Annotated in this window: 49 protein-coding genes and 1 pseudogene; 24 read left to right on the top strand and 26 right to left on the bottom strand. The window is 66.1% G+C overall.

The window, feature by feature from the left end:
• The 3 genes and pseudogenes from WS75_RS33435 to WS75_RS08890 all read left to right on the top strand — a co-directional run.
• Positions 1–117, top strand: a pseudogene (locus WS75_RS33435) (3-hydroxybutyrate dehydrogenase); the annotation flags it as partial.
• Between the two features lie 129 nt (positions 118–246).
• Positions 247–1464 carry a patatin-like phospholipase family protein gene (locus WS75_RS08885; protein WP_059680144.1) on the top strand — a complete coding sequence of 406 codons (1218 nt, stop codon included), beginning with the start codon at positions 247–249 and terminating at the stop codon, positions 1462–1464.
• Between the two features lie 60 nt (positions 1465–1524).
• A complete protein-coding gene (locus WS75_RS08890) occupies positions 1525–1989 on the top strand; it encodes a hypothetical protein (RefSeq protein ID WP_059680145.1) in 465 nt (154 codons plus the stop codon).
• A gap of 62 nt (positions 1990–2051) precedes the next feature.
• Here the strand turns inward: WS75_RS08890 and WS75_RS08895 are convergent, their stop codons facing one another.
• Entirely contained in the window at positions 2052–2936 is an 885-nt protein-coding gene (locus WS75_RS08895) for a LysR family transcriptional regulator (protein WP_059680146.1), read from the bottom strand.
• Between the two features lie 118 nt (positions 2937–3054).
• Here WS75_RS08895 and argC point away from each other — a divergent pair, with 118 nt between their 5' ends.
• Entirely contained in the window at positions 3055–3993 is a 939-nt protein-coding gene (gene argC, locus WS75_RS08900) for an N-acetyl-gamma-glutamyl-phosphate reductase (RefSeq protein WP_059680402.1), read from the top strand.
• 160 nt (positions 3994–4153) lie between these two features.
• Here the strand turns inward: argC and WS75_RS08905 are convergent, their stop codons facing one another.
• Positions 4154–5077 carry a LysR substrate-binding domain-containing protein gene (locus WS75_RS08905; RefSeq protein WP_059680147.1) on the bottom strand — a complete coding sequence of 308 codons (924 nt, stop codon included), beginning with the start codon at positions 5075–5077 and terminating at the stop codon, positions 4154–4156.
• 117 nt (positions 5078–5194) lie between these two features.
• Between WS75_RS08905 and WS75_RS08910 the strand changes: the two genes are divergently transcribed.
• Positions 5195–6280: a tartrate dehydrogenase gene (locus WS75_RS08910; protein WP_059680148.1), complete on the top strand. Its 1086-nt coding sequence runs from the start codon at positions 5195–5197 to the stop codon at positions 6278–6280.
• A 443-nt stretch (positions 6281–6723) separates the two neighbouring features.
• Here the strand turns inward: WS75_RS08910 and WS75_RS08915 are convergent, their stop codons facing one another.
• A complete protein-coding gene (locus tag WS75_RS08915; RefSeq protein ID WP_012365039.1) occupies positions 6724–7203 on the bottom strand; it encodes a nuclear transport factor 2 family protein in 480 nt (159 codons plus the stop codon).
• A gap of 55 nt (positions 7204–7258) precedes the next feature.
• Positions 7259–7873 (bottom strand): TetR/AcrR family transcriptional regulator, encoded by a 615-nt coding sequence (locus WS75_RS08920; RefSeq protein WP_059680149.1) that lies wholly within the window; start codon positions 7871–7873, stop codon positions 7259–7261.
• A gap of 191 nt (positions 7874–8064) precedes the next feature.
• Here WS75_RS08920 and WS75_RS08925 point away from each other — a divergent pair, with 191 nt between their 5' ends.
• Positions 8065–8703 (top strand): GNAT family N-acetyltransferase, encoded by a 639-nt coding sequence (locus tag WS75_RS08925; RefSeq protein ID WP_059680150.1) that lies wholly within the window; start codon positions 8065–8067, stop codon positions 8701–8703.
• Complete coding sequence (locus tag WS75_RS08930; protein WP_059680151.1) at positions 8700–9101, top strand: hypothetical protein; 402 nt, start codon at positions 8700–8702, stop codon at positions 9099–9101. Before WS75_RS08925 ends, WS75_RS08930 begins: the two co-directional genes overlap by 4 nt.
• 528 nt (positions 9102–9629) lie before the next feature.
• Here WS75_RS08930 and tdh read toward each other — a convergent pair.
• Both tdh and WS75_RS08940 read right to left on the bottom strand, forming a co-directional pair.
• Entirely contained in the window at positions 9630–10658 is a 1029-nt protein-coding gene (tdh, locus tag WS75_RS08935; RefSeq protein WP_059529060.1) for an L-threonine 3-dehydrogenase, read from the bottom strand.
• A 13-nt stretch (positions 10659–10671) separates the two neighbouring features.
• Positions 10672–11871 carry a glycine C-acetyltransferase gene (locus tag WS75_RS08940; protein WP_059680152.1) on the bottom strand — a complete coding sequence of 400 codons (1200 nt, stop codon included), beginning with the start codon at positions 11869–11871 and terminating at the stop codon, positions 10672–10674.
• 161 nt (positions 11872–12032) lie between these two features.
• Between WS75_RS08940 and WS75_RS08945 the strand changes: the two genes are divergently transcribed.
• The 3 genes from WS75_RS08945 (at position 12033) to WS75_RS08955 (ending at position 14268) form a co-directional block, all read left to right on the top strand.
• Positions 12033–12644, top strand: coding sequence for a helix-turn-helix domain-containing protein (locus WS75_RS08945; protein WP_059680153.1), 612 nt, complete (start codon positions 12033–12035; stop codon positions 12642–12644).
• Between the two features lie 130 nt (positions 12645–12774).
• On the top strand, positions 12775–13152 hold the full coding sequence (locus WS75_RS08950; RefSeq protein ID WP_059680154.1) for a DUF2471 family protein: 378 nt from the start codon (positions 12775–12777) through the stop codon (positions 13150–13152).
• Positions 13153–13254: 102 nt separating this feature from the next.
• The gene (locus tag WS75_RS08955) at positions 13255–14268 is read left to right on the top strand and encodes a tyrosine-type recombinase/integrase (protein WP_059680155.1); all 1014 of its coding nucleotides are present in this window, start codon (positions 13255–13257) and stop codon (positions 14266–14268) included.
• A gap of 139 nt (positions 14269–14407) precedes the next feature.
• Here the strand turns inward: WS75_RS08955 and WS75_RS08960 are convergent, their stop codons facing one another.
• Entirely contained in the window at positions 14408–15589 is a 1182-nt protein-coding gene (locus WS75_RS08960; protein ID WP_059680156.1) for a DNA-binding protein, read from the bottom strand.
• 1822 nt (positions 15590–17411) lie between these two features.
• Here WS75_RS08960 and WS75_RS08965 point away from each other — a divergent pair.
• Complete coding sequence (locus WS75_RS08965; RefSeq protein WP_059680157.1) at positions 17412–18776, top strand: replication initiation protein; 1365 nt, start codon at positions 17412–17414, stop codon at positions 18774–18776.
• Positions 18777–18866: 90 nt separating this feature from the next.
• Here the strand turns inward: WS75_RS08965 and WS75_RS08970 are convergent, their stop codons facing one another.
• Together WS75_RS08970 and parA are read right to left on the bottom strand one after the other, a co-directional pair.
• A complete protein-coding gene (locus WS75_RS08970) occupies positions 18867–19928 on the bottom strand; it encodes a ParB/RepB/Spo0J family partition protein (RefSeq protein ID WP_059680158.1) in 1062 nt (353 codons plus the stop codon).
• 23 nt (positions 19929–19951) lie between these two features.
• Positions 19952–20614 (bottom strand): ParA family partition ATPase, encoded by a 663-nt coding sequence (parA, locus tag WS75_RS08975; RefSeq protein WP_059448842.1) that lies wholly within the window; start codon positions 20612–20614, stop codon positions 19952–19954.
• A gap of 931 nt (positions 20615–21545) precedes the next feature.
• Between parA and arsC the strand changes: the two genes are divergently transcribed.
• Positions 21546–21902, top strand: coding sequence for an arsenate reductase (glutaredoxin) (gene arsC, locus WS75_RS08980; RefSeq protein WP_059680159.1), 357 nt, complete (start codon positions 21546–21548; stop codon positions 21900–21902).
• Positions 21903–22115: 213 nt separating this feature from the next.
• On the opposite strand, the gene WS75_RS31735 is transcribed toward arsC, so the two are convergent.
• Together WS75_RS31735 and WS75_RS08985 are read right to left on the bottom strand one after the other, a co-directional pair.
• The gene (locus tag WS75_RS31735) at positions 22116–22355 is read right to left on the bottom strand and encodes a zf-HC2 domain-containing protein (protein WP_082729539.1); all 240 of its coding nucleotides are present in this window, start codon (positions 22353–22355) and stop codon (positions 22116–22118) included.
• On the bottom strand, positions 22336–22932 hold the full coding sequence (locus tag WS75_RS08985; RefSeq protein ID WP_059680160.1) for an RNA polymerase factor sigma-70: 597 nt from the start codon (positions 22930–22932) through the stop codon (positions 22336–22338). Before WS75_RS08985 ends, WS75_RS31735 begins: the two co-directional genes overlap by 20 nt.
• A 373-nt stretch (positions 22933–23305) precedes the next feature.
• On the opposite strand from WS75_RS08985, the gene WS75_RS08990 reads away from it, so the two are divergent.
• Positions 23306–23860, top strand: coding sequence for an NADPH-dependent FMN reductase (locus WS75_RS08990; RefSeq protein WP_059680161.1), 555 nt, complete (start codon positions 23306–23308; stop codon positions 23858–23860).
• 45 nt (positions 23861–23905) lie between these two features.
• On the opposite strand, the gene WS75_RS08995 is transcribed toward WS75_RS08990, so the two are convergent.
• The gene (locus WS75_RS08995; protein WP_059680162.1) at positions 23906–26149 is read right to left on the bottom strand and encodes a hybrid sensor histidine kinase/response regulator; all 2244 of its coding nucleotides are present in this window, start codon (positions 26147–26149) and stop codon (positions 23906–23908) included.
• Positions 26150–26615: 466 nt separating this feature from the next.
• On the opposite strand from WS75_RS08995, the gene WS75_RS09000 reads away from it, so the two are divergent.
• Genes WS75_RS09000 through WS75_RS09010 form a run of 3 tightly spaced genes read left to right on the top strand, consistent with a single transcriptional unit; the run spans position 26616 to position 28550 of the window.
• Positions 26616–26984: a response regulator gene (locus tag WS75_RS09000; RefSeq protein ID WP_006751668.1), complete on the top strand. Its 369-nt coding sequence runs from the start codon at positions 26616–26618 to the stop codon at positions 26982–26984.
• The gene (locus WS75_RS09005) at positions 26977–27603 is read left to right on the top strand and encodes a chemotaxis protein CheC (RefSeq protein ID WP_059680163.1); all 627 of its coding nucleotides are present in this window, start codon (positions 26977–26979) and stop codon (positions 27601–27603) included. The genes WS75_RS09000 and WS75_RS09005 overlap by 8 nt, the downstream gene beginning before the upstream one ends.
• Positions 27600–28550: a GGDEF domain-containing protein gene (locus tag WS75_RS09010; RefSeq protein WP_059680164.1), complete on the top strand. Its 951-nt coding sequence runs from the start codon at positions 27600–27602 to the stop codon at positions 28548–28550. Before WS75_RS09005 ends, WS75_RS09010 begins: the two co-directional genes overlap by 4 nt.
• Before the next feature lie 38 nt (positions 28551–28588).
• On the opposite strand, the gene WS75_RS09015 is transcribed toward WS75_RS09010, so the two are convergent.
• Positions 28589–29473 (bottom strand): alpha/beta fold hydrolase, encoded by an 885-nt coding sequence (locus WS75_RS09015; RefSeq protein ID WP_059680403.1) that lies wholly within the window; start codon positions 29471–29473, stop codon positions 28589–28591.
• A 206-nt stretch (positions 29474–29679) separates the two neighbouring features.
• Between WS75_RS09015 and WS75_RS09020 the strand changes: the two genes are divergently transcribed.
• From WS75_RS09020 to WS75_RS09040, 5 genes are all read left to right on the top strand, one after another.
• Positions 29680–30012 (top strand): hypothetical protein, encoded by a 333-nt coding sequence (locus WS75_RS09020; RefSeq protein ID WP_059680165.1) that lies wholly within the window; start codon positions 29680–29682, stop codon positions 30010–30012.
• 257 nt (positions 30013–30269) lie between these two features.
• Positions 30270–31118, top strand: a complete 849-nt coding sequence (gene hpnD / locus WS75_RS09025; RefSeq protein WP_059680166.1) for a presqualene diphosphate synthase HpnD — start codon at positions 30270–30272, stop codon at positions 31116–31118.
• Positions 31119–31122: 4 nt separating this feature from the next.
• Positions 31123–32376, top strand: a complete 1254-nt coding sequence (gene hpnE / locus WS75_RS09030) for a hydroxysqualene dehydroxylase HpnE (RefSeq protein WP_059680167.1) — start codon at positions 31123–31125, stop codon at positions 32374–32376.
• An 11-nt stretch (positions 32377–32387) separates the two neighbouring features.
• Positions 32388–34361 carry a squalene--hopene cyclase gene (shc, locus tag WS75_RS09035; RefSeq protein WP_059680168.1) on the top strand — a complete coding sequence of 658 codons (1974 nt, stop codon included), beginning with the start codon at positions 32388–32390 and terminating at the stop codon, positions 34359–34361.
• A 54-nt stretch (positions 34362–34415) separates the two neighbouring features.
• Positions 34416–35072 (top strand): phosphorylase, encoded by a 657-nt coding sequence (locus WS75_RS09040; protein WP_059680404.1) that lies wholly within the window; start codon positions 34416–34418, stop codon positions 35070–35072.
• A 119-nt stretch (positions 35073–35191) separates the two neighbouring features.
• Here WS75_RS09040 and WS75_RS09045 read toward each other — a convergent pair whose 3' ends face one another.
• Both WS75_RS09045 and WS75_RS09050 read right to left on the bottom strand, forming a co-directional pair.
• Complete coding sequence (locus WS75_RS09045) at positions 35192–36190, bottom strand: MlaA family lipoprotein (RefSeq protein ID WP_059680169.1); 999 nt, start codon at positions 36188–36190, stop codon at positions 35192–35194.
• Positions 36183–38816: an MMPL family transporter gene (locus tag WS75_RS09050; protein ID WP_059680170.1), complete on the bottom strand. Its 2634-nt coding sequence runs from the start codon at positions 38814–38816 to the stop codon at positions 36183–36185. Before WS75_RS09050 ends, WS75_RS09045 begins: the two co-directional genes overlap by 8 nt.
• Positions 38817–39143: 327 nt before the next feature.
• Here WS75_RS09050 and WS75_RS09055 point away from each other — a divergent pair, with 327 nt between their 5' ends.
• On the top strand, positions 39144–39740 hold the full coding sequence (locus WS75_RS09055) for an MlaC/ttg2D family ABC transporter substrate-binding protein (protein ID WP_059680171.1): 597 nt from the start codon (positions 39144–39146) through the stop codon (positions 39738–39740).
• A 134-nt stretch (positions 39741–39874) separates the two neighbouring features.
• On the opposite strand, the gene WS75_RS09060 is transcribed toward WS75_RS09055, so the two are convergent.
• The 8 genes from WS75_RS09060 to glcD form a co-directional block, all read right to left on the bottom strand.
• Positions 39875–40519, bottom strand: coding sequence for a response regulator (locus tag WS75_RS09060; RefSeq protein WP_059680172.1), 645 nt, complete (start codon positions 40517–40519; stop codon positions 39875–39877).
• A 31-nt stretch (positions 40520–40550) separates the two neighbouring features.
• Entirely contained in the window at positions 40551–41930 is a 1380-nt protein-coding gene (locus WS75_RS09065) for a cache domain-containing protein (protein ID WP_059680173.1), read from the bottom strand.
• Positions 41931–42045: 115 nt separating this feature from the next.
• Positions 42046–43608, bottom strand: coding sequence for a sensor domain-containing diguanylate cyclase (locus WS75_RS09070; protein ID WP_059680174.1), 1563 nt, complete (start codon positions 43606–43608; stop codon positions 42046–42048).
• Between the two features lie 551 nt (positions 43609–44159).
• Positions 44160–46334, bottom strand: a complete 2175-nt coding sequence (locus tag WS75_RS09075; protein ID WP_059680175.1) for a malate synthase G — start codon at positions 46332–46334, stop codon at positions 44160–44162.
• 36 nt (positions 46335–46370) lie between these two features.
• The gene (locus WS75_RS09080; protein ID WP_059680176.1) at positions 46371–46775 is read right to left on the bottom strand and encodes a heme-binding protein; all 405 of its coding nucleotides are present in this window, start codon (positions 46773–46775) and stop codon (positions 46371–46373) included.
• Between the two features lie 22 nt (positions 46776–46797).
• The gene (gene glcF, locus WS75_RS09085) at positions 46798–48018 is read right to left on the bottom strand and encodes a glycolate oxidase subunit GlcF (protein WP_059680177.1); all 1221 of its coding nucleotides are present in this window, start codon (positions 48016–48018) and stop codon (positions 46798–46800) included.
• 24 nt (positions 48019–48042) lie between these two features.
• Entirely contained in the window at positions 48043–49134 is a 1092-nt protein-coding gene (glcE, locus tag WS75_RS09090; RefSeq protein WP_059680178.1) for a glycolate oxidase subunit GlcE, read from the bottom strand.
• The gene (glcD, locus tag WS75_RS09095; protein WP_059680179.1) at positions 49134–50633 is read right to left on the bottom strand and encodes a glycolate oxidase subunit GlcD; all 1500 of its coding nucleotides are present in this window, start codon (positions 50631–50633) and stop codon (positions 49134–49136) included. The genes glcE and glcD overlap by 1 nt, the downstream gene beginning before the upstream one ends.
• Positions 50634–50865: 232 nt before the next feature.
• Between glcD and glcC the strand changes: the two genes are divergently transcribed.
• Both glcC and WS75_RS09105 read left to right on the top strand, forming a co-directional pair.
• The gene (glcC, locus tag WS75_RS09100; protein WP_059680180.1) at positions 50866–51636 is read left to right on the top strand and encodes a transcriptional regulator GlcC; all 771 of its coding nucleotides are present in this window, start codon (positions 50866–50868) and stop codon (positions 51634–51636) included.
• A gap of 196 nt (positions 51637–51832) precedes the next feature.
• Complete coding sequence (locus tag WS75_RS09105; protein WP_059680181.1) at positions 51833–53311, top strand: nitronate monooxygenase; 1479 nt, start codon at positions 51833–51835, stop codon at positions 53309–53311.
• A 347-nt stretch (positions 53312–53658) separates the two neighbouring features.
• On the opposite strand, the gene WS75_RS09110 is transcribed toward WS75_RS09105, so the two are convergent.
• From WS75_RS09110 to WS75_RS09120, 3 genes are read right to left on the bottom strand one after another with little or no spacing between them, the layout of a single operon-like run.
• Entirely contained in the window at positions 53659–54654 is a 996-nt protein-coding gene (locus tag WS75_RS09110; protein ID WP_059680182.1) for an NAD(P)H-quinone oxidoreductase, read from the bottom strand.
• Positions 54651–55028, bottom strand: coding sequence for a carboxymuconolactone decarboxylase family protein (locus tag WS75_RS09115; protein WP_059680183.1), 378 nt, complete (start codon positions 55026–55028; stop codon positions 54651–54653). Before WS75_RS09115 ends, WS75_RS09110 begins: the two co-directional genes overlap by 4 nt.
• Before the next feature lie 12 nt (positions 55029–55040).
• Positions 55041–56477: an NAD-dependent succinate-semialdehyde dehydrogenase gene (locus tag WS75_RS09120; protein WP_059680184.1), complete on the bottom strand. Its 1437-nt coding sequence runs from the start codon at positions 56475–56477 to the stop codon at positions 55041–55043.
• Positions 56478–56821 lie beyond the last annotated feature (344 nt).

The raw sequence follows: 56821 nt of genomic DNA on the forward strand, positions 1-56821 counted from the left end.
GGCGTGTTCACGACGGTGCAGGACGTCGCGCAGACGGTGCTGTTCCTGTCGGCGTTCCCGAGCGCCGCGCTCACGGGTCAGTCGTTCATCGTCAGCCACGGCTGGTTCATGCAATAACGTCCTCGCCTCCCTGACGGGAGGCGATTCCCGCACCACGTCCATTCTCACGACTCGTGATGGCGTACCGTCGCTCGACGGTATGCCATCCTTCTCCGCCGTGTACGGCGGGATTTCTCGGAGCAACTGATGAAACCGCACGCGCGTACAGAAAAGCAGGCCGTCGATGCGGCGGACCTGCAACACGAAGCCGGCGCGCCGGCCGCTGCGCGGTCGCTGCCATACGAAACGATCGCGCTCGTCCTGCAGGGCGGCGGCGCGCTCGGCGCGTATCAGGCCGGCGTGTTCGAAGGGCTGCACGAAGCCGGCGTTCCGCTCGACTGGATCGCCGGCATCTCGATCGGCGCACTCAACACCGCGCTGATCGCCGGCAATGCGCCCGAACATCGCGTCGAGCGGCTGCGCGAATTCTGGGAAACGATCTGCCGGCCGGCATTCTTTCCCGCCATTCCGGCCGCGTTCGAGTTCGCACTGTTCAACAGCGTCGACCAGATCCGCACGTTCTTCACCGCGTCGCAGGCCGCGAGCGCGATGATGCAGGGCCAGCAGGGCTTCTTCGTGCCGCGCTTGCCGCCGCCGCTGCCGGGCGTGTCCGATCATCCGGAAAAGATCAGCTGGTACGACACGTCGCAGCTACGCGCGACGCTGCTCAGGCTGTGCGATTTCGACCGGATCAACTCGGGCGAGACGCGTGTGTCGGTCGGCGCGGTCAACGTCGGCACCGGCAACTTCGTGTACTTCGACAACTCGCGCATCCGCCTCGCGCCCGAGCACTTCATGGCGTCCGGCGCGCTGCCGCCCGCGTTCCCGCCGGTCGAGATCGACGGCGAGTACTACTGGGACGGCGGCGTCGTATCGAACACGCCGCTGATGGAAGTGCTGCGCGCGCGTCCGCGACGCGACACGCTCGCGTTCCAGGTCGACCTGTGGAGCGCACGCGGGCCGCTGCCGCGCACGATGGCCGACGTCGCGGAACGCACGAAAGACGTGCAGTATTCGAGCCGCACGCGTTTCGTCACCGACACGCTGCAGCGCGAACAGCGCTACCGCAACGTGCTGCGCCACGTGCTCGAGCAGGTGCCGGAGGAGCAGCGCAAGAACGACCCGTGGTGCGTAGAGGCTGAAGCGATGTCGAGCGGGAAGAAGTACAACATCCAGCACCTGATCTATCAGCAGAAGGCTTACGAGCACCACTACAAGGACTATCAGTTCGGTCTGTCGACGATGCGCGACCACTGGAGCGCGGGTCTCGACGACATCCGCAAGACGCTCGCGGTCAAGGACGGCCTCGCGCTGCCCACCAACGACGCAGGCTTCGTCACGCACGACATTCACCGCAGCCGGTAATGACGCGTGCGACGGACCGGCGCGCTGCCTGCGCCGGTCCGTCCTCCTTTCCGATTCGACATGCCGATTTTCATTGCACTGTTCGCGCTCATCGCCGTGGGATGGGGCGCGGTTCATCTGTTTCACGTCATCGCCGCGCAGTTCGGCCAGCCGGTCGCGATCGCGGCCGCCTTGCTCGCCGCCGCGATCCTGATCGCGCTGATCGCGTGGTGGATCAAGCGCCGTCGCGACATCGCACCGAACGCGAAGGAACAAGGCTGGACCCACGTCGTGCATCGCGAGTGGGGCGACGTGCGCGTGTCCGCGACGCAGGGGCTGCTGTGGCTGTCGCATGACGGTGCCGACGGCCGCTATACGTTGTCGCAGCTCGACGGCTGCGAAGCCGAGCCGATCGACGGCCGCTGGCATCTGGTCGTGCGTGTGCGCGACGCCGTACGCGGCGAATGGAAGCTGCCGATGATGGGCAAGCGCGATGCGCGGCGCTGGGCGCGCGTGCTGACGCTCGCGAAGGACAGCCGGCTATAACGAGCCGCTGACGCGTGCCGACGCCGGCACGACCGCGCGCGACGCCAGACGCCCGCTGCTTTCTAGCGCGCGCCGAGCGCCCATAACGCGTCGAGCACGTGCTGGGTCGACCGCTCGACCGGGCCAGCCCGATGCGCGATGCCCAGTTCGCGCCACAACGCCGGACGCAGCGGCCGCATGACGATGCGTGCATCCGGCAACGGAGCGCCCGCCTCGTGCGGCAGCAGCGTCGCGCCGTAGCCTGCAGCGACCAGACTCTTGATCGCATCGTTGTAGTTGAGTTCGATGCGCGGCTCGGGGCGGTGACCACCGAGCGCGAACCACTCCGTCGTGAGCCGCGACAGGCGGGTGGTCGCATCGTTGAGAATCAGCGGACGCGCGGCCAGATAGGCCGGCGTCACACGCGCCGGAAGCCGCCAGTCCGCAGGCAGAAAGGCCAGCACCGGATCGCGCCGCCACGCGCGGATCGAGAGCCCCGCGACCGCCGGCTGCGGCAGCGCCACCAGTCCGACGTCGAGCGTGCCCTGCGCAATGCGCGCCAGTGTGTCGTGCGACGTGAGCACGGCGATCTGAACATCGATGTCCGGATGCCGCTCGCGCAGCCGGGCCACCGCCTGCGGCAACAGATGGGCGATCGCCCCGGTCGATGCGCCGAGACGCACCCGCCCGGTCAGCCCCTGCACTTGTCGCTCCACGTCGTCGAGAGTCGACTCGACCTCGGCCAGCAGACGGCGCGCCCGCTCCACCAGCACCGCACCGATGGTCGACGGCTGCACGTTGCCGCGCGTGCGCGACAGCAACGGCGCACCGATGCGGCTTTCGAGTTCGGCGACATGAAGGCTGACCGTCGGCGGCGCAAGATGAAGCAGTTGCGCGGCGGCCACGAAGGATCCCTGGTCGGCGATCGCGACCAGCGTACGCAGTCGATCCAGACTGATCTCGCGCATTCCCACCTCTCGTTCAGAAAATCTGAATTTCACAATCAGGAAATTCAACTTTTCCTATTCTAGGCGTTCGATGGACGATACGGCTTTCCCGACATCCGAAGCGAGAAACGCGACCATCATGAGCCTCTCCACTGTCTACATCGACGGCGACCAAGGTACGACCGGCCTGCAGATCCACGCGCGCCTGCGGGATCGCACCGACCTGCGGCTCGTCACGCTGCCGGATGCCGAGCGCAAGAACCCCGCGCGGCGCGCCGAAGCGATCAACGCATCCGATATCGCGATTCTGTGTCTGCCCGACGCCGCCGCGCGCGAAGCAGTCGGCTTCATCCGGAATCCGGCGGTACGCGTGATCGACGCGAGCTCGGCCCATCGCACCGATCCGGAATGGGTCTACGGTTTTCCCGAGATGGCCCGCGGACATGCGCAGACGATCGCGCACGCGCGGCGCGTCACCAATCCGGGCTGCTATCCGACGGGCGCAATCGGCCTGCTCCGGCCGCTGCAACAAGCTGGCCTGCTGCCACGCGACTATCCGGCGAGCATCCATGCCGTGTCCGGTTACTCGGGCGGCGGCCGCACCGCCGTCGACGAATTCGAATCGAACGGGGCCGCACGCACGAAACCGCTGCAGGTCTACGGCCTCGCGCTCGCGCACAAGCACGTGCCCGAGATCCAGCTGCACGCCGGGCTCGCGCATCGTCCGCTGTTCGTGCCGGCTTACGGCGCCTATCCGCAAGGCATCGTGCTGACCGTGCCGATCGAGCTGCGCCTTCTCCCGGCCGGCGTGACCGGTGAGTTGCTGCATGCGTGTCTCGCGCACCATTACGCTGGCGCGCGCCACGTCGAGGTCACGCCGCTCGCGGAAACGCGCACGATCACGCATCTCGATCCGCAAGCGCTGAACGGTACGAACGACCTGCGGCTTGGCGTGTTCGTGAATGCCGAGCACGGCCAGGTGCTGCTCTCCGCCGTGTTCGACAATCTCGGCAAAGGGGCATCCGGCGCGGCCGTGCAGAACCTCGATCTCATGCTCGGTGCGGCGAAAGCGGCGTAAGCCTCAGGCGGCCATCATCATCGGCCGGCCCGGCGCATCGCGGCCGCCGGTGCGTCGGTGCCTGCGGCACGCTACCGGCTCGCGACGCGTTCGCGAGCCGTCAACGGGCGTTTGCCGACGCTTCTTGCATGCCCCCGTAAAAGCTCACCTTTGGCCGATTTCAGGCCGCATCGTCACCCGCCGCGGCATTCAACCCGGCAAGTGCCTCCGCGAGAAAATCGACGCACACGCGCACTTTCGCCGAAGCCGCGACGCGTTCGGGATACACCGCCCAGATGTTCGCCGGCTGAATTACATCCGCCAGCACGCGGCGCAGCGCGCCGCGTTCGATCAGCGGCCCCGCTTCCCAGATCGAGCGCAGCACGATCCCGCGCCCGGCCAGCGCCCATTGCACGGCCACCTCGCCGTGGTTCGTCGACAGCGCGCCGCCGACCTTCACCGTTGCCGTTTCTCCGCGCAGGTTCAGCCGCCAGACGCCGAGCGGATGGTCGCGCTCCTTGATCGCGAGGCAGTCGTGCGATGCGAGATCCGCGAGCGTGCGCGGCGTGCCGCGCCGTGCGAGATAGTCGGGCGACGCGCACAGCACGCGATAGTTCGCGGCAAGGCGGCGTGCGATCAGGTGATCGGCGATCTCGTCGCCGATGCGCACGTCGAGGTCGTATCCTTCGCCCGCGACGTCGACGAGCCGGTCGAACAGATCGAGCCGCACGTTCAGTTGCGGATAGCGCGCGGAGAAGTCGAGCAACGCCGGCGCGACGACATGACGGCCGAAGCCGAAGCTGCTCGAGATGCGCAGCGTGCCGCGCGGCACCGTGCGCGTGGTCGACACGTCCTCGACGAGATGGTCGACGTCATCGAGAATCTTCTCGGCACGCGCGAACACGCGTTCGCCGGCCTCCGTGACCGTCACGCGGCGCGTCGAGCGATGCAGCAGCCGCGTGCCGAGCTGCGCCTCGAGCAGCGCGATGCGCTTGCTCACATATGCGGGCGATACCGCGAGCTGCTCGGCCGCCGCGCTGAAGCTCGTCAGGCGGACGACCAGGCTGAAGACGCGCAGGTCGTCGAGATTCGGCGATTTGTTCACGATTCGTGGAAAGTCGATTAACCTTTCGCACGATTTTAATCTGAATGGAAATAAATAAAATGGTGCCGTGTTCCGCTGCGCACGCTGCCGGCGGCCCGACCAGCCAAGGAGGCTTGCATGAGCGACAAGACGTACAAGATTGCCGTCATCCCCGGTGACGGCATCGGCCGTGAAGTGATGCCCGAAGGCCTGCGCGCGCTCGACGCCGTGACGGCGCGCTTCGGCATCCGTTTCCAGTTCGAGCAGATCGACTGGGCGAGCTGCGACTACTACGCCCAGCACGGCAAGATGATGCCGGACGACTGGAAGGCCCGGCTCTCGGGCATGGACGCGATCCTGTTCGGCGCGGTCGGCTGGCCCGCGACGGTGCCCGATCACATTTCGCTGTGGGGTTCGCTGCTGAAATTCCGCCGCGAATTCGACCAGTACATCAACCTGCGGCCCGCGCGCCTGTTCGACGGCGTGCCGTCGCCGCTCGCCGGCCGCAAACCAGGCGACATCGACTTCATGATCGTGCGCGAGAACACCGAAGGCGAATATTCGTCGGTCGGCGGCACGATGTTCGAAGGCACCGAGCGCGAAGTGGTGATGCAGCAGTCGATCTTCACGCGCCACGGCACGGAGCGCGTGCTGAAGTTCGCGTTCGAGCTCGCGCAGCGCCGCGCGAAGCGCCTGACCGTCGCGACGAAGAGCAACGGCATCGCGATCAGCATGCCGTGGTGGGACGCACGCGCGGCCGAGATGGGCGAACGCTATCCCGAGATCGCCGTCGACAAGCAGCACATCGACATCCTGTGCGCGCGCTTCGTGCTGCAGCCCGACCGCTTCGACGTCGTCGTCGCGTCGAACCTGTTCGGCGACATCCTGTCCGACCTCGGGCCGGCCTGCACGGGCACGATCGGCATCGCGCCGTCGGCGAACCTGAACCCGGATCGCACGTTTCCGTCGCTGTTCGAACCGGTGCACGGCTCCGCGCCGGATATCGCGGGCCAGTACGTCGCGAACCCGATCGCGATGATCTGGTCGGCGGCGATGATGCTCGATTTCCTCGGCAACGGCGCGGGTCGCGAACACGAGGCGCACGATGCGATCGTCGCTGCGATCGAGGACGTGCTTCGCACCGGGCCGCGCACGCGCGATCTCGGCGGTCAGGCGGGGACGCAGGAAGTGGGTGAGGCGATCGCGGCGCGGATCGCCGGCTGACGGAACGTCCGAAGGCGCGCGGCTGTGAAATGTTCGATCGATGTCATGCTCAAGAGTGAGCAGCACGACTGACTGCCGCGCACCTTCGCCGATTCCCACGCGCACGCCGGGATGCGTGCATGTCGATGTCGAACGGTGAGCTGGATCGCGCATCGATTCACACCGATTGAATCTCACCACCATGCGTGCATGCAGCAAGTGCGCCGCCGATGTCGCATTCGATCCGCATGCGAGCAACGCTTCGGTCAGTGCAACCGCACCGTTTCCTGCGAAGATCGATCGGTGAGATGCAGCGCGTGAAGAATCACACCGTCCCGCACGAAATACCTCCTCTCCCGAAAACGCTCACCTCAACCCGCGGCTCCCGTATTCCCTCACCGTTGAGCACAGGCGTCACGCTCGATGCACAATCGAGCGCGTCCGCGCGACGCCATCGTGCTACGTCACAGCCCAAGATCGGACAGACCGGGATGATCGTCCGGACGGCGACCGAGAGGCCAGTGGTAAAGGCGATCCGCTTCGCGAATCGGCAGGTCGTTGATGCTCGCGTGGCGATGTGCCATCAAGCCGTTTTCGTCGAACTCCCAGTTTTCGTTCCCGTATGAGCGGAACCAGTTGCCGGCGTCGTCATGCCATTCGTATGCGAATCGCACCGCGATGCGATTGCCGCCGAACGCCCACAGCTCCTTGATCAGCCGGTAGTCGAGCTCGCGCGTCCATTTCCGCTGCAGCAGCCCGACGATCTCGTCGCGGCCCGTCACGAACTCCGCACGATTGCGCCACCGGCTCTGCGGCGTATAGGCAAGCGAGACGCGCTGCGGGTCGCGCGTGTTCCACGCATCCTCCGCGGCACGCACTTTCTGGCGCGCCGTATCGAGCGTGAAGGGCGGAACGGGCGGACGAACTTCCGGGGAAGCGGACATGGGATGCTCCTGTTCAAGGTTGGGGCTGCGCACGAACGCAGCCGGTTGGGACGCGTTACTTCGACGCTCGAGACACCGTATCGAGCAAAAGTTCGGCGGTTGCGCGCGCATCGCGCGCCGCGGTCGCTTCGCCGCTGACGAGCGCGACGCCGATCGCGCCGTCGATCAGCACCAGCCATTGGCGCGCGATGCGGGCCAGGCCGCGACGCTCGATGCCGGCGTCGTCGGCATACGCGTCGAACCGCTCGCGCACGAACGCGAGCAAGCGCGCCTTGTGCATACGCGCGACGACGCGTATCGGATCGTCGGCGTCGGCAATCTCGCCGGACGCGTTCAGGAACGCGCAGCCGTGAAAATCGGGTTGCGAGAACCAGTCGCGCAGCACATCGAACATGCCGAGCAAGTGCGCACGCGGCGACTTGCCGCGCGCCAGCGTGGCGTCGACGAACCAGCGCATCCAGCGCTCGTCGCGGCGCTCGAGTGCGGCGACGACCAGCGCCTCCTTCGATTCGAACTGCGAATAAAAGCTCTTTCGCGCGGCACCGGATCGCTTCACGATCGCATCGACACCCGTGGCGTGGATGCCGCCCGAGTAGATCAGCGCTTCGGCCGCGTCGAGCAGTCGGTCGCGAACGGCGGGTTCGCCGGAGAAGTCATCATGTGTGTTCATGGGTTTACGGTAGAACGATCGTTCTCCATCGTCAACACCCACGTGAAAAGGCCCTGTCGTCGGAAGGGCCGAACGCCGCGTGGTTTCGATGGCGGGCAGCGCATTGCTGGCGGCGTTTACGACATTTTTTCTTGAAGCTGGCGCAGGGTGCTCACTACACTTCGGTCACCCTGTCTGGCCGAAAGGACATCATGCAGCGACCGGAATCCGCACGCGCCAAGCGTGCCTATGCGGCTTATGCGAAGCGGCTCGATGGCCGCGTCATCGTACGGCGTTTCGATCCGTGCAGCGATTCGTACGAGTCGCTGACCGCGTTGCTGCATCGCGCGTACGCGCCGCTCGGCGTCGCAGGCTTCAACTGTCCCGGTGTCGACCAGCCGGCGTCGGAGACGCGCGAGCGCATGCTCACCAGAGAGTGTTTCGTCGCGCTCGGTAACGGGCATCTGGTCGCGACGATCACGATGCAGCCGCACGATCCCGATTCGCGGTGCGATCCGTACCGCAGCCGACGCGTCGCGACGCTCGGCCAGTTGGCCGTCGATCCGGTCTGGCAGGATCGCGGCATCGGCCGTGCGCTGCTCGCGTTCGCGCAACGGCGGGCGGCCGCGCGCGGCGCGACGCACCTCGCGCTCGATGCGCCGCATGCGGCTGTCCGGCTCGTCGACTTCTATCGACGCGAAGGGTTTCAGTTGATCGACGTAATGCGGTTTGCAGGACACAGCTACGACAGCGCGATCCTGTGCAAGGCCGTTGGCGTGTCGGACGGGCGGATACCTGCATCCGACATGACGTCGATCGATGTCACGCGGCGTGCCGGAGCGGCGTCATGAAACACGAAGCCGACGACGATCGTGCGCGGCTCGCACTGAGGCATGCCCGCACACGGGCAGCGCTGCGCATGCGCGGGCTGATGAAGCTGACGGTCGTCACGATTGCGGTCACGCAACTTCTGACGCTCCTGTTCGACGCCCTGACCGTCGCGGTCGGCTACGCGCCGGAAGCCGCGACATTGCTGCTGTTCCGCTTCGTCACGTGTGCTCTCGTCAGCTTCTGGCTTCAGGCGGACGCATCCCGCGCGTATCGGCATGCGGCGAAGCGCGGGCTCGTGACGATGTCCGGTGAGCATGGCGAACTGATCGAGATCGCGCCGCAATGCCCGAAACGCTGGCTCGTCGTGTTGAATCTGCAACTCGAACCGCGATGGTTGAACGGTGAGCGGATCAGATAGCGGGCAGCGCACCAATCAATGCGGCCTGGCAGGCTGACAGGTGAGTTTGCACGTCGTTGATCGGCTCACGCATCAAGAAGGCGCCGTGACGGCGTTGCATGGTGACGTGCTGTCACGAAAGCACGGCAAGACCGTGGGCCCAGGCGGGCGATGCGACAGGGCGTCGCTATTCAGGCGCGGCAAACGAAACGGAAGGGCAGGAAGAAACCGACGCGCCGAGCGACGCGATAGTGCGGGCGGGAGCGGGACGCCGACGGGTGCGATGCATGCGCGAGTGCATGACATTGATACGTGCTGCGGAATAGAAGCGCGACCGCCGTCATAGCGTCGAGAAGAAACGCCGTGCCGTCGTTGAATTCCTCGCCTGCGCGTCACACGAAAGCACGATCGAGCCACCATTCGGCACGACGCAAACAGCTCCCGAATAATCTCACCTCACGCGTTAGTCGAAGCCGCCCTGCCTCGACAAACGCTCATGCCGACACGAACGGGGCACTCGGCAAACGTGCCGAGCCGCCCCGCCGGCACTCAGACCGTCCAGTCGAGGATCACCTTGCCGCTTTCACCGGACAGCATCGCGGCGAAGCCTTGTTCGTAATCGTCGGCTGCAAAACGATGCGTGATGATCGGCGACAGATCGAGGCCGCTTTGCAGCATCGCGACCATCTTGTACCAGGTCTCGAACATCTCGCGCCCGTAGATGCCCTTGATCTCGAGCCCCTTGAAGATCACCTGGTTCCAGTCGATCGCCGTCTGCGCGGGCGGGATGCCGAGCAGCGCAACCTTGCCGCCGTGATTCATCGCCTCGAGCATGCTGGTGAACGCGCTCGGCACGCCCGACATCTCGAGGCCGACGTCGAAGCCTTCCGTCATGTGCAGGTCGGCCATCACGTCGCGCAGCGACTCGCGTGCGACGTTTACCGCGCGCGTCGCGCCCATCTTGCGCGCGAGTTCGAGCCGGTAGTCGTTGATATCGGTGATCACGACGTTGCGCGCGCCGACGTGCTTCGCGATCGCGACGGCCATGATGCCGATCGGGCCTGCGCCCGTGATCAGCACGTCCTCGCCGACGAGATTGAACGACAGCGCCGTGTGCGTCGCGTTGCCGAACGGATCGAAGATCGACGCGAGATCGTCGGAGATCTCGGGCGGAATCTTGAACGCGTTGAACGCGGGAATCGCCAGATACTCGGCGAACGCGCCCTCTCGATTCACGCCGACGCCGACGGTGTTGCGGCACAGATGCCGGCGGCCGGCACGACAGTTGCGACAGAAGCCGCACGTGATGTGGCCTTCGCCGGACACGCGGTCGCCGATCGCGAAGCCGCGCACTTCCTGCCCCATCTCGACGATCTCCCCGACGTATTCGTGGCCGACGTGCATCGGTACGGGAATCGTCTTCTGCGCCCAGTCGTCCCACTTCCAGATATGGATGTCGGTGCCGCAGATCGCCGTGCGGCGAATCTTGATCAGCACGTCGTTGTGTCCGACTTCGGGGCGCTTCACGCGCGTGAGCGTGAGACCCGGGCCGCGCTCGAGCTTTGCCAGTGCTTTCATGGTCGCGCCTCCGTTAGACGATGCCGAGCGACTTGCCGACGCGCACGAACGCGGCGACCGTCTGATCGATCTGTTCAGGCGTATGCGCGGCGCTCATCTGCGTGCGGATGCGTGCGCGACCGCGCGGCACGACCGGGAACGAGAAGCCGATCACGTAGACGCCTTCTTCGAGCAACTTGTCGGCCATCTTGGTCGCAAGCTGCGCGTCGCCGAGCATCACCGGGATGATCGGATGCGCACCGGGCACGAGCGTGAAACCCGCGGCGGTCATCTGCTCGCGAAAACGCGCGCCGTTCTCGCGCACGCGTTCGCGCAGCTTCGCCCCTTCGTCGCTGCCGAGCAGTTCCAGCACCTTCAGCGACGCCGCGGCGATGCTCGGCGTCAACGTGTTCGAGAACAGGTACGGACGCGAACGCTGGCGCAGCAATTCGACGACTTCGCGGCGGGCCGCGACATAGCCGCCCGAGGCGCCGCCCAACGCCTTGCCGAGCGTGCCGGTGATGATGTCGATGCGGCCATCGACGCCGCAGTGCTCGGGCGTGCCGCGGCCATGCGCGCCGATGAAGCCGACCGCGTGCGAATCGTCGACCATCACGAGCGCGCCGTAACGATCGGCGAGGTCACAGATGCCTTTCAGGTCGGCGATGATGCCGTCCATCGAGAACACGCCATCGGTCGCGATCAGCTTGTGGCGCGCGCCCGCTGCGTCGGCTTCCTTCAGCTTCGCCTCGAGATCGGAGAGGTCGTTGTTCTTGTAACGGAAACGCTTCGCCTTGCAGAGGCGGATGCCGTCGATGATGCTCGCGTGGTTCAGCTCGTCGCTGATCACTGCGTCGTTCTCGTCGAGCAGCGTCTCGAACAGGCCGCCGTTCGCATCGAAGCAGTTCGAATAAAGGATGCTGTCTTCCGTGCCGAGAAACGACGCCAACGCGCTTTCGAGTTGCTTGTGCACGGTTTGCGTGCCGCAGATGAAGCGCACCGACGCCATGCCGAAGCCGTCCTGGTCGAGACCGGCCTGCGCCGCGGCGATCAGGCGCGGATCGTTCGCCAGACCGAGATAGTTGTTCGCGCAGAAATTCAGCACGCCGGCACCGCTGGCGAGCCGCACGGCCGCAGCTTGGGGACTCGCGATCTCGCGCTCGGTCTTGTAAAAACCGTCCGCGCGGATCTGGTCGAGCGTCCCGCGCACCTGGGCGAGAAAGGCATCACGCATCGCAAAGCTCCTGACAGGGATTCGCAATCCGCCGCGCGCCGCTCGTGGCGGCTGCGCAACGGCCTGCTACTGTTATAGTCGGTCGTTCGGTTGACCGCATTTATCCGATATTCCGAACTAGTATTCGAAATACCGAACAACTCTAAGCGAACGGAAACCAAATGGCAAGTTCCTCCGCGTCGCGGCGCACGCCTGCCAGCGCCGCACCGCAGCCGCCGGGCGTGACGCCGCCGCGCGTCGGCGAGCAGATCCAGCGACTGCGCAACGAGCGCAAGCTGACCCTCGACGACCTGTCGCGCGCAGCCGGCGTATCGAAGTCGATGCTCTCCGAAATCGAGCGCGACAAGGCCAATCCGACGATCGCGGTCGCGTGGCGGCTCACGAATGCGCTCGGCATCACGCTCGACGAGCTGTTCTCGCAACCGAAAGCGCCGGAGACGATCCGCGTGGATGGCCCGCACGACATCCCGACGCTCGCCGGCCACGACGGCCGCTATCAATTGCGCGTATGGGGCCCGATCGACCTGGCCGGCAAGTTCGAGTGGTATGAACTGACGCTGCCGGGCGGAGGCGCGCTGGTGTCGAACGCGCACGAACCCGGCACGCGCGAACACCTCACCGTGCTCCAGGGCGCGATGGAAATCGAAGCCGCAGCGGCGAGCCGACGCCTGAAAGCGGGCGACACCGCGCGCTACCCGGCCGACACACCTCACGCCATCCGCAACCCCGGCAAGGCCGAAGCGCGCGCACTACTGATCGTGATTCATCGCTGACGATGCGAATAGCTGGCCGAAAGGCCAGTTGCGGAAAACACTGTATGTTTGTACAGTATACGGACATTCCGCCATGCATTGGCCGGGGCCGCCGCACCGAGGCGCCCGCTCCGGTCGACAGGAGCCTGCGATGACAGAAGAACAAGATTTGGCCGCGCTCAGCTTCAAGGCTGCCGCGCACGACCTCGAGTTGATTGTGCGTCATATAGCCGGGCGCTACATCCATCAGCGCGTCCCGCTGTCGTGGCGCCTGCTGCACGCCATCGAAGCCGAGGCACTCGCTGATCTCGGGTTTGCCAGTCGGCACGAAGCCGGCCTGCGCCAGCTGTTCGAACGGCCGTCGGACATGACCTTTCCCGAAACGGATGATCCGATCGATTTCGGACGATCGAATGCGCTACCCGCTGTCTTCTCGTTCGCGGTCCTCGCGTATGAAGCCGCGGCCAGATCGCAGGAAGCGGCACCCCACGAGCGCATTCACCGCCCATCCAAGGCTTGGGGCGACTGACACCAGGCCCCGGCCGTTCGGCACGGCGGCCGGCCCCCGCATCCTGCTGCCCGCCACGTTGCGGATAGGGCTACCATATACGCAACTAACGGAATAAACAACATGTCCCTTCCCACCCCCTCCGACACGCCAGCACGCCCGGAAGAAAAGGATCTGTTCGACCGTGGCGCGTCCGACTGGATCATCTCGCCCGAAGCGGCGTTCGACGCATGGCTTGCCATGCAGGATTACCGCCGTTCGTCGGCCGACGTCTACCGCGCACAATGGGGCGCCTTTCTCACGTGGCTACGTGCACATCAGAAAAACCTGGCCACGGTCGATACCGCAACGATCGCGAATTTCGTCAGCGAGCTTCCCATCCGGAAAACACAGCGAATGCGCTATTTGAGGCTGATCGAACGCGTGCTCGATCACATCCGGCGCACCGAGCTCGCGTCCACCAACCCGGCCCGCTTCATTGCTCAGGATGGCGAAGCGGATTGGCGCCAGGCACGCGACAACGAGCCAACCGGTTTCCTGACACCGGCCGAACGCGCGAAGTTGCTGGCCTACCTGTTTTCGCCGATTGGCGTATCTGGGTCCGCATACTGGAAGGAGCGACGCGACCGCGCGCTCGTCGCCGCATTTCTCGGGGCCGGCGTGAAGACCGGCGAAGCACGCGTGCTTACGATTAGTTGCATCAATGCGGGCGGAACGTCACTGCAGATCCCGTCGACACATCCGGATTTCGCGCGCGAAACCCATCTGGCCTCGTTCGCGATCGCGTTGCTCGAAGCATGGCTCGTGGAACGCAAGCGCCAGGAGATTCCGGGCGAGCTCGTGTTTCCGGCGTCGCACGCCGGGCGGCCGATGCACAAGGCAACGATGCTGCGCGCGATCGATGCAATCGTTGAATCTGCGGGGCTCACGTCGTCACGCACCGCGCGCGCGAGCCCGCAAACGCTGCGCAACACTTACGCGGCCGAACTGTTCGAGCACGACGTGCCACCCGAGCGGGTCGGCAAATGGCTCGGCTTCATGCGGCCGATTTCGTCGAACCGTCTTCACCGCGCATGGAAAAACTGGCGCGATGATCTCGCGAATGGTGACGCGTCCGAGCAGGACGAAACTCACTGATGCCGAGCCGGCTGCTCACTCGGCATGATCCGTGAGCAGCCTTGTGCGGCGTAGCCTCACCGTTTCACAGCTCCCGGAAAATCTCACCTCACGCGTCCCGAATCTCCTCACCTGTGCGATCCCTGTGCCGGGCGACACGTCAGTTGCGCGTAAAACGCGTGACCGCTTCGAATCGGGAAGGCCAGGGCCCTGACGCATGTTCGCATTCGGGGCAAGACACTTCGAACCCGTCGTCGCCCTGCGACAGCTCCGGTTCGCCGTCGCAATGCGGGCACTGGGTCGGCACCGGAATCTCGTGGTCCAGTGACGTCCCGATCACGGAAAACGCATCCGCATCGAGCTGACCTGCATCGGCCAAGCGCCGGATCAGCGCGGAAATCTCCGGATTCATTCCGCGGCTCGCGCGCAGCGTATTCACGTCGCGTGTCGCACGGTCCAATTCGTCGCTCTGGGTGCGCAGCTGTTCCTCGAGCCGGTCCGCGCGGGCCTTGGCCGAACTCAGTTGCTGAAGAAAATCGAATTCCTTGCGCTGCACGTCGCGCAGGCCGCTCTGGTAGCTCGACGCCATGCTGCGCAGCGAGTCCAGCTCGACCAGCATCGGTTTGACGCGGCGCTCGGCTTCGGCCACCGCGTCCTTGATCTGCTGCGCATAGTGTTCGGTGCGCTGCTGCAATTCGGCTTGGAGCGTGTCGATGCGGTCGCGCAGCGTCGCGTTCTGCGTCTGCTCCGCGTCGACGCGGGCAGCCATGGCAGCCAGTTCCTTTTCAAGTCGCGCGACTGTGGTGAGGAGCGTCGCCTCGTTTGCCGAACCGTGCGTCGATTGCGCGGCCAGCTGCACCTCGAGCTCGGTCACACGCGCCTGCAGCTGCTCGTTGCGGGTTTCACTGCGCGCCAGTGCGCCCTCGAGGGTTTCGTGGCGAACCGTTGCGTCGCGCAGCCGCTGTTCCGCATCGGCCATGCAAGCGCGAACCTGTTCGCGATCGACATCGAGGCTTTCCCTGGCCGCTTTCAACGCCTCTTCATATAGCGCGCCGAGCAATGAGCCCGCCTTTTCCTCGACCGCTTTCGGGATCGCCGCACCGTCGAGCCGGATTTTCGAGGCGGAACGGATTCGTTCCCAGAAATGATCGATGTCCTTCGGAATGTCGCTGGCGCTGCCGGTCTGGGTCAGGTCGCGAACGTTGGCAGCCGATGGTCGGATACCGAGATCGAAGAACAACCGCTTGCACGCATGCAGCGACAACTCCTGGCGGCGCGCGCCGCTCGCACGGAGCGATTCCAGTTCTTCTCGTATGACTCCACGCATTTCATCCAGCGTCATGGGGGGACTCACAGACATTGACATGTTGCGATCATAACGAAATACGTATTTTTTGATACTTGTTTTCGTGCAGCGTGGTGAATTTACATCGCTGTGCAAAGAAATCGGGGCTGTGAGCCAATCCGGACGAACCAGCGCTTCAATTCCGTGAAACAAAGCGAAGAAAACAAGGCAAGTCTTTGTTTCGGAAGCGTTTTCGGGTAGGCCCCGAAAAAGTGCATTTGTTTCACATGACAGACGTCATCGTAGCCGGCCGGTGTTCTGGGGTTGGGGTCTCTGTGGAAAACTCGATGACCGATGTCTTGAGAGTATTAGAAGTAAACACCCTTGAACCCTTAGTTAAAAACGTTAACGCCACGGCACAGCCTTATGTAGCAAGGCTTTCCGGCCGACAAGGTGAAGCTTTACGGGAACCAAGGTGATCTTCTGCGGGAGCTGAAGTGATGGGATTCGGGGATCTGCGTGAGCCGATGCAGGAAAGGTCGTGAGCGGATTCGGGATCACAGTGAAACACGAGATTTCCCAAAGGTGAGGTTTTTCGGGGCCGCACAGCCACAGAACCCATGCGGTGCCTGCAGGCACAGTTTTCTGCCTGTGCAGACATAGGTGAGCATTTGCGGGACCTTCTTCGCGCCCCCATTCTGCCCATCTTTTGGGCAGTTTTCGGGAAAGGTGAGGTTTCACGGGACTCCACAGGGATTTGCTGTGAGGATTTCCGGGAATCGACCGCCATTTTGCACAGCAAAAGTGCCCAGTGGTGCCTGTGATGCCCGAAAGGTGAGGCTTTTCGGGAGCGAAACCCGGGTTTTCCTGCCCGGATGCCGATAAGGTGAGCTTTTTCGGGGCATGGATCACAGGCTGTCGGGCCTCTTACAGGTGAGGTTTTTCAGGAGCGCTATTTGCTCAAGAATTGGTCAAAGGTGAGCCTTTCCGGGATCCGGAGCGGGGTGAATTCGCTGAAAAGCCCACCGGGACTGGCGGAAATCTGATTTTCCCTGTGCCACTTTTTGGCACAGGTGAGATTTTTCAGGAGTCGGCACACGGCTGCCGCATCCGCCCGAACGCCGTAAAGGTGAGGCTTTTCGGGAGATGGCCGCCGGACACAGCGGAACGCCTGATGCACATAAGTATCGGATGTCATTGACATTTTTGATACCGCGGCGGTTACGGTGAGAATTTTCGGGAGCCGTTTCCGCGTCCGTTGGAATGCCGTTTTTGTCGTCAAGGTGAGGTTTTTCGGGAGGCTCTGGCTGCTGATCCCGCGTGTGTCGGGGATTCGTTGATATCAGGGTCACAGAATTTCGAACCGATAAGGTGAGAATTTTCGGGACTGAATGGTTTCTGTGCGCTGTACAATGCGCGCCCAGGCCGTTGAAACGGTTGCGATCGACGTCGCGGAGCCCCTTTTCGGCGCAGGTTTCCGGATACCAGTCGCGGTCGCGATCCCCCGTCAGCAGAGCCTGTACATGCATACAGGGCGTTGCGGGCCCGTCCGCTCGATGCCGCGACAGCCAGTGGCGACCGCTGTGACGCGGACCCGGAAATGCAGTCGTAAAATTACGACAAATCGAAAGGTGAGCCGATACGGGAGCAAATTTCGCACGTATCGAGCACAGGCAAAAATCTGTGAATCGGCGCATCCCGCGACACGTCTGGACGAGTCCGAAACGCTTTAAATCCGGACCGGTGAGGGTTTTCGGGAGAGGGTTGGGGTGAGTGCCGTTTTGCACGCGCACTTCACCGGCTATGGTGAGCATGTCGTTCTGGACGCATATCACCACAGGCGCTATCCTTCCGTGAAACTTCTCCTCCGACCCGACGCATGGCCACGAAGCGCGCCAAGAAAACCGATGTGGATGTGGTGAGTGCCAGTTCAGCCGAATTGCGTAAGGCCGTCGAGGCGATCGCAATTCAGCCGAAGAGCGGCAAGATCACGCTCCTGACCCGCAAGCTGTTCAACGTCCTGCTCGCCGTCGCGCAGCAGGCCGACGACTCGGGCGATACCTATCGCGCGCTGCTGTCGGACATCGTCGCCAACTCCGCCTTCGATTCGAACGACACCGCGCTGGTGAAGGAACACCTGCGTCGCATGGTGTCGGTCCAGGTCGAATGGAGCTCGGGAACGTCGAGCCAGAAGCCGGGCCGCAAGTGGGGGATCTCGACGCTGATCGCCGATGCCGAAATTCTTGAGGATCCGGCCACCCGCCGCGTGTGGGTCGAATTTTCATTTGCACCGAAGATCAAGAAGAAGCTGCTCGACCCGGTCCAGTACGCGCGTCTGAGCCTGCAGTTCCAGAGCCAGCTGCGCAGCAGCGCTGGTCTTGCGCTCTACGAAATCTGCGTGCGCTACCTGACGAACCCGAGCCACCTCACGATGCGCGAGCCGTGGGAATGGTGGCGTCCGATCCTGTCGGGCACGCCCGATACGGAAGCCGGCGACGAGGCGAAGCGCGAGTACAAGTACTTCAAGCGGGACTACCTGCGTCCGGCGATTGCCGAGGTCAATGCGGTCACCAACATCTTCGTCGAGCTGATCGAGCATCGGGAAGGGCGGCGGGTCGCGGAGATCCAGTTCCGCGTGACCGAGCGCAAGCAGCCGATGCTCGCGCTCGACGAGCATCCGAACGTGTTCGACAGCACGCTGGTCGACCGGATGGTGAAGCTCGGGATTCCGCTCAAGGAAGCGCAGACGCTCTACGCGGACAGCGAGGAAAACCGGATTCGCGCCGCGCTGCAGATGACCGAGCAGCGGATGCGCAGCACGACGCTGCCGCCGGTGCGCAGTGCGCCCGCGTTGTTCAAGGACGCGCTGAAGAAGGGTTATGCGCCGCCGGTCGAGTCCGTCGACGCGCTGCCTTCCGGCACGCCGGCCGCGAAGGCCGTCTCGGCGCAGCCGGACGATCTGAAGGCACGTCTGTTGAGCGAATTCGCGGCGTTCCGCCGCAAGGAAGCGAAGGTGTTGTACGAGGAGCAGGGCGACGCGGAGCGCGAAGTGGCACGCGAGTCGTTCGAGTCGGAGGTATTGCCGACGATGGGCTCGCACCTGCGCGACGACTGGCGCAAGCGCGGTCTCGATTCGAAGCTGGCCGAGACGGCCTTTTTCGACTGGCTTGCCCAGAAAACCTGGGGCGAGCCGACCGACGGCGACCTGCTGTCGTTCACCCTGAATCAATCTCGGGCCGCCTGAGGCCCGTTCAGGCCCCTCTGACGGGCCGTCGCCGGCCGCCCGCCCATCCGGCGGGCCCGGCGCCTCGCCAGGCCCTGTCGGCCGTTTCCATCAATCCGACAACAGCATCCGCTCGAGCTGCTCGAGGATCGCGTCGCGCTTGTCCTTCGGGAGGCCGCGCAGGCGCAGTTCGATGCGGTCTTCGCCATACGACTTCAGGTCGCCGACCGACTTGCCGCCGAGCTTGATCTCGAGACGCTGCGCATAGCGCTGGCGGCCCGCCGGCTTCGGCGTTTCCTGCGCCGCGACACGGCCCTTGACGATGTCCGACACTTGGCGCGTGCTGAGATCGTCGGACACGATCTTGTTGATCAGCCGCAGCGTCGCCTCGGTGCCGCGCGCGTTGTGGTACCGGCCGACCTGATACGCCATGTTCGAACCGAAGCGATCGGGGCGTGCGACCATCTCCTGCATCACGCTTTCCGGCAGCTTGCCGATCGACAGCGCAACCGCGACCGTCGACTCGTCGAGGCCGAGATGCTCCGACAGTTCCTTCTGGCTCTGGAAATGTTTGTCGTCGAGGAAGCGGCGCCATACGACGGCGTTGTCGAACACCGTCTGCGAATCGCGTTGCACGTTCAGGTCGTAGCCGAGCTTGTAGCTCTGGATTCCGATCGGCACGTCGATCACGATCGCCTTTACCGACTCCTTGTTCGCTTCCTTCAACGCACGCACACGACGGCCGCCGTCGCTGACGAAATACGAACCCGGATTGTCGTAGTCCGGAATCACGTGGATCGCCTGCTGCTGCCCTTGCTTCGCGATGTTGACCGCGAGTTCGGCAATCGACGACTTCAGATAGAAGTGCCGCGGATTGAACGGGCTATGCTTGATCGCCTTCAGCGACAGCTCGATCACCTGGCCGGGCGCATAGCGGTTCTCGAGGCGCCACGCGCGATATTGCGGCGACTCGTCGGTCGGCGGATCGAGCAGGACGTCCGGCGCCGGCGGCGGTGCGATGTCCTTCTTGGCGGACTTCGTCGGGGCCGGCGTGGCCGTCTCGGATTTGACGATGCCATCGATGGCATTCAGCCGATCAAGCGCCGTGCGCTTCTCGCTCGTCGTGATATCCGGGCGCGCTTGGAATCCTTTTGCAAATTGGGAGGGTTTCATGTGACTCCTTTATGCGCATAAAGTCAGGGCAGCATGGCGACGATTTCGTCGGCACATGCGCGGATTTCCGCAGCGGCCAGCTTGGCGCCGCGATCGTTCATCTGCAGCACGGTCTGACCGAGCGCCATCGCCTGCTTGTACGCTTCCCGGGTCGGGATTTGCGTCTTCAGCAACGGGAAGCCGAGTTCCTCGAGCGCGCGCTTGAGCTCGCGGGTCAGCATGCGCTTCTCTTCCGTCTTGTTCAGCAGGAAGACGGCGCGGAGGTCCTCGTTCATCACCTGCGCCTGCTGGATCAGCTTGACCAGCCCAACGCTCGACCAGTAATCGGCCGGCGACGACGAAGTCGGGATCACGGCGATCGATGCGGCCAGCAGTACGACGCCGGAGACCTTCTCGGTGATCGACGGCGGGCAATCGACGACGATGATGTCGTAGTCGTTGATGAACTTCTTGATTTCGCGATGGATCTGGCCGCCGGCTTCGGCGAGGTTGACGACCGGGAACGGGATGCCGGTGTCGCTGTCACCGGATGCGCTCGACCAGTGAACCAATGTGTTTTGACCGTCTGCGTCGATGACGAGGACGCGCTTCCCTTTCTCATGGAATGCCGCGCCGAGGTGCATGGCAATCGTGCTTTTGCCGACGCCACCTTTTTGTTGAGTGACTGCAATGATTTCCGCGGCCAATTTTCACTCCTGTTTTTGGTCGTTGGAATTCTACAGGACGATATTTATATTTCAATGAAATTGTCGTTCGCCAACTACGCGTTAGCCATTCGGGCTATTGGTTTATGCGCATAAACAAGGGGGGGTGCCGGATGGCTGGCACCGGTGGACGCGAGGTCGCTACGTTGAAGGATGAACGGAGATAGTCGTGACGACGGGCGGCTTCGGTCTCACGTTCGGCACGCTGATCAGCGCAATGTATCGGTGCTGCCCTTTCGATCATTGAAGGGGGGCTGCTGCCTTGGTGTCGGGGAGTTTGTGCGCATAAACTTTGCGGTATTGGAGAGCATCGACGAGTCTGAGTCCTCGCTCGCACGTGCTCCCCCCGATGACGAACGCCGCGCGGCTCAGGCCGATGCGACGCATACGTGCCATGTTCAGTGACGAAGCGCGCCGGACGTCCCCCGCTGTCTTTATGCGCATAAACGATCGAGCGGCTCGGCCGATATCAACGGTCGCACGGTCGGCAGGCATGTATGAAGACGACCGTACGGCGATGCTCCGGACGCCTGCGCTGATGATCGTTCGGGGGCATCGAAGTGTCCGGGCCGACCGCGATATCAGCGGTCGTCTCCGCCCAGGGACGCGATAGCTTTCTGCGCATAAACTCGGCGATGGATACATGCGGTGGCTCTATGTCGGCGCCCGCAACATGGCACGACGATCAGCTTATCCCCCGAGCTATTCGCCAACGAAGAAGGCGTCGGACCTTTCCTATGCAACGCACTTTATGCGCATAAACGCATCAAGCGGGCTGCGCGCTCGTCGGCGCCCTACCCTCTGCACGCCACACCGACACGCCAATCCCCCTTCCACCCGTGTGCCGAACCCCGCCGAAACACCCGCAACCAGACTGGCTACAATACGGGCCTTTCTCATGCAGGCCCGAACGATGATCACGATCTACCACAACCCCCGCTGCTCGAAGTCCCGCGAGACACTTGCACTGATCGAGACGCTGAACACCACCGGCACACCGGTGAACGTCGTCGAGTACCTGAAGACGCCGCCGACGGTCGAGGAACTGGAAGCGCTGCATCGTCAGCTTGGCCGCCCGGTGCGCGACATGCTTCGCGAAGGCGAGGAGCCGTACAAGACGCTGGATCTGGCCCGTGCGAATCTGACGGACGCGGAGGCCTACGAAGCGATTGCGGCGCATCCGATTTTGCTGCAGCGTCCGATCGTCGTGTATCGAGGCAAGGCAGCCATCGGCCGCCCGCCCGAGTTGGTGCGGGCGCTGTTCGAATAATTTTAGTTCGACGTATTTTTCTTATCGAATCATCCCGGCGCGAGCGCGCCGGGATCGACCGACAGCATTCGCAACCGCCAACCACCTCCAACGCCGCGCAGCGGACAGCCCGTATTCGACGCGCGCCCCGCGAGCTGCCTCGAGCGTCGACCCTACGACGTCAACAACGACATCGCCAACTGCAACGCGCAACCACGGACTGACATCGGCAACTTAGCCCTCCCGCCCGTCGCCCGACGATTCATCCCGATCACCCCCCGCTTCATCCGCTATCCCCCGCCCCGCCGCCTCATGCGCCGCCGTTCGCAGCAGCGCGATCTGCCCGCGATATGCGCGGCATCCACTGCAAGCCGGCAGATGCACGTGCACCTGCATGCGCTCATGGAGCGTCAACGCTCGGTCGAGTGCATCCGAGAGCAGTCGCGTCACGTCTTTACATTTCCCCAGCAGCATCTTCGGTCGTCAGTCCTTTTTCGCTCAGGCAGGTGCGCAGGCGTGTGCGCGCCCGATACAGCAGCACGCTGCAATGATTCGTCGTCAACGTCAGTTCGCTGCAGATGTCGGCAATCTCGACGTCGAGGAATTCGCGCATCATGAACACGCGTCCGATGTGTTCCGGCAGATGGTCGAGGCAGGCCTGGAACAGCGTCCAGAACTGCCGTTGCCGCAACAGCGTTTCGGGGCCCGCCCACGGTCGCGGCTTCGTGTGCGCGGCCCAGTGCCCGTTTTCCTTGAACAACTCGCGATCGAGCACGGATTCGCCGTCGAGCTCCGCATCGAGTGCGGACAGACTGACCGTCCGCTGCCGTGCACGCAGAATGTCGATCAGCTTGTTGCGCAGGATGCCGAATACCCAGGTCTTGTGGGCCGACCGTCCCGCGAACTCGCCCGCATGCGTCCACGCAGCGGTCAGCGCTTCCTGCACGGCATCCTCGGCCGCATCGGCATCGCGTAGCTGGAGTCGTGCGAAGCGAAACAGGTCGCGGCGCAGTTGCGCGAGATAGGCAGGGTCGTCGTATGCAGACGGCATGGCGGATCGGGAGCCTTATGAAGCGGAGGCGATCGTGTGCGCGCCACCGGGCGGGCGCATCGCGGTGCGAGCAGCTTACTGGGCGCGACGCCGCGCTGCAACGGATGTTCCGTCACGAATTCATGAAGCCGGTCGGCGCGCTGCGCTATGCTTTCCGGAACCTCGCGGCGCGCGTTGTGAAATCGCGACGCGGGCGTTCTGTAACATCAGACCATAACTGCGAAGTTATCCACAATTTCTGTGGAAAACCTTGTGGAAAGTCGGCTGGTTTGCCCCGTGGGACGGCTCGCGGGCTGGCTTGCCTATAAACAGACCTTTGTCGCCTGTTCAGCGTCAATCGATCCGATTCCTCACTCACCGGAAGGAGAAACCCATGTCCTATCGTGTTGCAGTCGTCGTCGGCAGCCTGCGTCGCGGTTCGTGGAACCGCGCGCTCGCGCATGCAGCAATCTCGCTCGCCCCTGCCGATTTCTCTTTCGAATTCGTCGAGATCGGCGAACTGCCGCTGTATAGCCAGGACTACGACGCGGATTTTCCGGAAGTCGCGAAGCGCTTCAAGCAGTCGATCGAAGCGGCCGACGCGCTGCTGTTCGTCACGCCCGAATACAACCGCTCGATCCCGGGCGTGCTGAAGAACGCGCTCGACTGGGGCTCGCGCCCGTGGGGGCACAACTCGTGGTCCGGCAAGCCGGGCGCCGTGCTGGGCACGTCGCCGGGCGCGGTCGGTACCGCGCTCGCGCAGCAGCACCTCCGCAACGTGCTCGCGTATCTCGACGTGAAGCTGCTCGGGCAGCCCGAAATGTTCATCAAGCATGACCCGGCGCGCATCGACGACGAAGGGCAGATCGTCAACGAGGACACCCGCAAGTTCCTGCAGGGTTTCGTCGATCGCTACGTCGACTGGGTGCGCGTGCTGAAGGCGGCCTGATCGCCGTCCCCTTCCCGCCGCCGGCACCGGCCCGCATGCCGCGGGTCAGGCGCCGGCGTGCCGCGCATCGCGCGCTTCGCGAATGCCGAGCAGGATCTCGTCGAGCAGCGCGATGTCGAACGGCTTCGACAGCACGCGCACGTTGACGGTACGCGTGCGGTCGAGTTCCTCCGCGTATCCCGTGACCAGGATCACGGGCAGTTTCCCCGGCCGCTTGTCGATCGCCTCGGCGAGATCGATGCCGTTCAGGCGGCCCGGCATGTGGATATCCGAGATCACCAGATCGAATGCGTCGTTCGCGGCCGCGCCCTCGATCAGGCGCAACGCGTCGTCGGCGGTGGGTGCGTAGGTGACGCGGTGCCCGAGTAGCGTCAGCAGCGCTTCGGTGCCCGCTGCGACTTCACTGTTGTCTTCCACCAGCAGCACATGCAGGCCCGCCAGCGCGCCGGCGTCGTGCGAGACGGGCTGTGACCGCGGGACGATGTCCTCGACGCGTGCGCGCGGCAGGTAAAGGCGCACCGACGTCCCGGCGCCGACCGCGCTGTCGATCGTCGCGAGGCCGCCCGAGCGCTCGCAGAACGCGAACACTTGCGGCAGCCCGAGCCCCGTTCCCATTCCCTGCGCCTTCGTCGTGAACAGCGGCTCGAACGCGCGCGCGAGCACGTCGGGCGCCATGCCCGAGCCCGTATCGTCGAGCGAGATCTGAACGAAGTCGCCGATCAGCGGAAAGCCGTCCTCGCGGCGCAGCGTCACGTTGCGCGCGCCGACCGTGAAGCGGCCGCCGACCGTCATCGCATCGCGCGCGTTGACGGCGAGATTGATCACCGCGAGCTCGAGCTCCGCGACATCGACGCGGATCGGCCAGATGCCGGGCTCGATCGCGATGACCAGCGAGGACTTCGAACCGAGCGACGTCTTCAGCAGTTCGCGGCACGTGCCGAGCCACTGGCCGACGTCGATCGTTTCGTTGTGCAGCGGCTGCTTGCGCGCGACGCCGAGCAACTGGCGCGTGAGCGACTGGCCGTTCTTCAGCGCGCGTTCGATCGCGCCGAGTTCCTTGTCGAGATGCTGGACGCCGCGTCGCCGCGCGATCTGCACGTTGCTCGAGATGATCATCAGCAGGTTGTTGAAGTCATGCGCGACACTGCCGACCAGGTTGCCGAGCGCCTGCATCTTGCGCGACTGCCGGTATGCCGATTCGATCGAGCGCCGCATCGACGCTTCGGCCTGCCAGCGGTCCCAGGCTTCCTCTTCCGCCTTCAACCGCTTCAGCGACAGCCAGATCACCGACCACAGCGCGACCGACGGCGCGAACATCGAGATGAACAGCACGCTCAGGTGTTCGTACCATTCATGCCAGATCGCGGAGGTGCGGTACGCACACGTCACGTACACGGGGTAGCTGCCGACCTGGCGGTACGCGACGATCTCGCTGCTGGCGCCGTCGTGGCGCACGCGCACGATGCCCGCGCGCGGATCGTTGCGCGCGTTGCCGAACGTGGTCGTGAGATCGGTATGCGCGAGCGATGGCGGCGGTGGATACGACGCGATCACCGCGCCGTCGGAGCGCGCGAGCGCCATCGTCATCGGCGTGGCCGCGCCGCCGAGCAGGTCGCGGTAGAACGCATTGAAATACGACGACTTCAGCGCGATCGACACCATCCCGGCGAACGAACCGTCGCTGTGGCGTCGCGCGACGCCCGTGTTGAACACGGGGATGTTCTCGAGCTTGAGCGGCCCCATCATCAGCTTCGAGATGTGCTCGATCACCTTGCCGTCGCGGATGCCGGCGAAGTCGTCGCGGTACGCGATCGACGCATAGGGCGCCGGATAGTAGAGGCTGTTCGCGAGCAGCATCCCGCTCGCACCGAAGATCGACACCGCGGCCACCTGCGGATAGCCGCCGCCGATCGTGTTCAGCGCTTCGTGGATGTCGGATTCGTGGCGGCGCACGGTGGCGTCGTCCATGTCCTGCACGAGGTCGACGATGCGCGCATCGAGCGTCTCGCTCAGGTCGAACACCTTGAGCGCATGCTCCTCGGCGACGCGCACGGTGCGCATCGTCACGTCGCTCGCCGCGGCCTCGCGAGCCTTCAGGTCGTTGTACGCCATGACCGACACGTAGATGCACGGCAGCACGATCGCCGCGACCAGCAGCACGATCAGCGTCACGCGCCGGACAGCGAAATCGTGCTCGGGTGCGCCGGACGCATAGCTGCCGTCGTCCTGCCAGTCGTCGGCGGGTGGGGAGGCGGGTGTGCGGGAGTCGGCGGGACGTTCGGACGTCATCGAGGAAGCGGGCCAGGCTGAGATGTTCAATCATAAACGAGTTGCGCCTGCTCGCCGTACCGGCGCAAGGATGTGCAACCTGATGATTCCGACAGGTGCGAAATGAAAGTTTGAAAACGCTATGAATCCGGCAGCGCAAACGTACACAAAGAAAAATTTTGCGTGCTTATCTTGAAAATGGCCGCGACTGTTTTCGGAATGCCACACGATCGAAGCAATTCTGTTCGAAATGCTGAAAATGGCGAGTTGCACTACCCTCGTTTTACTCAGAGAATCGCGCCTTGCTTTCCCTATGACAGATATCTGCGCCCGCCGGCGTTCGCGGCGCGGTGTGTCGCGTGCCTCGCGCCGCGACGCCTGCGCGCAGCTGCACGGTGGTGCCCACGCTTGATTGCATGGCGCCTCAAGAAGTGCGCCGCGCAGTCGTTAACGCGAGAGAGACCATTCCGTATACCGCTTCGCTGCCATGCCTTTGCCGATCGTGATCGCCGACGACTCCTTGCTCGCTCGCAAACTTCTGACAAAGGCACTGCCGGGAGACTGGGACGTCGACGTCGCGTATGCGGCGAATGGTCGCGAGGCTCTGGCGCTCTATCGTGACGGCAAAGCTTCCGTGATGTTTCTGGACCTGACGATGCCCGACCTGAACGGCTATCAGGTGCTCGAGACACTGCGCCACGAAGATCTGAACACGTTCGTGATCGTGGTATCCGCCGATATTCAGCCGCAGGCGCAAGCACGCGTTCGCGAGCTGGGCGCGATCGCATTCGTTGCCAAGCCCGTGACGTCGGAGGCATTGCTGCCCATTCTCAAGGAGTATGGGTTGTATGCCTGAATCGGTGTTCACGGCGGAGCAACGCGACGCGTTGCAGGAGATCGCCAACCTCGCGATGGGCCGCGCCGCCGCACGGCTCGCGCTCCTGCTCGGGCATTTCATCGAGCTCTCGGTACCGCGTGTGCGCGTCGTGAAGGCCGCCGACGCGGGCGATGCGCTGCGCGAGATGACGGGCATCCACGAGAACGTGACGGCCGTGCGTCAGGGATTCCGGTCCGACATCAAGGGCGAGGCGATCGTGCTGTGCCGCAGCGCGGGCGTCGCGCGGCTCATGTCGCTGATGGGCCGCACGTTCGGCGACGGCGTGTACGCCGGCATGGCCACGCAGGACGAAATCGTGTTCGATGTCGCGAACGTGCTGATGAGCGCGTGCGTCGCGTCGATTCTCGACGAACTCGGCCGCAAGCCCGTGTTCTTCCCGCCGGGGCTGCTCGGCGCGAACGTGTCGTTCGACGACGTGTTCCAGCCGAACGCGCTCGCATGGAGCGTCGCGCTGCTGCTCGAAGTGAACTTCGGCCTCGAGGATCACGCATTCCGCGCACATTTCGTGATGCTGATGGCCGAGGATTCGATCCGGCTGATGGGCGACGCGCTCGATGCGTTGCTGTCCGCGCTATGACCGCTATCCCGACCACCACCGCCGCGTCGCTGAGCGACCTCGTGATCGAACGGGTCGGCTTCGGCCTGTTCGTGCTCGACCGCACGATGAACGTGCTGATGTGGAATCGCTTCATGCAGGACCACAGCGGTATCCCGGCTGCCGACGTGATCGGCCGCAACCTGTTCGACTGCTTTCCGGAACTGCCGCGTGCATGGCTCGAACGCAAGCTCGAGAGCGTGTTCCAGCTCGGCAGTTTCGCATTCAGCTCGTGGGAGCAGCGGCCCTACCTGTTTCGCTTCGAGCACGACCGGCCGATCACCGGCGGCGTCGACTACATGCAGCAGGATTGCACCTTCATGCCGCTCACGCGCGGCCGCGAAGTCGAGGCCGTGTGCGTGACGATCTCGGACGTCACGCACGTGAGCGTGATGCAGCGCGAGCGCGAGGAGGCGGTCGCGAAGCTGCGCGAGCATGCGAATCGCGACGGCCTGACCGGCATCGCGAACCGGCGCTTCTTCGAGGCGCGGCTCGGCGACGAGTTCGCGCGCTGGCAGCGCTACGGCGGTGACCTGTCGGTGCTCCTATTCGACCTCGACCACTTCAAGACGATCAACGACCGGTTCGGGCACGCGGTCGGCGATGCGGTATTGCGCGAGACGGCGCGCCGCGTCGCGTCGATCGTGCGCGCGCAGGATACGTTCGGCCGCTTCGGCGGCGAGGAATTCGCGCTGCTGCTGCCGTGCACGAATCTCGACGAGGCGATGCGGGTGGCCGACAAGGTACGCGACGCGATCGGCAGCACGCCGGTCGACGCGGAAGGCGTCAGCGTGGCGGTGACGGCGAGCGTCGGCTGCGCGTGCGCGACGGCGGGCGCGCTGGCGTTCGACGCGCTCGTCATCGAGGCCGACACCGCGCTCTATCGCGCGAAGCGGCTCGGGCGCGATCGGTCGGTCGCCTACGCGTAACCGCCGCGCCGCCGCTTCACGCGTGCGATCCGCGCCGTTCAGCCTTTCGCGATATCCACGAGCACGCCGGCCAGCACGGCCGGCTGCGACACGAACGGCGAATGGCTGCTGTCGAGCTGGTGCACGTGCGTCGGATTACCGGGCACGAACGCGTCGGCTTCGTCGATGAAGCGCTGCTGCAGCGCGGGCAGGATCACGCGATCCGCCAGGCACTTGATGTAGTGACGATCGATCGCGCCCCAGCGCGCGGCGGTCGTCGGGATCGCGGTCGCGAACGGCGCGGCCGGCACGTCGCAGGTCATCAGGTTCGCCACGGCCTCGAAGTCGGCCTGCGGCACGTCGTCGTACAGCGCGCGCTTCGCGAGCTCGCGATACGCGGCATCGCCGCTGCGCGGATCGATCCGCAGCGCGCCCGCGACGCGTGGGCTCGCGAGCATCAGCGGGCCCAGCATTTCGCCCTTGTTTTCGGGCGCACGCACGTAGTCGAGGCCCGGCACGCCCGACGCGGGCATGAACGCCGCGAGATAGACGATCTTCGCGATTTTCTCCGGCGCGCGCTCCGCCGCGGCCGTGATCGCGAGGCCGCCCATGCTGTGGCCGACGAGCACGACCTTGCCGTGCCCGAGCGCGTATGCGTCGTCGACCGCCTGCATCACCTGTGTCGCGTAATCGTCGAGCGTGGTATTCGCCACCGGCGACGGCTCGGCGCCGAATGCGTCCTCGTCGAGCGGCCGTTCGAGATACGATGCGGGAAAACGGGCGTTGATGCCGTGCGCGGGCAGGTCGCGCGCGATCGACAGGTAGCCGCGCGCGGCCAGCGCGGCCGCGACGTGCGCGTAGCACCACGCACCATGCCACGCGCCGTGCACGAGCACGAAAACGGGATGGCCGGATTGCGCGGCGGCGGTTACATTCGTCTCCATGGTGTCCGTGTCTTTTTCGAGAGAGGTGTTCATCTTAGACGAAGCCGCGCGCGTCCAAGCATGAACGCGCGGCCCGACCGTGCGCGCGCTTGGATCGGCTGTCGCGATGAGGCCCTTTTGTCTCGTTCAGGCCACAATTCGTCCTGATCTGATTTGAATTTGCGCCGAAGCGCGCTAATTTGACGCTTTGCTTCCGATTGCGCCCCATGAACGTCGACTATCTCTTCTACCGGCGGCCGGACAAGCCTGGCCCCTATTCGCTCGACGACCTGGGCGAGATCGCGCCGCCGATCGGCCCGAGCGACGTGGTGCGCGCGGGGATCGCGCGCGTGTTCGAGCAGATCGACTGGCAGGAGTCGCCCGACGTGCCGGGCGCGTGGTTCGGCACCGGCGGCCCGTCGTTCCAGTTTACGGCGGACCCCGACGGGTGCGTGACGAGCTTCATGGGCTCGCGCCTCGAACGCCGCTCGATGTTGCAGCTGACCCGTGAAATGGGGCTCATTGCGCTCGATCTGCAGCGCGACATCGTCTACGGCTGACGGGCGGCGCGACGCCGCTCCCGGGCGCGTCCGGCCGCGCAGGCCCGAGCCCCCTGGCGGCCTGCCGGGCGCGGCGCGTCTCCGCCCTTCGAACTTCAAAGATTGCTATACTTTCGCCCAATTCCGGCATCCGGCCGGTAATTTGTGCCTGTCTGCGTCGATCGTTCGCATATCTCGCACGCATTTGACGCCCTGACCAACCCAGCCGGGCATGGCTTCTTCAATCGCCCCGCGTGGGTGTCTCCGTGGAGCTCGTCTTGGCCGTTTCCAATCTCGTCGTGGACGAACAAGAAACCGACGCCGCTGCCGTCACATCGGGCAGTTCTTTCTATCTGGCGATGCGCATCCTGCCGGCGGTGCAGCGCGACGCGATGTTCCAGGTCTACGCGTTCTGCCGCGCGGTCGACGACATCGCCGACAGCGACTTGCCGCGCGCCGAGCGCAACGCGGGCCTCGATCGCTGGCGCGCGGACATCGACGCGTGCTTCGCCGGTCAGCCGCCGCGCCATCTGGTCGCGCTCGAGCGCGAGATCCGCGCATTCGACCTCAAGCGCGAGGACTTCCACGCGATGATCGACGGGATGGCGATGGACGCCGCCGAGGACATCTGCGCGCCGGACGAACCGACGCTCGACCTGTTCTGCGATCGTGTGGCGAGTGCGGCCGGCCGTCTGTCGGTGAGGATTTTCGGGGTCCCGGAGGCGGAAGGCATCGAGCTGTCGCACCACCTCGGCCGCGCGCTGCAGCTGACGAACATCCTGCGCGACATCGACGACGACGCGGCGATCAACCGCTGCTACCTGCCGCGCGAGCTGCTCGCGCGCGAAGGCATCGCGATCACCGATCCGGCGACGATCGTGCGCGACCCGGCGCTGCCGCGCGTGTGCGCAACGCTCGTCGAGCGTGCGCTCGAGCACTTCCGCGCGGCGGACGCCGTGATGGATCGCTGCACGCGCGCGCAAGTCAAGGCGCCGCGCATCATGTCAGGCGCGTACCGCTGCATTCTGGAAGCCGCGATCGCGCGTGGTTTTGCCGCCCCGCGCGAGCCGCTGCGCAAGCCGAAGGCGCGCATGCTGATGATCGCCGCGCGCTACGCGCTGTTCTGAGCCAATGCCCAGAACCGTCCACGTGATCGGTGCAGGACTCGCGGGCCTGTCGGCCGCCGTCGAGCTGCAACGCCGCGGGCGGCGCATCGTGCTGCACGACGCGCATGCACATGCTGGCGGCCGCTGCCGCTCGTGGTTCGACGAGACGCTGAACACGACGCTCGACAGCGGGCTGCACCAGGTCTTCGCGGGGCAGTCCGCGACGCAGCGCTACCTGCGCGCGATCGGCGCGGCCGATCAGCTCGCGGGGCCCGCACTGCCTGAATATCCGGTGATCGACGTCGCGTCGCAGCAGCGCTGGACGCTGCGCTTCGGCAACGGGCGCTGGCCGTCGTGGCTGTTCGATGCCGCGTCGCGTGCGCCGGGCACCACGCCGCTCGACTACCTCGCGCTGGCGTCGCTCGCGTTCGCGCGCACCGGCCGCTCGCTCGCACAGACGATGCGATGCGACGGCGTGCTGTGGGATCGTTGGCTGCGGCCGTATTTCCTCGGGGTGCTGAACGTCGAACCGCGCCACGCGAGCGCCGAGCTCGCGCGCGCGGCACTGTGCGGCATGTTTGCCGCGGGCGGCCCCGGTTGGCGCCCGCTCGTCGCGCGCCACGGCCTCGGCAGCGCATTCGTCGAACCGGCGCTGCGGATGCTGCAGCACGGCGGCGCGCAGATCCGCCTGAACTCGCGGCTCGATGCGTTCGAATTCGGCGCGCACGGCAACGCGGTCGATGCGGTCGCGATCGGCGGCGAGCGTGTCGATCTCGCACCGGGCGACGCGGTCGTGCTGGCTGTGCCGCCCGAGGTCGCGCAGCCGCTCGTCCCGGACCTCACCGCGCCCGACACGTTCAGCGCGGTCGTGACCGCGTATTTCGCGGTCGATACACCGGCGGGCAGCCCGCTGCAGACGGCCGTCGTCAACGGCATCGTCGACGCGGTGCGCACCGGCGATGGTCCGCTCGCGGCGACGATCCGCGACGCGGGCCGCTGGCTCGACATGCCGCGCGATGTGCTCGCGCGGCGCATCTGGGAAGACGTCGCGCGCGTGAGCGACGCGAACCCGGAAACCCTTCCCGCGTGGCAGCTCGTCGTCGAGCCGCGCGCGGGGTTTGCGGCGGTGCCGTCGCAGGAAATGAAACGTCCGGCCGTGCGTACGCGCTGGACCAATCTTGTGCTGGCGGGCGACTGGATTGCCACCGGCTTGCCCGCCACGATCGAGGGCGCGATCCGCTCCGGCCAACTGGCCGCGGACGTGCTCCAGACACAATAAGAGAGGGACCGATGAACGATCTCACCGATATGGCTAACCTGTCCGCCGGCACCGTGCCGGCCGGACTCGACGCGGCTGTCGCCCGCGCGACCGACGCGCTGCTGGCCGCGCAGAACGCGGACGGACACTGGGTCTACGAACTCGAAGCCGATTCGACGATTCCCGCCGAATACATCCTGCTCGTCCACTATCTCGGCGAGACGCCGAACCTCGAGCTCGAACAGAAGATCGGCCGCTATCTGCGTCGCATCCAGCAGGCCGACGGCGGCTGGCCGCTGTTCACCGACGGCGCGCCGAACATCAGCGCGAGCGTGAAGGCGTATTTCGCGCTTAAGGTGATCGGCGACGACGAGAACGCCGAGCACATGCAGCGTGCGCGCCGCGCGATCCATGCGATGGGCGGCGCCGAGATGTCGAACGTGTTCACGCGGATCCAGCTCGCGCTGTATGGTGCGATTCCGTGGCGCGCGGTGCCGATGATGCCGGTCGAGATCATGCTGCTGCCGCAGTGGTTCCCGTTCCACCTGTCGAAGGTGTCGTACTGGGCGCGGACCGTGATCGTGCCGCTGCTGGTGCTGAACGCGAAGCGTCCGATCGCGAAGAACCCGCGCGGCGTGCGCATCGACGAGTTGTTCATCGACCCGCCCGTCAACGCCGGCCTGCTGCCGCGCCAGGGCCACCAGAGCCCGGGCTGGTTCGCGTTCTTCCGCGTGGTCGACCACGCGCTGCGCGCGGTCGACGGCCTGTTCCCGAGCTACACGCGCGAACGCGCGATCCGCCAGGCCGTGTCGTTCGTCGACGAGCGCCTGAACGGCGAGGACGGCCTTGGCGCGATCTATCCGGCGATGGCCAACGCGGTGATGATGTACGACGTGCTCGGCTATGCGGAAGATCATCCGAATCGCGCGATCGCGCGCAAGTCGATCGAGAAGCTGCTCGTCGTGCACGAGGACGAAGCGTATTGCCAGCCGTGCCTGTCGCCGGTGTGGGACACGTCGCTCGTCGCGCATGCGCTGCTCGAAACCGGCGAAGCGCGTGCCGAGGAAGCCGCGGTGCGGGGCCTCGACTGGCTGCGACCGCTGCAGATCCTCGACGTGCGGGGCGACTGGATCTCGCGCCGCCCGAACGTGCGGCCGGGCGGCTGGGCGTTCCAGTATGCGAACGCGCACTATCCGGACGTCGACGACACGGCCGTGGTCGTGATGGCGATGGACCGTGCGCAGAAGCTCAAGCAGACGGATACGTATCGCGAATCGATGGCGCGCGCGCGCGAATGGGTCGTCGGCATGCAGAGCAGCGACGGCGGCTGGGGCGCGTTCGAACCGGAAAACACGCAGTACTACCTGAACAATATCCCGTTCTCGGATCACGGCGCGCTGCTCGATCCGCCGACCTCGGACGTATCGGGCCGCTGCCTGTCGATGCTGTCGCAACTTGGCGAGAGTGCGCTGACCAGCGAGCCGGCCCGTCGCGCGCTCGACTACATGCTGAAGGAACAGGAACCGGACGGCAGCTGGTACGGCCGCTGGGGGATGAACTACGTGTACGGCACGTGGACGGCCCTGTGCTCGCTGAACGCGGCCGGCCTGACGCCGGACGATCCGCGCGTGAAGCGCGGCGCGCAGTGGCTGCTGTCGATCCAGAACAAGGACGGCGGCTGGGGCGAGGACGGCGACAGCTACAAGCTGAATTACCGCGGCTTCGAGCAGGCGCCGAGCACCGCGTCGCAGACGGCCTGGGCGCTGCTCGGCCTGATGGCGGCCGGCGAGGTGAACAACCCGGCCGTTGCACGCGGCGTCGACTACCTGATCGCGCAGCAGAACGAAGAAGGCCTGTGGGACGAGACGCGCTTCACGGCGACCGGCTTCCCGCGCGTGTTCTACCTGCGCTATCACGGCTATCGCAAGTTCTTCCCGCTGTGGGCGCTCGCGCGCTATCGCAACCTGAAGCGCGCCAATGCGACGCGCGTGACGGTCGGGATGTAACGCGTGGCACCGGCGCAGCATAACGGCACGTTGCCCGTCATCGCCGTCACGGGGATGGCGTTCGAGGCACGCATCGCGCGCGGTCACGGCGTCGAGGCCGTGTTCGCCGCGCGAGCCGACCGGCTCGAGCGCGCGCTGGCCGAGGCGACCGCGCGCGGTTGCGCGGGCATCGTGAGCTTCGGCACGGCGGGCGGGCTCGCACCCGATCTCGCGCCGGGCGCGCTCGTGATCGCGGACGCGATCGACGGGCCGTTCGGCCGCGTGCAGACCGATCCGGACTGGAGCGCGCGGCTCGTCGCCGCGCTGCACGACACGCCGGTGTGGGCGCGCGTCACGCGCGGCACGATGGCGGCAGTCGGTGCGCCGGTGGTCAGCGAGCAGGAAAAGGCGTCGCTGCATCGCACGAAGGGCGCGCTTGCCGTCGACATGGAATCGCATATCGCCGCAGCCTTCGCGGCGTCGCGCGGCGTGCCGTTCGCGGTGTGCCGCGCGATCGTCGACCCTGCGTGGCGCACGCTGCCGCGCGCGGCGACGGCCGGCCTGCGCGACGACGGCAGCACGGCCATTCTGCCGATCCTGCGCGAGCTGCTGAAGCAGCCGTCGCAGCTCGGCCCGTTGCTGCAGGTCGCGGGCGATGCGCGCGCGGCGCGCACGACGCTGATCCAGGCGCGGCACGCGTTCGAACGTGCGGGCGCGATGCGGATCGTCTGAGCGGCGCTCGCCGCGTTCGGCTTCTCCTCTCCCCCTCCCCTTTTTCGTTTTCCGGACACGCAAAAAAAGAGCGCTGCATGATGCAGCGCTCTTCGGCTTGAGGGCGGATGCCGTGCGCGTTATTGCGCGGCCGGACCGCTCGCGGGCACCGTCGGCATCGCCGGCGCGATCGGCGCGCCGTTGGCGGCCGGCGCGGTCGTCGCCCCGGTCGACGCAGCCGCCGGCGCCGCCGGCACCGCTGCAGGCGCACTCGCCGGCGTCGCGCCGTCCGCACCCGGATCGTCATACTGCGGCAACCCCGGCGCAGCCGGCGCGTTGTTCGGTGCGGCACCCTCGCCCGGATCCTCGTAGTTCGGCAACCCCGGCGCGGCCGGCGTCGCGGCCGGCACGGCGCCCGATTCACCCGGTTCGTTGTAGGTCGGCAGCGTGCCCGACGACGACTGGCTGCGATACGTCAGCGACTTGCGCTGCTGCAGGTACGCGTCGCGCACGAACGAATACGGATCGAGCGCGGCCTGCTTCAGCAGGTCGGTTGCGCCGAGCAGGTCCGAACGCGCGCTGATGAACTGCGCGATGTACATCGGATTGCGCACGGCCGGCTCGATGTAGTTGAGCAGGTTGAAGCGGACGTCCACCGCGCGGCCGACGCCATCGCGGATCGTGCTCGGCCCGAACACGGGCAGCACGAGGTACGGGCCGGACGGCACGCCCCAGCGCGCCATCGTCAGCCCGAAATCCTGATGATGCTTCGGCAGCCCGGCCGGTGTCGCGATGTCGATCAGGCCGCCGACGCCGAACACCGAGTTCATCGCCACGCGCATCAGATCCTCGGTTGCATCGGTGATGCGGAGCTGCAGCAGGTTGTTCGCGATGTTGCCGAGATCGCCGAGGTTCGAGAAGAAGTTGCTGATCGCGGTGCGCACGGGCGTCGGCGTGACCTTCTGGTACCCCTTCGCGATCGGCTGGGCGATGTTCGTGTCGACGGTGTCGTTGAACTTGTACATCGCCCGGTTCATCGGCTCGAGCGGGTCATTGGGGTTGCGGTTCGGTCCCGTCGCGCAGCCGGACAGCACTGCGGTGGCGGCAACGGTCGCCGCAATGATTCGCACCTTATTCATTGATTCCTTGCGATTGGTTCTTGGCGCGTTTGACGCGCGGTTTGCCCATCAGGACGGGCTGGAACACCACGGCGCCGATCAGCGTGCAGGTCAACGCCAGCGCGAGCAGCTTGCCCATGCTCGACGTGCCCGGATGATGCGACAGCCACAGGCTGCCAAAGGCGGTTGCCGTCGTCGCGGCGCTGAACAGCACCGCGTGCGTGAGGCTCGAATGCAGCAGGCCCGTCTGGCCCGCGCGCCATGCCATCACGAAGTACACCTTGAACGCGACGCCGACGCCGAGCATCAGCGGCAGCGCGATGATGTTCGCGAAGTTCAGCGACATGCCGAGCACGACGCACATCTCGAGCGTGACGAGCCCCGACACGAGCAGCGGCACCAGCGTGCGCAGCACGTCGCCGAAGCGTCGCAGCGTGATCCACAGCAGGATCGTGATCGACAGGATCGACCACAGCGCCGCATGCAGGAACGCGTTGATGATCGTGTCTGCCGAATGCAGGATCGAGATCGGGCCGCCGATCGCGCCCGGCTCGGCGGCTTTCACCGCCTTCGCGAAGCGGCGCAGCATCGTGTCGTCGTTCGGGTCGACGCCCGTCGGCACCTTCGGCGAAATCTGCACGAGCGCGTGGCCGTCCGGCGCGATCCAGTCGCGCACGAGTTGCGGCGGCAGCGATTCGCGCGTGATGTCCTGCGGTTGCAGCAGCGTCGCGAGCTGATTGAGCGCGATGCGCAGCGTGTCGGAGAACGCGCGTTCGGCGCGGTCGCGCGTCGCGGCATCCGCGGCGGCGAGCTTCGCGAGCGATGCCGACAGATGCTGCGCGGCGGCCGCGCCCGGGCCCGGGTGATCTTCCGCCGCGTAGCTCAGCAGGTCCGACACGCGCTTGAGCGCGGCGACGCGCTGCGCGTCGGTCGCGGGCGGCGCGGCCGGCTGCGTCAGCGCGGGCAGCAGGTCGCTCGCGGCGGCGGCGATCGCCGCACGCTTGGCCGGCTGGTCAGCCGGCACGAAGGTCGACAGCGTCGTCGTGCGGCCGACTTCCGGCAGCGCGTCGAGGCGCTTCGCGGCCGCGTCGGCCTCGGCGAGCGACGGCGCGAGCAGCGTGACGTCGTTGACAGCGGCTTCGGGCGAATCCTTCAGCGCCAGCAGCGTCGCCATCGATTCGCTGTTCGGATCCTTCAGGTGCAGCGGATTGAAGTCGAAGTGCAGGAACGCGAGCAGCGGCAGCGCGCCGATCACGACCACGAGCGTGCCGATCAGGATCGGCTTGCGATGGCGATCGAGGTAATCGTCGACCGGCGCGAGCCACGGGAAGCCCGGCGTCTTCGATTCGCCCGGCGGCGCGAACAGGCGCAGCAGCGCGGGCAGCAGCGTGAGCGTGGTGAGCAGCGCGACGAACATCCCGACGCCTGCGATCAGGCCGAGCTCGGACACGCCGCGATAGGCGGTGGGGATGAACGAGAAGAAGCTCGCCGCGACGGCCGCGGTGGCCAGCGCGAGCGGCATGCCCATCGAGTGCGCGGCGCCGATCAGCGCGTGATCGATGCGCGGATCGCGGAAGCGTTCCTCGCGGTACTTCACACCGTACTGGATCGAGAAATCGACGCCGAGGCCGACGAACAGCACCATGAACGCGACCGAGATCATGTTCAGCGAACCGACCATCGCGAGGCCGAGCGCGGCGGTCACGACGAGGCCGACGAACAGCGTGACGAGCACCGAGCCGATCATCCGCTTCGAGCGCAGCGCGAGCCACAGGATCACGAGCACGGCGAGGAGCGTGAGCGCGCCGTTGAGCGCGGCGCCGTCTTCGACCGACGCGAATTCGTCGTCGGCGAGCGGTTGTTCGCCGGTCAGGCGCACGACCGCGCCGTAGCGTTGCTCGAGGCCGAGCGTTCTCGCCGTGTCGCGGATCACCTGGGTCGTCTCGGCACCGGCCTTCAGCGCACCGTAGTTGACGACCGGCTGCACCGTGACGAACGCGCGCGCCGGCTGGCGCGCGGCATCGCTGTCGACCAGCCCGCGCCACGAGAACGCGGCGGGCTTGCCGGCCAACACGTCGTCGACCGTCGCGGCGCTGCGCGCGAGCAGCTTCGCCATCTCGGGCAGCTTCACCTGGCCGGTCAGGAGCGGCTGGCCGAGCGTGGTGGACAGCGTGGTCGCGAGCCCGGTCAGGCTCGGGTTCTTCGCGAGTTCGTTGACGAGCGGCCGCGCGCTCGCGAGCTGTGTCGTCGTGTTCGACACTTCCTGCGGCGACAGGAACAGCAGCCCGTTGTGCTCGAAGAACGGGCCGCCACCGGGTTCGGCGACCTGGCCGATGCGGCCGGCGTCGGCCTGCTTCTGCAGGGCTTCGGTGAGCGTATGCGCGGCGGCGGTTGCGAATTCGGGTGCCGGGGCCTCGACCACCGCGAGGATCGTGCCGTTGCGTTGCGGGAAGGCCTGGTCGACGGCCTGGCCGAGCGCGGCCCACTGCGGTTCCGCGTCGACGAGCTTGCTGATGTCCGTGTTGATCTTGAAGTGCTGCGCGACGTAGACGCCGCTCAGGACGGCGACGACGAGCGACAGCACGACGACCCAGACGGGGCGGCGTACCGACCATGCGACGAGTCGGACGATGAGAGATGTCACCATGTGGCGGTGGGGAGGGGCTGGCAAGGACAAAACAACGAGTATACCGGCGCAACGTGACGTCGGTCGCGACGTTGCAGCGTAAAGGGGCGGGAAGGATATTTGCTCCGCAGCGCAGGAATCGGCGCGCCGGGCCCGGCGATTTGTATGGGGATGCTTACATAATCGTCCGGCGTCGCGCCGCGGCGGGGCCTGTGACAAAAGGGGTTGAAAGGTAACAGTCGGTCACCGCGCGGCAGGCCGGCCGCCGGGCCGCTATACTTCGACCCACCGGCCGATGCCACCAATGCGATCCGCCGGCCGTTTTTTCTCATCGAGTGCGATATCCGTATGAAACGTCATCTGTTTGCTTTCGTCGCGGCGGCCGCCGTGTCGGTTTCCGCTTTCGCGCAGAGCGCGCCCGTCGACATCGTCCGCAATGCGGTCGAAGGCACCGTCAACGCGATGAAGGCCGATCCGGGCGCGCGCGGCGGCGACATGGCGAAAGTCACGCAAGTCGTCGAGCAGCGCTTCCTGCCCGCGACGAACTTCGAACGCACGACCCGCATCGCGGTCGGCGATGCCTGGAAGCAGGCGACGCCGCAACAGCAGCAGGAGCTGTACAAGCAGTTCAAGCTGCTGATGACGCGCACCTATGCCGCGTCGCTCGCGCAGCTCGGCGGCCAGGACGCGAAGTTCTCGTTCAAGGCCGGCGGCGTGTCGGGCGCCGATGCGCTGGTGCAGTCGACGGTCACGACGCCGGGCGACAGCCAGTCGGTCGGCTATCGCCTCGGCAAGGTCGGTAACGACTGGAAAATCTACGACATCGACATGTCGGGCGCGTGGCTGATCCAGGTCTACCAGGGCCAGTTCAAGAGCCAGCTCGCGTCGGGCGGCATCGACGGCCTGATCGCGTATCTGCAGAAGCACAACTCGCGGACGAACTGATCGCCGCCAGTCGGCCGGCCGTTCAGCATGCCGGCATGCATCAAGGGCGCCCTCGGGCGCCCTTTTCGTTGCGGGTTCGGGATGGCGGCGTCATGTTCTCATGTTCGGCACGACGCAACGCCGGTGTCGGGCGGCTACCGCCGCCGATGCTCGACCGCGAACTTGATCAGCTCCGCCTGCCCTTCGATCTCGAGCTTGCGCTTCAGATTGAGCCGGTGCGTTTCCACCGTGCGCACCGACAGCCCCGTCTGCTGCGCGATCTGCTTGCTCGACAGCCCCTCGGCCAGCGCATCGAGGATGTCGCGTTCGCGCGGCGTCAGGCGGTCGAGCGGCGACGCGGTCGCGCTCGCCTGGATCATCCGCGCGGCGAGCCCTTCGCTGAAGAACGTCTGCCCCGTGAGCACCGCGCCGATCGCGCGCACGATCTCGCTCGCGGGTGAATCCTTCAGCAGATAGCCGCTCGCGCCGGCGCGCACGGCCTGCGTCACATATTCGACGTTGTCGTGCATCGACAGCATCAGCACGCGAATCCCCGGAAAGCGCTCGTGAAAGACGCCGGCGAGCGTGATGCCGTTCATCCCGTTCATGCCGACGTCCATCAGCGCGAGATCGGGCTCGAGCGACGCGGCGAGCGCGAGCGCCTCGTCCGCGTTGCCGGCTTCGCCGACCACGGACAGGTCGGCCGCCTCGAGCCGCATCCGCAGGCCGTCGCGCACCAGCGGGTGATCGTCGACAAGCAGCAGTCGGGCGGCGGGCCGGGCGGTGTCGGGGGCGCTCATGGGCAAAGGTCTCCGGTTATGGGGCGCGCGGTCAGGCGGCGCGCAGCGGCACGCGCGCGGCCACGACGGTGTGGCCGACCTGCGACGTGATCGTCAATGTGCCGCCGAGCGCGTCCAGGCGCTCGCGCATGTTGCGCAGCCCGATGCCGCGACGCGCATCGGTCTGCGACCGCTCGGCATCGAAGCCGCAGCCGTTGTCGGCGATGGTCAGCGTGGCGGAATGCGCGCCGACGTCGAGCGTGACGGCCGCGCGCGACGCCTGCGCATGATGCACGATGTTGCTGAGCGCTTCCTGCGCGATCCGGAACAGCGCCGTATTGACCGGCGCGGGCAACGGCCGCGCGCCGCTGTGCGCCACCTGGGTATAGCCGATGTCGATGCCGCTTTCCGCGCCGAGTTCGCGCACGAGCTGCTCGAGCGCGGCCGCGAGGCCGAGATCGTCGAGCATCGCCGGGCGCAGCGCATGCGAGATGCGCCGCACTTCGCGCAGCGTGTCGCCGAGACGTCCGACACCCGACGCGAGCGCCTGCTCGGCTTCGGGCATGCGCGTCGCACCGCGCTCGAAGCGCGCGAGCGCGGATTCGAGCATCAGCTTCGCGGACACCATCATCTGGCTGATCCCGTCATGCAGTTCTCGCGACAGCCGCTCGCGCTCCTGCTCCTGCGATTCGACGACACGCTGCGCGAGTTGCTTGAGCTTCGCGTCGGCGCTGCGCGACTCGCTGACGTTCAGCACCAGCGCGCAGACGGCGATCGCCGCCGCGCCGGTCAGCGCGATCGCGGTGAGCCAGCTCATCGTCCGCTCGATGTTCGCGGACGCGCGCGCGTCGATGCGTTGCAGCGCGGTGTCGACGTCGTCGAGATAGATGCCGGTGCCGACCATCCAGCCCCAGCGTTCGAGCGCGACGACGTAGCCGAGCTTCGGCGCGAGCTTGCCCGTCGACGGCCGCTGCCACGTGTAGCGCACGTAGCCGCCGCCGTGCGACGCGGCGCCGATCAGCTGCTGGATCGTCAGCGCGCCCTGCGGGTCGCGCATCGACCAGTAGTTGTGGCCGACGCGCTCGGGCTCGCGCGGATGCATCAGCGCATTGCCGTGCAGGTCGTATACGAAGAAATAGCCGTCGGGGCCGAAATCCATCTTCTGCAGCATCGCGAGCGCCTGGGTGCGCAGCAACGCGTCGTCGCGCGCATTGCGGCCGCTCGCGTCGTACAGCGGCATGATCGCGCTCGTCGCGAGCTCGACGTAATGCTTCAGCTCGACTTCCTTGCTCGACAGGTAGGCGGCCTGGATCGTCGCGTGCTGCGTGCGTGCGAGCGACGTCGCCTGCTGGCGCACGCCGAAGCCGATGCCGGCGATCGCGAGCAGGAATGGCACGATGGCCAGGAGGAAAATCTTTGCCTTGAGTCTCATGGTGGTGTGAAGCGGGCGCGCGCCGGCCGGCGCATGTGTCGCTCGGCGGCGAGCCGACATTGTCGGCGATTTCGCCCGCAGGCGGCGGGGCGGCGGCCTGTCGGCCGGCCGTGGCTCAGGCGCGCCGCGGCGTGATATCCAGGCTCTCGGCCGTCTGCACGACGACCCGGTTGCGCCCGCGTTCCTTCGCGCGGTACAGCGCGTCGTCGGCGAGCTTCAGCGCGGCCTGGATGCTGTCTTCGCGTTCCGGATAGCAGGTCGTCACGCCGATGCTCGCGGTCAGGCGGTCGGACGAGCCCGTGGCGTGCCGGATGCCGAGATCGAGGATGCCGGTGCGGATCGCTTCGGCGATCGCCACGGCGCCGGGCGTGTCGACGTCGGGCAGTACGACGACGAATTCCTCGCCGCCGTAGCGGGCCGCATAGTCGGCCGGGCGCCGCAGGCAGCCCGCGATGCAGCGGCCGACCGCGGCGAGCGCGTCGTCGCCGGCCTGGTGGCCTTGCGTGTCGTTGTAGCGCTTGAAGTGATCGACGTCGACGAACAGCAGCGACAGCGCGTGTTGCGAGCGTGCCGCGCGGCGCCATTCGCGCGCGAGCGTGACGTCGAGCATCCGGCGGTTGTCGAGGCCGGTGAGGCCGTCGGTGCGCGCGAGCGCCTGCAGTTCGGTTTCCGCGCGGTGCCGCTTGCGCAACTGCACGTCGAGCAGCAGCGACAAGCTGACGAAGCCGAGCGCGAGTACGACCATCGCCGAACCGATCGGGATCGCACGGTCGTACCACGCGGCGTAGGTGTCGGCTTCCGAGCGCGCGACCATGATGATCAGCGGCAGATTGTCGAGATGCCGGAACACGTACAGGCGCCGCACGCCGTCGATCGACGCGGTATCGGCGAAGCTGCCCTCGTTCGCGGTCATGAAGTGCCGGAACGTGGTGGCCTTGCTGATGTCGCGGCCGACGATCGCCGGATCGTACGGCTTGCGCGCGACCATCCGGCCGTCGGTTTTGATCAGCGCGACGGAGCCGCGATCGCCGAGCGCCAGGCGCGAGAACAGGTTCTGGAAATATTCGAGCCGGATCGACATCACGGCGACGCCGCCGAATGATCCGTCGGGCCGCGTGATACGCCGGCTGAGCGCGATGCTCGGCGAGCCGCCGCGCAGTCGAGAATGGTACGGATCGCTGACGTACAGGCCGACGTCCGGGTGGTCGCGGTGCACCGTGAAATACGATTCGTTGGCGAAGTTGGCCTTGCGCGGCACATCGCTCATACCGTCGACCGCGATGTCGCCGTTCGCGTCGAGCACGTAGATGCCGCCGAGGTATTTGGCCGTCGTCGCGCGGTCGAACAGCACCTGGCGGCGCAGCGACATCGGCAGCCGGGTGACCTCGGGATCGTTCGAGCCGTCGACGACCGCCTGCAGCGACAGCGAATAGATCTCGATGTTGCGCTCGATGTCCCACGACGCCATCAGCGCGATGTTCTGCTGGGTGGTGCGCGCGCGATCGCGTGCGTCGATACGGCCTTCGTACAGCAAGATGGCGCACAGCAGCAACAGGAGCAGCGCGATCAGCAGCCCTGAATAGAAGATCAGATGCGGCAGCAGGAACCGGCGAAATTGCGCGGCGATGCGGCCCGTCAGGCCGGATTCGCTGGGCATTGCGTAGTCGGTTTCTGCCATGGTCCGTGGATCGATGGGCATCTCCGCCAGGCGGCGGGCCGATGCGATTGTTCGTATGATGTGCCGGCGGCCATCCGGTATGCGGTCTCCGATGCGCATGCCGCCCGATCGACCGGAGAACGGGCGCCGATCATCGATGATTGCGGCCGGATAAACCGCAATAATCACTCCATTCCCCGGGAGGATTGGCCGCGATCCGATGATCCGACGAATCGGGCGGCGCGGATTGATCCGAGTATAACGCGCGTATTCGTATGCGCCGAGAATGTTGCGGACCGTTGATCCGGATCAATTTATCGCCGTGGCCGACCGTTGCCAATCGCTCGCGGAGCGTTGCGGTGCAAGGCTTTGCGCCAGGGGCGGGAGCGACGCGAATTCCACGGTCGCCGGTTTGACTGCTTTAACGGCAGGTGAAGCAGGAACTTGAGGTCATGCGATACGGACCGATTATCCATTTCGGTGTCCGCATGAATTCACAGATGAAAACGGGCGGCCTCGATGGCCGCCCGCTTCGTGAAACCGCATGCGGGAAAGCCCGCATGCCAAGGGGGTTACGCGCCGTGCTGCTGCGCCTTGTACGCGAGCCGGAACCGATGCAGCAGCGGCTCGGTATAACCGCTCGGCTGCGACGTGCCCTGCAGCGCCAGCGCGCACGCGGCCTTGAATGCCGTCGACTGGTCATAGCCGGGCGCCATCGGGCGATAGTTCGGGTCGCCGGCATTCTGCTGATCGACGACGCGCGCCATCCGCTTGAACACGTCGAGCACGAACGCCTCGGTGATCACGCCGTGGCGCAGCCAGTTCGCGATGTGCTGGCTCGAGATGCGCAGCGTCGCGCGGTCTTCCATCAGGCCGACGTCGTGGATGTCCGGTACCTTCGAGCAACCGACGCCCTGTTCGACCCAGCGCACGACGTAGCCGAGGATGCCCTGCGCGTTGTTCTCGACTTCGCTCAGGATCTCGGCCTCGCTCCACTCGGCGCGTTCGACGACCGGCACGGTGAGCAGGCCTTCGAGCAGCGCGTCGCGTTCGCTCGCATACGGCGTCTTCTCGAGCTCCTGCTGGACGGCCTGCACGTCGACGAGGTGGTAGTGCAGCGCGTGCAGCGTCGCGGCGGTCGGGGACGGCACCCACGCGGTGTTCGCGCCGGCGCGCGGATGCGCGATCTTCTGCTCGAGCATCGCATGCATCAGGTCCGGCATCGCCCACATGCCCTTGCCGATCTGCGCGCGGCCGCGCAGGCCGGCCGACAGGCCCGCGAGCACGTTGTTGCGCTCGTACGACTGGATCCACGCCGACGACTTCATGTCGCCCTTGCGGATCATCGGGCCTGCTTCCATCGCGGTGTGCATCTCGTCGCCGGTGCGATCGAGGAAGCCGGTGTTGATGAACGCGACGCGCGCGGCGGCGGCCGCGATACAGGCGGCGAGGTTCACGCTGGTGCGGCGCTCCTCGTCCATGATGCCCATCTTCAGCGTGTTGCGCGGCAGGCCGTACAGGTCCTCGATGCGCGCGAACAGCGTGTCGGCGAACGCGACTTCGACCGGGCCGTGCATCTTCGGCTTCACGATGTAGATCGAGCCCGTGCGCGAGTTGCGCTTCGCCTTCAGGTCATGCAGCGAGCACAGCACCGTGACGACGCCGTCGAGGATGCCTTCCGGGATCTCGTTGCCGTCGCGGTCGAGCACCGCGCCGTTGGTCATCAGGTGGCCCACGTTGCGCACGAACAGCAGCGAGCGGCCGTGCAGCGTCAGCGTGCCGCCGGCCGGCGTCGTGTATTCGCGATCGGCGTTCAGGCGGCGCGTGAAGGTCTTGCCGCCCTTCGCGACTTCCTCGACCAGCGTGCCCTGCATCAGGCCGAGCCAGTTGCGATACAGCTGGACCTTGTCGTCGGCGTCGACCGCCGCGACCGAATCCTCGCAGTCGATGATCGTGCTGACCGCGGCTTCGAGGACGACGTCCTTCACGTTCGCGAGATCGGCGCGGCCGATGGGAGTCGACGCATCGATCTGGATCTCGAGGTGCAGGCCGTTGTGCTTCAGCAGAATCGCGGACGGTGCGCCTGCCGCGCCCTGATAGCCGACGAACTGCGCCGGCTGTGCGAGATGCACGACGCCCTTGCCGGTTTCGACGGCGAGCTGGCCGTCCTCCACGCGATAGCGCAGTGCGTCGCGGTGCGAGCCGCTCGCGAGCGGCGCCGCGTTGTCGAGCACTTCACGCGCGTAGTCGATCACGCGCTGGCCGCGCGTCGGGTTGTAGGCCGTGGTGCGTTCGGCGCCGCCGTCCTCCGGCAGCGCGTCGGTGCCGTACAGCGCGTCGTACAGGCTGCCCCAGCGTGCGTTCGCGGCGTTCAGCGCATAACGCGCGTTCGACAGCGGCACGACGAGCTGCGGGCCGGCCTGCGTCGCGATCTCGCTGTCGACGTTCGCGGTGGCTGCCGCGACGTTCGACGGGGCCGGCACGAGGTAGCCGATCTGTTCGAGGAACGCGCGATACGCGGCATGGTCGCGCACCGGGCCGGGGTGCGCGCGATGCCACGCGTCGAGTTCCTGCTGCAGGCGGTCGCGTTCCGCGAGCAGTTCGCGGTTGCGCGGCGCGAGGTCGTGCACCAGGGCCGAGAAACCGCTCCAGAATGCGGTCTTGTCGATACCGGTGCCCGGCAGTGCTTCGTTTTCAATGAACTGGCTCAGCGCTGGCGCGACTTGCAGTCCTGCTTGGTCGATCATCGTGATTCCTCCCGGGGAATGAAAAACGCGCGCGGATCAGGCCGCGACGCTTTGTGTGCCGGCGCGGGCGATCTGCGCATCCTGCTCGGACTTTACGCCAGACACACCGATCGCGCCCGCAATGCGGCCATCCACCGTCACCGGCACGCCGCCTTCGAGCAACCCCGTCAGCGGCGCGCTCAGAAACGCCGTGCGGCCACCGTTGATCATATCCTCATACGCCTTCGTCTCGCGACGGCCGAGCGCCGCCGCGCGCGCCTTGTCGTGCGCGATGCTGGCGCTGGCGGCCGATGCCCCGTCGAGGCGTGCGAATGCGAGCAGGTGCCCGCCGTCGTCGACGATGGCGATCGACACGGCCCAGCCGTGACGTTCGGCTTCCGCGCGGGCGGCGGCGAGCATGCGGTCGGCGTCGGCGAGTTCGAGTTCGGGCTTCGTTTTCATGGTGTTCCTCCGGAATCAGCGGTCAGTTGACGAGTCGGTTGTCGACGAGTTCGATCCAGTGGCGCACGCGCGTGCGGCCCGCGCCGTTCAGGTGAGTCTGGCAGCCGACGTTGGCCGTGACAATCAGGTCCGGCCGTGCGGCTTCGAGCGCATCGAGCTTGTTGTCGCGCAGCTTGGTGGCGAGTTCGGGTTGCGTCAGCGCATAGGTGCCGGCGGAGCCGCAGCACAGGTGGCCGTCGGCGACATTCGTCAGATCGAAGCCGAGCCGCGTCAGGATGCTCTCCACCGCGCCGCCGAGCCGCTGCGCATGCTGCAGCGTGCACGGGCAATGAACCGCGACGCGGCGCTGCGTCGTGTCGGCCAGCGCGTCGAGCGGCTCGGCCGCGATCACTTCCGCGAGGTCGCGCGCGAGCGCGCTGACGCGCCGCGCCTTGTCCGCATAGACGGGGTCGGAGCGCAGCAGGTCGCCGTATTCCTTCACGAACGCGCCGCAGCCGCTCGCCGTCAGCACGATCGCTTCCGCGCCGGCCTCGATCGCGGGCCACCATGCATCGATGTTGCGGCGTGCGCGTGCGAGCCCGGCATCCTGCGCGTTCAGGTGATATTCGGTCGCGCCGCAGCAGCCGGCCTCGCGCGCCGGCGTCACGCTGATGCCGAGCCGGTCGAGCACGCGCGCGGCGGCCGCGTTCGTGTTCGGCGACAGCGCAGGCTGCACGCAGCCTTCCAGCATCAGCACGCGCCGGGCGTGGCGCACGGGCGGGCGCGGCATGGCGGCGGGCACGGCGGCCGGGATCTTGTCCTGCAGCGCGCCGGGCAGCAGCGGGCGCAGCGCGCGGCCGGCCTTCAGCAGCGCGGCGAAGGTCGCCGGCCGCGGCACGACGTGACGCAGGCCGGCGCGCAGCAGGCGCTCGCGCGCCGGACGCCGCGCGCGTTTCTCGGCTTCCGCGCGGCCGATGTCGAGCAGCGTGTGATAGCGCACGCCGGACGGACACGTCGTTTCGCAGTTGCGGCAGGTCAGGCAGCGGTCGAGATGCTGCTGCGTGCGCTCGCCGCACGGCTCGCCTTCGAGCATTTGCTTGATCAGGTAGATGCGTCCGCGCGGCCCGTCGAGCTCGTTGCCGAGCACCTGGTAGGTCGGGCAGGTCGCATTGCAGAAGCCGCAGTGCACGCACGCGCGCAGGATCGCTTCCGCTTCGTCGGCCCGGTCGAGGGCCTTGCTGGCTTCGCTGAGATTGGTTTGCATCGGCGGTTCGAAGTCGGGTTGGCGTCAGACGTCCGCGTACAGGCGGCCGGGATTGAAAATCGCATGCGGATCGAGCTGCGCCTTCAGCTGGCGATGCACGCGCAGCAGCGCGGGCGGCAACGGCTGGAACGGCTGGAACGGCTCGGACGTCGTGCCGACCGTGAAGCAGGTCGCGTGGCCGCCCCACTGCGCGGCGAACCGCTGCACGTCGGCCGGTGCCGCGTAGGTTTTCAGCCAGCGCTGCGCGCCGCCCCAGTCGACGAGCACCGCGCCCGCGAGCGCATCGAGCGGCGCGGCGGCCGGCACAGACACGCGCCACAGCGGGCGGGGATCGTCGAAGAACGGCAGCGACAGGTCGCGCAGCCGCGCCCAGAACCCGTCGTCGCGATCGTCCATGCGCTCGCCGCCGATCGTGTCGCGCGCGGCCTTCACCGAGCCCTCGCCGCCTTCGAGGCGCACGCGCAGCACGCCGTCCGCGTGGCAGGCGCCCGCGAGCGGCAGCCCCGCGCGCCGCCACCCGGCGACGCGTTGAACGGCTTCGCCCGCAGTGAGCGGCAACGCGAGATCGCCGGTCGCGCGCGGCTTCGGGAGCACCTTCAGCGACACCTCCGTCACGACGCCGAGGCAGCCGAAGCTGCCCGCGAGCAACCGCGACACGTCGTAGCCCGCGACGTTCTTCATCACCTCGCCGCCGAAACGCAGATGTTTCGCGTGGCCGGTGATCACGCGGCAGCCGAGCACGAAGTCGCGCACCGCGCCGGCCCACGGGCGGCGCGGCCCCGACAGCGCGGCCGCGAACATCCCGCCGACGGTGGCCGCGCCGCCGAACGTCGGCGGCTCGCACGGCAGCATCTGGCCCGCCGCGTCGAGCATCGCGTCGAGTTCGGCGAGCGGCGTGCCCGCGCGCGCGGTGATGACGAGTTCGGTCGGGTCGTACGCGACGATGCCGCGATGCGTGCGCACGTCGAGCGTGCGGCCTTCGACGGCGCGGCCGACGAACGCCTTCGTGCCCGCGCCGCGAATGTGCAGCGGCTGGCGATCGTGGATCGCGGCGTCGACCTGGGCGACGAGCGCCGCGCTGTCGTCGATCGATTCGGGTTCGCGTTCGCGTCGCATCAGAAGCGCTCCAGTTCGGGAAACGGCAGCTTGCCGTGATGGACGTGCATCGCGCCGAACTCGGCGCAGCGATGCAGCGTCGGGATGTTCTTGCCGGGATTGAGCAGGCGCTGCGGATCGAACGCGGCCTTCACCGCGTGGAAGAACGTGATTTCGTCGGCGTTGAACTGCACGCACATCTGGTTGATCTTCTCGCGCCCGACGCCGTGTTCGCCCGTGATGCTGCCGCCCACCGCCACGCACAGCTCGAGGATCTTGCCGCCGAGCGCCTCCGCGCGGTCGAGCTCGCCGGGACGGTTCGCGTCGAACAGGATCAGCGGATGCATGTTGCCGTCGCCCGCATGGAACACGTTCGCGACCGGCAGCGCGTATTCGGCCGAGAGCGCGGCGATCCCTTCGAGCACGCGCGGCAGTTCGCGGCGCGGGATCGTGCCGTCCATGCAGTAGTAGTCGGGCGACATGCGGCCGACCGCCGGGAACGCGTTCTTGCGGCCGGCCCAGAAACGCTGACGCTCCGCTTCGTCGCGCGCGACGCGGATGTCCGACGCGCCGGCCTCACGCAGCAGCGTGGCGACGCGTTCGGCGTCTTCGTCGACGTCGGTCGCCGCACCGTCGAGTTCGCACAGCAGGATCGCCTGCGCGTCGACCGGATAGCCCGCGTGGATGAAGTCTTCGGCCGCACGGATCGCGAGGTTGTCCATCATCTCGAGCCCGCCGGGGATCACGCCCGCGCCGATGATCCGCGCGACCGCCGCGCCGGCTTCGGCGACGTCGTCGAAGCTCGCCATCAACACCTTCACGCTCGGCGGCTTCGGCAGCAGCTTCACCGTCACCTCAGTGACGATGCCCAGCATCCCCTCCGAGCCGGTGAACAGCGCGAGCAGGTCGAAGCCGGGGGCGTCGAGCGCGTCGGCGCCGAGCGTCAGCGTGTCGCCGTCGATCGTCAGGATCTCGACCTTCAGGATGTTGTGCACCGTCAGCCCGTATTTGAGGCAATGCACGCCGCCCGCGTTTTCGGCGACGTTGCCGCCGATCGAGCACGCGATCTGCGACGACGGATCGGGCGCGTAGTAGAGGCCGTACGGCGCGGCCGCTTGCGAGATCGCAAGGTTGCGCATGCCGGGCTGGACGCGCGCGATGCCGGCATCGGGGTCGATGTCGAGAATCTTGTTGAACTTCGACATGACGAGCAGGAGGCCTTTTTCGAGCGGCATCGCGCCGCCCGACAGGCCCGTGCCCGCGCCACGCGCGACGACCGGCACGCCGTGCGCGGCCGCAACGCGCAGCACCGCGCGCACCTGCTCGACCGTGTCGGGCAGCACGACCGCGAGCGGCACCGTGCGGTACGCGGCGAGGCCGTCGCATTCGAACGGCTTGAGCGCCTCGCGTTCGTGCAGCACGTCGAGGCCGGGCGCCGCCGCGTGCAGTGCGGCGACGAGTGTGTCGCGGTCGACGGTCGCCAGCGGGCCGTCGATCCGTTCGTCGTAGGTGAAACTCATCGTGTGTCTCCGTCTCCACCCTCTTCAACATGCAGGCGGCCGCGGGATGCGCGGCGCACCGGATGGACGGCATTCTTGGCGGGCGGAGCGGGCATGTCCAGACGTCTTCAACGTGGTCATACCAGTTTTTCGAAGCAGGCCTGAAGGGGGCAGTTGATCGGGGAGAAAAACTCAATACAAACAAGGGATTGTGAGAAAATCGACACCATTCGCCAAAAGTGGTCATACCAGTATGGAAAAGCAGGATCGACAAGCGCCGGCGCGCAATGTCGCCGACGTCGTCGCCGAGCGGATCGAGCAACTGATCGTCGACGGCGTGCTGAAGGCCGGGCAGGCGCTGCCGTCCGAGCGGCGGCTCACCGAGAAGCTCGGCGTGTCGCGCACGGCCGTGCGCGAAGGAATGAAGCTGCTGCGCGCGCGCGGGATCATCGACACGACGCACGGCAAGGGCTCGTACGTCGCGAGCCTGACCCCGCAGCGCGAGGTTTCGCCGATGATGCATCTGCTCGGCTCGCAGCCGCGCACGCTGTACGACCTGTTCGAAGTGCGCGGGATGCTCGAGACCGAAGCCGCGCGGCTCGCCGCGCTGCGCGGCACGCCCGCCGACTTCATCCTGATCAAGCGCCGATACGAGGAAATGACCGCGGCCGATGCGCAGGATCTCGATCCGGCCGAGCGTGCGAAGCTCGATCATGCGTTCCATCTGGCGATCTGCGAGGCGTCGCACAATCCGGTGCTCGTCAACACGCTGCAGTCGCTGACCGATCTGCTGCTCAGTTCCGTGTTCGCGTCGGTGAACAATCTCTATCACCGTGAGCCACTGAAAAAGCAGATCGATCGGCAGCACGCGCGGCTCTACAACGCGGTGACGGGGCGGTTGCCCGACCAGGCGCGCAAGGCCGCGAGCGAGCATATCCGGCAGTGCGTCGATTATCTGCGCGAGATCGAAGCGGAGGAGCAGCGGCTCGTGCGCTCGACGCTGCGCCTCGAAGGATGGACCTGAGCCGCTTGAGCCGGCGTGACCGCGGGCGCCGTGACGTGCATCAGGGATATTGTGCTGATCGCGCGGTTTCATGGGCCAATATGTCACAATGTGACGCATTCGATGCGTGGCCCGACACGACCCGTTTCGCCCTTGCGCGACACGCGCCTTCGCGGTTGACCGTGACGCGCCGCCAATCCTTGAAGGAGGACGCTGCATGTCGATTCCGACGCGTGGCGACGGGCCGGAGGCCCGCGCCGTCCAGATCCTGCATCGCCCCGTCTGCGACCTGCTTGGCTGTGCATGGCCGATCATTCTTGCGGGCATGGGCGGCGTCGCGCGGGCGGAGCTCGCGAGTGCGGTGAGCGCCACCGGCGGGTTCGGTTTTCTCGGGATGGTGCGCGAACCGGTCGCGCTGATCCGGCGCGAGGTCGAACGGGTGCGCGCGGCCACCGAGCGGCCATTCGGCGTCAACCTGATTCCCGCGTCGACGCCAACCGAGTTGCTCAATGCACAGATCGATGCGTGTATCGAGTTGCGTGTGCCCGTGGTTGCGTTGTTCTGGGATGTGATGCCGGGCGTCGTGCGGCGTCTGCGCGATGCGGGCGTGCGGGTGGTTCATCAGGTCGGCTCGCTCGACGATGCGCGCGCGGCCGAGGCGGCCGGGGCGCAGGCGCTGATTGCTCAGGGGCGCGAGGCGGGCGGCCACGTGCGCGGTGATCGGCCGTTGGCCGAGTTGTTGCCTGGAGTGATTCGCGCGACGCGGTTGCCGGTGCTCGCGGCAGGCGGGATCGTCGACGGCGCCGACGTGGCCGCCGCGATGGCGCTCGGTGCGCAGGGGGCGGTGATGGGTACGGCGTTCATCGCAACGCACGAATCGTTCGCGCATGCGTATCACCAGCAGCGGATCGTCGATGCGCGTGAAGGCGACACGCTGTTGACCGATATCTTTCACATCAACTGGCCGCGCGGCGCGCGGGTGCGCGTGCTGCCGTCGAGTGTCACGCGTGGCGAGCGCGGTGATCCGTTCAATGATGCGCGCGTGGTGATCGGCGACGAGGAAGGGCGGCCCATCTATCTGTTCAGCACCGACTCGCCGTTGCGTACGATGACCGGTGATTTCGAGGCGATGGCTTTGTATGCGGGCACGGGTGCCGGGCGAATTCGAGCGATCGAGTCGGCCGGCGAGGTGCTGCGCCGGATCGTGCGCGATGCGGCGGCGATCGTCGAGACAAGCGCGGCTTCATCGGCTGGTGCGGTGGATGAGGGGCGTGCGGCGTTGCTCACGGCGCTCGATGAATTGCTGGAGGCGGAGCGGGCGGGCGCGCGCGTTGCATCCGAGACGGCGGCAGCGGTGACTGAAGATGCCGAACTCCACCGGCTGATCGTGCATATTCGGCAGGACGAGGCGCACTGGTGCGGCGTGCTGGCCGACGTGATTCAGACGCTCGGTGCGATGCCTACGCGTGCGACCGGTTCATTCTATGAAAGGGCGATGGCGATCGATGATCTGGCCGAGCGGATGGCGTTTCTGAACCGCGGGCAACGCTGGGTCGTGCGCAAACTGCAGACGCTGCTGCCGACGCTAGCCGATCGGGATATTCATCACGCGCTGTCGTTGATGCTGGTCGCGCACGAGAAGAATATCGGTGCGGTGGATATGCGGTTGAGGGAGAGGGGGGCGGGGAGCGTGTAGGGGAGGGGCGATGAATCGGCCCGCGTCGCTCTGACGTGCGCCGCTGTGGGCAAGCGATGCTGGCGTCAACGACGTTTTTTCCTCGTTTCAGGCGGGATGGCGCTATTCGAGGGTTCTCAGTCAAATGCGCCTTCCGGGATCTCTGTCATTGCTTCGTCATGCCGAAGCCGCCGAACTTCTCTTTTACCTCGGCGGCAATTGCGCATAAAAAAGGTTCATCGCGGAATTCCGGGGAACGCCGGGGAGGAACGTCGGTGTTCGGCCATACGCGGTCACTCGCGCAAGTCGCCCGAGTGACCGCTTCGCTGCACTTTGCTGCCCAACACTCGAGTGCATAGCCGTGCGATTCAGATGTTTTCGTTCATCGTCAGGATGATCTTGCCCACGTTCACGGCCGACTCCATCCGTCGATGAGCAGCCGCGGCGTTTGCGAGTGGAAACACGCTGTCGACGACCGGCTCCAGGCCCGCGCCACCCGCAAAACGGTCGAGCCAATGTTCGCGAAACCGCTGAACCATCGCGTGTTTCTCGCGCTGGTCGCGAGACTTCATCACCGTGCCAATGATCTGCAGGTGACGGTACAGGATCTGTTCGAGACCGACGCTCACGTCACCGCCTCCGCCCAGTATGCCAACCTGCACCAGCCGGCCACCGTTCGCCAGCGACGCTACGTTCCTAGAAAAGTACGGCGCCCCCACAAAGTCGATAACAACATCGACGCCGCGTTTGTCTGTCCTGTTTGCGACGACTTCTGAAAAATCCTGCGTCTTGTAGTCGATCGCATGGTCCACGCCCAGTTGAACGATCCGCTCCAGCTTTGAAGCCTCGGCGGTCGCGAATATCGTCGCACCGGTTGCGTAGGCCAGTTGGACTGCTGCGGAACCCACTCCGCCCGCCGCCGCGTGAATAAGCACCGAATCGCCACGCTGCAAGCGGCCAAGATGCAACAACGCTTCGTGCGCAGTGACGAAGACTTCCGGTATTGCAGCCGCGTGCACGTAGTCGATCGTTGCCGGAATGGGCATCGCCATTCTCCAGTCAATGCGCGCCAGTTCTGCATAGGCCCCGCCGCCCACTACGCCCATTACACGATCACCGACCTTGTAACCCTGCACGGAACTTCCGGTCTCGATCACCTCGCCAGCGATTTCGAGCCCCATGATGGTCGAGTCGCCGAAGTTCGGCCGGCCGTATCCGCCTCGCCGATGTGTCAGATCCGCGCGATTCACACCTGCGGCATGGACGCGTACCAGTAGATCGTCGGGGCGAACCTCGGGTGCCTGGACCTCGGCAAGATGAAGCACCTCGGCCTCGCCAAATTCTTTGAATGTGATGGCTTTCATTTCAAACCTTCCTGCGTCGTAGATGAATTGCCGGCGAAATCGTCGGACTGAGGTTGTGCGCCAAGCGTTGCCTGCGCCGCGGCGGATGCCGAGATTGCCGCGGGAAACCCGGCATAGAACGCGAGGTGAGTGATTGCTGCGGCGAGTTCTTCGCGGGTTACGCCGTTCGTCAACGCGCGGCGAAGGTGCGCCGGCAACTCGTCGAGATGGCCCCCCGCGATCAGCGCGGCGACGGTCACGAGGCTGCGGTCGCGCGGCGAGAGCGCCGGATCGCTCCAGATCCGCGGGTAGAGCGTGTCGTCGACGAATGCCGAGAGCTTCGGCGTGAACGCACGCGCGGCCTCGCGCGGACTGTCGAAATGCGTGTGAGACATGGCGATACTCCTTCAAGCCTGGCTGATGAACTTGTGCGTGAGGTAGTACTCGATGCCCTCGGTGCCGCCCTCGGAGCCGTGGCCGCTTTCTTTCATGCCGCCAAACGGCAGTTCGGTCGAAACGATGCGGTACTGATTGATACCGATCATGCCGGCTTCGAGACCGTCTGCTACATCGATGGCCGTGCGCGCACTGCTCGTGAACGCGTAAGCGGAGAGCCCGTACGGCAACCGGTTTGCTTCGGCGAGCCCGTCGGCGAGGGCATCGAAGCGCATCAGCACCGCGATCGGGCCGAACGGTTCTTCGTGCATCACACGCGCGTCCTTCGGTACGTCGGCGAGGACCGTGGGTTCGAAGAAATACCCTTGGCCCTCGATACGTTTTCCGCCGGCGAGGACCCTTGCGCCACGTTCGACCGCATCGGCGATGAGTTCCTCCATCTTGGCAAGCTGGCGCGGATTCGCCAGCGGCCCCACTTGCGTGCCGGCATCCATGCCATTCCCGACCTTGAGGGCCTTGGCAGCGCGCACGAAGTGCCCGACAAACTCGTCGTAGACTTCGCGTTGGATCAGGAAGCGCGTCGACGAGATGCAGATCTGGCCCGTACCACGAAAGCGATTCGCCGCACCTTCGACCGCGGCCTTTTCGACATCCGCATCGTTGAATACGAGGACGGGCCCGTGGCCGCCCAGTTCCAGCGTGATGGGTTTGACGCCTTCGGCAGCGCGCGCCGACAGCAGACGGCCGATCGGCACCGAGCCCGTGAACGTCACCTTCCGTATGACCGGGGAAGCGATGAGGTGCTTCGACACCTGGTCGGGCACGCCGAATACGACTTGAAGCACGCCCTTCGGCAAACCGGCGTCGTCCAGTGCACGCGCCAGCGCGAGCGCCGTTGCTGGGCTTTCCTCGCCGGGTTTGATGATGACGCTGCATCCGGCGGCGAGTGCGGCGGAGAGCTTGCGAGCCGGGGTGATCGCCGGAAAATTCCACGGCGTGAATGCGGCGACGGGCCCGATCGCCTGTTTCTTCACGAGCTGTTGCACGCCCGGGCGGTTGGATGGCACCACGCGGCCGTCGATACGGCGTGCCTCTTCGGCGAACCATTCGAAATAGTCGGCGGCACGCAAGGCTTCGTCGCGACTTTCTGCCAACGGTTTGCCTTCCTCGAGCGTCATCATGGTCGCGATGTGCTCGGCGCGCTCGCGCATCAGTTCCGCACCGCGCTTCAGAATGCGCGCGCGTTCGGCTGGCACGGTGTTGCGCCAGACGTCGAACGCCTGTGCAGCGACCTGCAGGGCGCGATCCAGGTCGGCTGCCGTCGCCAGCGGGACGCGACCGATCTCGGTTTGCGTGGCCGGGTTGATCACCGGCGCTGTTTCTCGTTCGCCCGCGCCGATCCATTCGCCATTGATGAAAAGATGAAGTGCATCGTAAGTGATGTTCATGGTATTAGTCTTCATGATTAGGATTGCGATTTAATGCGTTTTCGAGGAAAACCGAATACGGGAACCTGCGCTACGCTGTATCTGGATGATCCGCCGTGGCGCGCGGCGCCCGGGTTGGAACGTCCGTGTTTCGAATGCCTGACTTCGGGACCAAGTCTAGGCGTGAAGCGGGCTGCAACTTAGAGGGGCCGGAAAGAATGAATCTTGTCTCGGGAGAGAAAATCCCCCGCCGATATGAAAGAATTTTGAAAGGATGCGCAAAAACGACAGGGGGTTGCGCGCTGCCTGCATGAAACAGGCGCGGGCCCTATGATCACAGGCTCGCGCGGGCCGAAATGCAGCGA

It is taken from the genome of Burkholderia sp. FL-7-2-10-S1-D7 (genome assembly GCF_001524185.1).
GTDB classification, from domain to species: Bacteria; Pseudomonadota; Gammaproteobacteria; order Burkholderiales; family Burkholderiaceae; genus Burkholderia; species Burkholderia diffusa.

Excerpts from the sequence above, each read along its gene's own strand:
- WS75_RS31735 (WP_082729539.1), bottom strand. The coding sequence starts at position 22,355 with ATGCTGCTGGGGAAATGTAAAGACGTGACGCGACTGCTCTCGGATGCA.
- WS75_RS09120 (WP_059680184.1), bottom strand. The coding sequence starts at position 56,477 with ATGAACATCACTTACGATGCACTTCATCTTTTCATCAATGGCGAATGG.
- arsC (WP_059680159.1), top strand. The coding sequence starts at position 21,546 with ATGATCACGATCTACCACAACCCCCGCTGCTCGAAGTCCCGCGAGACA.
- WS75_RS08970 (WP_059680158.1), bottom strand. The coding sequence starts at position 19,928 with ATGAAACCCTCCCAATTTGCAAAAGGATTCCAAGCGCGCCCGGATATC.
- WS75_RS08965 (WP_059680157.1), top strand. The coding sequence starts at position 17,412 with ATGGCCACGAAGCGCGCCAAGAAAACCGATGTGGATGTGGTGAGTGCC.
- WS75_RS09015 (WP_059680403.1), bottom strand. The coding sequence starts at position 29,473 with ATGGAGACGAATGTAACCGCCGCCGCGCAATCCGGCCATCCCGTTTTC.
- WS75_RS08960 (WP_059680156.1), bottom strand. The coding sequence starts at position 15,589 with ATGACGCTGGATGAAATGCGTGGAGTCATACGAGAAGAACTGGAATCG.
- glcE (WP_059680178.1), bottom strand. The coding sequence starts at position 49,134 with ATGCGACGCGAACGCGAACCCGAATCGATCGACGACAGCGCGGCGCTC.
- WS75_RS09050 (WP_059680170.1), bottom strand. The coding sequence starts at position 38,816 with ATGGTGACATCTCTCATCGTCCGACTCGTCGCATGGTCGGTACGCCGC.
- WS75_RS09075 (WP_059680175.1), bottom strand. The coding sequence starts at position 46,334 with ATGATCGACCAAGCAGGACTGCAAGTCGCGCCAGCGCTGAGCCAGTTC.
- WS75_RS08985 (WP_059680160.1), bottom strand. The coding sequence starts at position 22,932 with ATGCCGTCTGCATACGACGACCCTGCCTATCTCGCGCAACTGCGCCGC.
- WS75_RS08940 (WP_059680152.1), bottom strand. The coding sequence starts at position 11,871 with ATGCGTGATGCCTTTCTCGCCCAGGTGCGCGGGACGCTCGACCAGATC.
- WS75_RS09055 (WP_059680171.1), top strand. The coding sequence starts at position 39,144 with ATGAAACGTCATCTGTTTGCTTTCGTCGCGGCGGCCGCCGTGTCGGTT.
- glcC (WP_059680180.1), top strand. The coding sequence starts at position 50,866 with ATGGAAAAGCAGGATCGACAAGCGCCGGCGCGCAATGTCGCCGACGTC.
- WS75_RS08920 (WP_059680149.1), bottom strand. The coding sequence starts at position 7,873 with ATGAACACACATGATGACTTCTCCGGCGAACCCGCCGTTCGCGACCGA.
- WS75_RS09080 (WP_059680176.1), bottom strand. The coding sequence starts at position 46,775 with ATGAAAACGAAGCCCGAACTCGAACTCGCCGACGCCGACCGCATGCTC.
- WS75_RS08990 (WP_059680161.1), top strand. The coding sequence starts at position 23,306 with ATGTCCTATCGTGTTGCAGTCGTCGTCGGCAGCCTGCGTCGCGGTTCG.
- WS75_RS09045 (WP_059680169.1), bottom strand. The coding sequence starts at position 36,190 with ATGAATAAGGTGCGAATCATTGCGGCGACCGTTGCCGCCACCGCAGTG.
- WS75_RS09010 (WP_059680164.1), top strand. The coding sequence starts at position 27,600 with ATGACCGCTATCCCGACCACCACCGCCGCGTCGCTGAGCGACCTCGTG.
- glcD (WP_059680179.1), bottom strand. The coding sequence starts at position 50,633 with ATGAGTTTCACCTACGACGAACGGATCGACGGCCCGCTGGCGACCGTC.
- WS75_RS09060 (WP_059680172.1), bottom strand. The coding sequence starts at position 40,519 with ATGAGCGCCCCCGACACCGCCCGGCCCGCCGCCCGACTGCTGCTTGTC.
- WS75_RS08950 (WP_059680154.1), top strand. The coding sequence starts at position 12,775 with ATGACAGAAGAACAAGATTTGGCCGCGCTCAGCTTCAAGGCTGCCGCG.
- WS75_RS09065 (WP_059680173.1), bottom strand. The coding sequence starts at position 41,930 with ATGAGACTCAAGGCAAAGATTTTCCTCCTGGCCATCGTGCCATTCCTG.
- WS75_RS08995 (WP_059680162.1), bottom strand. The coding sequence starts at position 26,149 with ATGACGTCCGAACGTCCCGCCGACTCCCGCACACCCGCCTCCCCACCC.
- WS75_RS08910 (WP_059680148.1), top strand. The coding sequence starts at position 5,195 with ATGAGCGACAAGACGTACAAGATTGCCGTCATCCCCGGTGACGGCATC.
- tdh (WP_059529060.1), bottom strand. The coding sequence starts at position 10,658 with ATGAAAGCACTGGCAAAGCTCGAGCGCGGCCCGGGTCTCACGCTCACG.
- WS75_RS09105 (WP_059680181.1), top strand. The coding sequence starts at position 51,833 with ATGTCGATTCCGACGCGTGGCGACGGGCCGGAGGCCCGCGCCGTCCAG.
- WS75_RS09070 (WP_059680174.1), bottom strand. The coding sequence starts at position 43,608 with ATGGCAGAAACCGACTACGCAATGCCCAGCGAATCCGGCCTGACGGGC.
- WS75_RS09000 (WP_006751668.1), top strand. The coding sequence starts at position 26,616 with ATGCCTTTGCCGATCGTGATCGCCGACGACTCCTTGCTCGCTCGCAAA.
- hpnE (WP_059680167.1), top strand. The coding sequence starts at position 31,123 with ATGCCCAGAACCGTCCACGTGATCGGTGCAGGACTCGCGGGCCTGTCG.
- WS75_RS08895 (WP_059680146.1), bottom strand. The coding sequence starts at position 2,936 with ATGCGCGAGATCAGTCTGGATCGACTGCGTACGCTGGTCGCGATCGCC.
- shc (WP_059680168.1), top strand. The coding sequence starts at position 32,388 with ATGAACGATCTCACCGATATGGCTAACCTGTCCGCCGGCACCGTGCCG.
- WS75_RS08885 (WP_059680144.1), top strand. The coding sequence starts at position 247 with ATGAAACCGCACGCGCGTACAGAAAAGCAGGCCGTCGATGCGGCGGAC.
- WS75_RS09115 (WP_059680183.1), bottom strand. The coding sequence starts at position 55,028 with ATGTCTCACACGCATTTCGACAGTCCGCGCGAGGCCGCGCGTGCGTTC.
- WS75_RS08955 (WP_059680155.1), top strand. The coding sequence starts at position 13,255 with ATGTCCCTTCCCACCCCCTCCGACACGCCAGCACGCCCGGAAGAAAAG.
- WS75_RS08925 (WP_059680150.1), top strand. The coding sequence starts at position 8,065 with ATGCAGCGACCGGAATCCGCACGCGCCAAGCGTGCCTATGCGGCTTAT.
- WS75_RS09040 (WP_059680404.1), top strand. The coding sequence starts at position 34,416 with ATGGCGTTCGAGGCACGCATCGCGCGCGGTCACGGCGTCGAGGCCGTG.
- WS75_RS09110 (WP_059680182.1), bottom strand. The coding sequence starts at position 54,654 with ATGAAAGCCATCACATTCAAAGAATTTGGCGAGGCCGAGGTGCTTCAT.
- argC (WP_059680402.1), top strand. The coding sequence starts at position 3,055 with ATGAGCCTCTCCACTGTCTACATCGACGGCGACCAAGGTACGACCGGC.
- WS75_RS09020 (WP_059680165.1), top strand. The coding sequence starts at position 29,680 with ATGAACGTCGACTATCTCTTCTACCGGCGGCCGGACAAGCCTGGCCCC.
- WS75_RS09005 (WP_059680163.1), top strand. The coding sequence starts at position 26,977 with ATGCCTGAATCGGTGTTCACGGCGGAGCAACGCGACGCGTTGCAGGAG.
- WS75_RS08930 (WP_059680151.1), top strand. The coding sequence starts at position 8,700 with ATGAAACACGAAGCCGACGACGATCGTGCGCGGCTCGCACTGAGGCAT.
- WS75_RS08915 (WP_012365039.1), bottom strand. The coding sequence starts at position 7,203 with ATGTCCGCTTCCCCGGAAGTTCGTCCGCCCGTTCCGCCCTTCACGCTC.
- WS75_RS08890 (WP_059680145.1), top strand. The coding sequence starts at position 1,525 with ATGCCGATTTTCATTGCACTGTTCGCGCTCATCGCCGTGGGATGGGGC.
- glcF (WP_059680177.1), bottom strand. The coding sequence starts at position 48,018 with ATGCAAACCAATCTCAGCGAAGCCAGCAAGGCCCTCGACCGGGCCGAC.
- WS75_RS08945 (WP_059680153.1), top strand. The coding sequence starts at position 12,033 with ATGGCAAGTTCCTCCGCGTCGCGGCGCACGCCTGCCAGCGCCGCACCG.